Annotated in this window: 40 protein-coding genes and 2 pseudogenes; 19 read left to right on the top strand and 23 right to left on the bottom strand. The window is 70.0% G+C overall.

What is annotated here, in order from left to right; translation table 11 throughout:
- Positions 1–90 precede the first annotated feature (90 nt).
- The 3 genes from ACFY8O_RS18770 (at position 91) to ACFY8O_RS18760 (ending at position 4,035) form a co-directional block, all read left to right on the top strand.
- Positions 91–414: a WXG100 family type VII secretion target gene (locus tag ACFY8O_RS18770; RefSeq protein WP_387903686.1), complete on the top strand. Its 324-nt coding sequence runs from the start codon at positions 91–93 to the stop codon at positions 412–414.
- Positions 415–521: 107 nt separating this feature from the next.
- Entirely contained in the window at positions 522–977 is a 456-nt protein-coding gene (locus tag ACFY8O_RS18765; RefSeq protein ID WP_145812914.1) for a type VII secretion system-associated protein, read from the top strand.
- 34 nt (positions 978–1,011) lie between these two features.
- The gene (locus ACFY8O_RS18760) at positions 1,012–4,035 is read left to right on the top strand and encodes an AAWKG family protein (RefSeq protein WP_387903683.1); all 3,024 of its coding nucleotides are present in this window, start codon (positions 1,012–1,014) and stop codon (positions 4,033–4,035) included.
- Between the two features lie 139 nt (positions 4,036–4,174).
- Here ACFY8O_RS18760 and ACFY8O_RS18755 read toward each other — a convergent pair whose 3' ends face one another.
- Positions 4,175–4,702: a GNAT family N-acetyltransferase gene (locus ACFY8O_RS18755; RefSeq protein WP_145812918.1), complete on the bottom strand. Its 528-nt coding sequence runs from the start codon at positions 4,700–4,702 to the stop codon at positions 4,175–4,177.
- A gap of 564 nt (positions 4,703–5,266) precedes the next feature.
- Here ACFY8O_RS18755 and ACFY8O_RS18750 point away from each other — a divergent pair.
- Positions 5,267–5,596 (top strand): beta/gamma crystallin domain-containing protein, encoded by a 330-nt coding sequence (locus ACFY8O_RS18750; RefSeq protein WP_387903680.1) that lies wholly within the window; start codon positions 5,267–5,269, stop codon positions 5,594–5,596.
- Between the two features lie 558 nt (positions 5,597–6,154).
- Positions 6,155–6,517, top strand: a complete 363-nt coding sequence (locus tag ACFY8O_RS18745) for a DUF1304 domain-containing protein (RefSeq protein WP_387903678.1) — start codon at positions 6,155–6,157, stop codon at positions 6,515–6,517.
- 378 nt (positions 6,518–6,895) lie between these two features.
- On the opposite strand, the gene ACFY8O_RS18740 is transcribed toward ACFY8O_RS18745, so the two are convergent.
- Both ACFY8O_RS18740 and ACFY8O_RS18735 read right to left on the bottom strand, forming a co-directional pair.
- Positions 6,896–10,078: an AfsR/SARP family transcriptional regulator gene (locus tag ACFY8O_RS18740; protein ID WP_387903676.1), complete on the bottom strand. Its 3,183-nt coding sequence runs from the start codon at positions 10,076–10,078 to the stop codon at positions 6,896–6,898.
- 204 nt (positions 10,079–10,282) lie between these two features.
- Positions 10,283–10,729 (bottom strand): DUF5707 domain-containing protein, encoded by a 447-nt coding sequence (locus tag ACFY8O_RS18735; RefSeq protein WP_387903675.1) that lies wholly within the window; start codon positions 10,727–10,729, stop codon positions 10,283–10,285.
- 450 nt (positions 10,730–11,179) lie between these two features.
- Here ACFY8O_RS18735 and ACFY8O_RS18730 point away from each other — a divergent pair, with 450 nt between their 5' ends.
- A complete protein-coding gene (locus ACFY8O_RS18730; RefSeq protein ID WP_387903673.1) occupies positions 11,180–11,500 on the top strand; it encodes an SCO4225 family membrane protein in 321 nt (106 codons plus the stop codon).
- Positions 11,501–12,104: 604 nt separating this feature from the next.
- Here ACFY8O_RS18730 and ACFY8O_RS18725 read toward each other — a convergent pair.
- From ACFY8O_RS18725 to ACFY8O_RS18700, 6 genes and pseudogenes are all read right to left on the bottom strand, one after another.
- The gene (locus ACFY8O_RS18725) at positions 12,105–12,956 is read right to left on the bottom strand and encodes an SGNH/GDSL hydrolase family protein (RefSeq protein ID WP_387903670.1); all 852 of its coding nucleotides are present in this window, start codon (positions 12,954–12,956) and stop codon (positions 12,105–12,107) included.
- Positions 12,957–13,528: 572 nt separating this feature from the next.
- Positions 13,529–13,675, bottom strand: a pseudogene (locus tag ACFY8O_RS18720) (IS5/IS1182 family transposase); the annotation flags it as partial.
- 19 nt (positions 13,676–13,694) lie between these two features.
- Positions 13,695–14,294 carry a cupin domain-containing protein gene (locus ACFY8O_RS18715; protein ID WP_387903667.1) on the bottom strand — a complete coding sequence of 200 codons (600 nt, stop codon included), beginning with the start codon at positions 14,292–14,294 and terminating at the stop codon, positions 13,695–13,697.
- A 549-nt stretch (positions 14,295–14,843) separates the two neighbouring features.
- Entirely contained in the window at positions 14,844–17,393 is a 2,550-nt protein-coding gene (locus ACFY8O_RS18710) for an FtsX-like permease family protein (RefSeq protein WP_387903666.1), read from the bottom strand.
- 3 nt (positions 17,394–17,396) lie between these two features.
- Positions 17,397–18,113, bottom strand: a complete 717-nt coding sequence (locus tag ACFY8O_RS18705) for an ABC transporter ATP-binding protein (RefSeq protein WP_387903664.1) — start codon at positions 18,111–18,113, stop codon at positions 17,397–17,399.
- The gene (locus ACFY8O_RS18700) at positions 18,110–18,346 is read right to left on the bottom strand and encodes a hypothetical protein (protein ID WP_387903662.1); all 237 of its coding nucleotides are present in this window, start codon (positions 18,344–18,346) and stop codon (positions 18,110–18,112) included. The genes ACFY8O_RS18705 and ACFY8O_RS18700 overlap by 4 nt, the downstream gene beginning before the upstream one ends.
- A gap of 204 nt (positions 18,347–18,550) precedes the next feature.
- Between ACFY8O_RS18700 and ACFY8O_RS18695 the strand changes: the two genes are divergently transcribed.
- A complete protein-coding gene (locus tag ACFY8O_RS18695; RefSeq protein ID WP_387903659.1) occupies positions 18,551–19,900 on the top strand; it encodes a sensor histidine kinase in 1,350 nt (449 codons plus the stop codon).
- Positions 19,888–20,547 carry a response regulator transcription factor gene (locus ACFY8O_RS18690; protein ID WP_145812936.1) on the top strand — a complete coding sequence of 220 codons (660 nt, stop codon included), beginning with the start codon at positions 19,888–19,890 and terminating at the stop codon, positions 20,545–20,547. Before ACFY8O_RS18695 ends, ACFY8O_RS18690 begins: the two co-directional genes overlap by 13 nt.
- Positions 20,548–20,934: 387 nt before the next feature.
- Here ACFY8O_RS18690 and ACFY8O_RS18685 read toward each other — a convergent pair whose 3' ends face one another.
- Entirely contained in the window at positions 20,935–21,381 is a 447-nt protein-coding gene (locus tag ACFY8O_RS18685; protein ID WP_387903657.1) for a DUF5707 domain-containing protein, read from the bottom strand.
- Between the two features lie 717 nt (positions 21,382–22,098).
- On the opposite strand from ACFY8O_RS18685, the gene ACFY8O_RS18680 reads away from it, so the two are divergent.
- A complete protein-coding gene (locus ACFY8O_RS18680) occupies positions 22,099–22,626 on the top strand; it encodes a TetR/AcrR family transcriptional regulator (protein WP_387903655.1) in 528 nt (175 codons plus the stop codon).
- Positions 22,627–22,932: 306 nt separating this feature from the next.
- On the opposite strand, the gene ACFY8O_RS18675 is transcribed toward ACFY8O_RS18680, so the two are convergent.
- Positions 22,933–23,118, bottom strand: a complete 186-nt coding sequence (locus tag ACFY8O_RS18675; protein WP_145811276.1) for a hypothetical protein — start codon at positions 23,116–23,118, stop codon at positions 22,933–22,935.
- A 444-nt stretch (positions 23,119–23,562) separates the two neighbouring features.
- Between ACFY8O_RS18675 and ACFY8O_RS18670 the strand changes: the two genes are divergently transcribed.
- Positions 23,563–24,144 carry a sigma-70 family RNA polymerase sigma factor gene (locus ACFY8O_RS18670; protein ID WP_387903652.1) on the top strand — a complete coding sequence of 194 codons (582 nt, stop codon included), beginning with the start codon at positions 23,563–23,565 and terminating at the stop codon, positions 24,142–24,144.
- A gap of 93 nt (positions 24,145–24,237) precedes the next feature.
- Here the strand turns inward: ACFY8O_RS18670 and ACFY8O_RS18665 are convergent, their stop codons facing one another.
- Entirely contained in the window at positions 24,238–25,071 is an 834-nt protein-coding gene (locus ACFY8O_RS18665) for an AfsR/SARP family transcriptional regulator (RefSeq protein ID WP_387903650.1), read from the bottom strand.
- Positions 25,072–25,805: 734 nt separating this feature from the next.
- Here ACFY8O_RS18665 and ACFY8O_RS18660 point away from each other — a divergent pair.
- Together ACFY8O_RS18660 and ACFY8O_RS18655 are read left to right on the top strand one after the other, a co-directional pair.
- Positions 25,806–26,147 (top strand): beta/gamma crystallin domain-containing protein, encoded by a 342-nt coding sequence (locus tag ACFY8O_RS18660; protein WP_145811283.1) that lies wholly within the window; start codon positions 25,806–25,808, stop codon positions 26,145–26,147.
- A 388-nt stretch (positions 26,148–26,535) separates the two neighbouring features.
- Complete coding sequence (locus ACFY8O_RS18655) at positions 26,536–26,904, top strand: hypothetical protein (protein WP_387903747.1); 369 nt, start codon at positions 26,536–26,538, stop codon at positions 26,902–26,904.
- Positions 26,905–26,988: 84 nt separating this feature from the next.
- Here ACFY8O_RS18655 and ACFY8O_RS18650 read toward each other — a convergent pair.
- The 4 genes and pseudogenes from ACFY8O_RS18650 to ACFY8O_RS18635 form a co-directional block, all read right to left on the bottom strand.
- Positions 26,989–27,174 (bottom strand): annotated as a pseudogene (locus ACFY8O_RS18650) (GNAT family N-acetyltransferase); the annotation flags it as partial.
- Between the two features lie 15 nt (positions 27,175–27,189).
- Complete coding sequence (locus ACFY8O_RS18645; protein ID WP_387903647.1) at positions 27,190–27,678, bottom strand: GNAT family N-acetyltransferase; 489 nt, start codon at positions 27,676–27,678, stop codon at positions 27,190–27,192.
- Between the two features lie 152 nt (positions 27,679–27,830).
- Positions 27,831–28,586: a ZIP family metal transporter gene (locus ACFY8O_RS18640; RefSeq protein ID WP_387903644.1), complete on the bottom strand. Its 756-nt coding sequence runs from the start codon at positions 28,584–28,586 to the stop codon at positions 27,831–27,833.
- Between the two features lie 105 nt (positions 28,587–28,691).
- Positions 28,692–29,147 carry a MarR family winged helix-turn-helix transcriptional regulator gene (locus ACFY8O_RS18635; RefSeq protein ID WP_387903641.1) on the bottom strand — a complete coding sequence of 152 codons (456 nt, stop codon included), beginning with the start codon at positions 29,145–29,147 and terminating at the stop codon, positions 28,692–28,694.
- Positions 29,148–29,216: 69 nt separating this feature from the next.
- Here ACFY8O_RS18635 and ACFY8O_RS18630 point away from each other — a divergent pair, with 69 nt between their 5' ends.
- The 7 genes from ACFY8O_RS18630 to ACFY8O_RS18600 all read left to right on the top strand — a co-directional run bounded on the left by ACFY8O_RS18630 (position 29,217) and on the right by ACFY8O_RS18600 (position 34,860).
- A complete protein-coding gene (locus ACFY8O_RS18630; protein ID WP_145811289.1) occupies positions 29,217–30,047 on the top strand; it encodes an alpha/beta fold hydrolase in 831 nt (276 codons plus the stop codon).
- 242 nt (positions 30,048–30,289) lie between these two features.
- On the top strand, positions 30,290–31,066 hold the full coding sequence (locus ACFY8O_RS18625; protein ID WP_387903744.1) for an SDR family NAD(P)-dependent oxidoreductase: 777 nt from the start codon (positions 30,290–30,292) through the stop codon (positions 31,064–31,066).
- A 50-nt stretch (positions 31,067–31,116) separates the two neighbouring features.
- Positions 31,117–32,262 (top strand): galactonate dehydratase, encoded by a 1,146-nt coding sequence (gene dgoD, locus ACFY8O_RS18620; RefSeq protein WP_387903638.1) that lies wholly within the window; start codon positions 31,117–31,119, stop codon positions 32,260–32,262.
- A 34-nt stretch (positions 32,263–32,296) separates the two neighbouring features.
- The gene (locus ACFY8O_RS18615) at positions 32,297–32,965 is read left to right on the top strand and encodes a bifunctional 4-hydroxy-2-oxoglutarate aldolase/2-dehydro-3-deoxy-phosphogluconate aldolase (RefSeq protein WP_387903742.1); all 669 of its coding nucleotides are present in this window, start codon (positions 32,297–32,299) and stop codon (positions 32,963–32,965) included.
- Positions 32,962–33,951 (top strand): sugar kinase, encoded by a 990-nt coding sequence (locus ACFY8O_RS18610; RefSeq protein WP_387903635.1) that lies wholly within the window; start codon positions 32,962–32,964, stop codon positions 33,949–33,951. Before ACFY8O_RS18615 ends, ACFY8O_RS18610 begins: the two co-directional genes overlap by 4 nt.
- A gap of 32 nt (positions 33,952–33,983) precedes the next feature.
- Complete coding sequence (locus tag ACFY8O_RS18605) at positions 33,984–34,724, top strand: SMP-30/gluconolactonase/LRE family protein (RefSeq protein WP_387903633.1); 741 nt, start codon at positions 33,984–33,986, stop codon at positions 34,722–34,724.
- Positions 34,702–34,860 carry a hypothetical protein gene (locus ACFY8O_RS18600; protein ID WP_387903630.1) on the top strand — a complete coding sequence of 53 codons (159 nt, stop codon included), beginning with the start codon at positions 34,702–34,704 and terminating at the stop codon, positions 34,858–34,860. The genes ACFY8O_RS18605 and ACFY8O_RS18600 overlap by 23 nt, the downstream gene beginning before the upstream one ends.
- A 363-nt stretch (positions 34,861–35,223) precedes the next feature.
- Here the strand turns inward: ACFY8O_RS18600 and ACFY8O_RS18595 are convergent, their stop codons facing one another.
- From ACFY8O_RS18595 to ACFY8O_RS18565, 7 genes are all read right to left on the bottom strand, one after another.
- Positions 35,224–36,087 carry a glycosyl hydrolase 53 family protein gene (locus tag ACFY8O_RS18595; protein ID WP_387903627.1) on the bottom strand — a complete coding sequence of 288 codons (864 nt, stop codon included), beginning with the start codon at positions 36,085–36,087 and terminating at the stop codon, positions 35,224–35,226.
- The gene (locus tag ACFY8O_RS18590) at positions 36,081–36,482 is read right to left on the bottom strand and encodes a hypothetical protein (protein WP_387903625.1); all 402 of its coding nucleotides are present in this window, start codon (positions 36,480–36,482) and stop codon (positions 36,081–36,083) included. The genes ACFY8O_RS18595 and ACFY8O_RS18590 overlap by 7 nt, the downstream gene beginning before the upstream one ends.
- Positions 36,483–36,574: 92 nt before the next feature.
- On the bottom strand, positions 36,575–37,843 hold the full coding sequence (locus ACFY8O_RS18585; protein ID WP_387903623.1) for a cellulase-like family protein: 1,269 nt from the start codon (positions 37,841–37,843) through the stop codon (positions 36,575–36,577).
- A 57-nt stretch (positions 37,844–37,900) separates the two neighbouring features.
- Positions 37,901–38,767, bottom strand: coding sequence for a carbohydrate ABC transporter permease (locus ACFY8O_RS18580; RefSeq protein ID WP_387903620.1), 867 nt, complete (start codon positions 38,765–38,767; stop codon positions 37,901–37,903).
- The gene (locus tag ACFY8O_RS18575; protein WP_387903618.1) at positions 38,764–39,726 is read right to left on the bottom strand and encodes a carbohydrate ABC transporter permease; all 963 of its coding nucleotides are present in this window, start codon (positions 39,724–39,726) and stop codon (positions 38,764–38,766) included. Before ACFY8O_RS18575 ends, ACFY8O_RS18580 begins: the two co-directional genes overlap by 4 nt.
- Positions 39,723–41,051 (bottom strand): ABC transporter substrate-binding protein, encoded by a 1,329-nt coding sequence (locus tag ACFY8O_RS18570; RefSeq protein WP_387903615.1) that lies wholly within the window; start codon positions 41,049–41,051, stop codon positions 39,723–39,725. The genes ACFY8O_RS18575 and ACFY8O_RS18570 overlap by 4 nt, the downstream gene beginning before the upstream one ends.
- The gene (locus tag ACFY8O_RS18565; protein WP_387903612.1) at positions 41,044–43,416 is read right to left on the bottom strand and encodes a beta-galactosidase; all 2,373 of its coding nucleotides are present in this window, start codon (positions 43,414–43,416) and stop codon (positions 41,044–41,046) included. The genes ACFY8O_RS18570 and ACFY8O_RS18565 overlap by 8 nt, the downstream gene beginning before the upstream one ends.
- Positions 43,417–43,492 lie beyond the last annotated feature (76 nt).

Here is a 43,492-nt window from a genome sequence, read left to right as displayed (position 1 = left end):
GTCGTCGGCCGTCTTCGACGCCCTCGCCGGCTGACCTCACCCCTCCCGGCCCCCAGGGCCGTTCACACCCGAGACCGAGAAGAGGATGCGATGAATGAGGACTACACCGACGGCATCATCCATGTGGACTACGCGCACATGGGAAACGCCGCCGACGACATGGTTCATCAGACCGGCGCGATCGGCAAAACCCTGGCATCACTGGAAATGGAGCTGAACGAGCTCAAGAAGTCCTGGGTGGGTGACGACGCCGACGTCTACGGCAAGAAGCAGGAAGCCTGGGACCGCGCTTTCCAGCAGATGGGCGCGATCCTCTCCGAGCACTCCGGGCTCCTCACCGACATCTCGGAGCACTACCGCTACACCGCCGGCAGCCTGGCCCAGCGATGGTCCGACGTACAGATCGGCCGCTGACAGCTCACCACCTCGTGGGCCACCCGCAACGGCGCACAACCACCCGTCCGGGTAAGCGCTGAACTCGTTCCACCCATCCACCGGGACCCGTTCGCCAGGGAGATGACATGGCCAACACGACCATCCTCAATGCTGCGTGGCTGAAGAAGTTCAAAGACGGCCCGGTGCACGAATTCGTGAGGGAGATCGATCGGATGACCAGGGCGGACGGGTCCACCCAGCCGATCGAGGACGTCGCCTCCGGCATCAAGACCGAGAGCACGATCGACACCACCAAGCCGCTGATCATCGGCACACTCGCCAAGGATGATTCGCTGAGCGGCGGAAAGCTCAACTCGGCGGTGCAGAGTACCGCCGAAGCCCTTGCGGTGCTGCTACGGAACCAGAAGACCCTTTTCGACGACATCGACGACGCCATGGCCGAGACCATTACGCAGCTCACCAAGGCACAGCAGGACAACCTCGCCAAGATGACCGGCGAGGAATTCCTGAATCTGTGGGAGGACGTGGACGGAGATCTGTCCGGTGGGCGCGGTTCAGCCGGCGGTCAGGGCGCGTCGTAGCTGCCCGAGCATCTGATGCCCACGGAGAACTGAGATGGCCGAAGCCACCGACAAGACCAACGACGACTACTGGAAGAGGGCGGTGGACGCCCTCACCGGCTACACGCTGGCCGACCGGAAGACGTTGTTCGATGACATGAAAGGCAATCACGACATTCCACTCATGTACATATGGGTGGACAAGAACATCCGGCCCGTCGGTACGGGGTATCTTCCCGGATTCGCGAGTTCCGGTGGGTGGCACCGTGAGGGAGAGGACTTCCTCATGCCCTTCTACACCATGGCGAAGCACGGGGACGGCCTGGATCACAACAAGGCCCACATCACCTTCATCGGTACGTCCCTCGGCGACGACGGGAAGACCAAGATCCCGGCCGGCGGCCAGGTCGTGAGCCCCGGCAAGTGGACGAGCAAGCACCTGACGAAGAGCGACGGCTCCAAGTTCACCTGGGACAACTCCAAGCTCGCCCAGTACTCCTACGGTTCCGGCGGTGCCCTGGAGCAGATCATGAACGCTCCCTACAGCACACGCGGTTTCTCGCACAGCGGGCTGAGCGTGGACGACGGTGCCGCCGTGCACCTGCCCTCCTTCACCGATGTGGCGCTCTCCTTCGAGAGGGTCAACCGGTTCCTCATCACTCAGGCCAAGGTGCTCGCCGAGTGGGAGAAGCGGGACATCGGTGAGGGCAGCTCGGAGTGGGCCGGCAGCGCGGCCAACCTGTTCAAACACATGGTGCACAAACTGAGCCGGAACTACGAGGGCTACGTCGAGCAGCTCGCGCCGCCCGGCAAGGGTGGCGCTTCGTCCCTGGTGCTGGACGGCGAGGTCTTCACCACCTACCCGGGGCGGACGCTCGCCGAGACGCAGCTGGCCTACCGCGACGCCGCCCGTCAGCTCCACACCGCGTGGTCGCGGTGGCACCGGCTGATGGGCTCCCCGCACCGATGGCTGCTGGACCACCTGTGGGACATCTACAGGCAGGTCCTCGACAACCAGATGGCGTTCGTCGACTTCGAGACCCGCGGCTTGATGTCGTACCCGGTCCGGACCGCGGAATACAAGGGCTACGTCGAGGTCGGTGGCCAGCAGATGTGGCTCAGTGAGTGGGACACCTGGAGAGCGATCGGCCAGGAGGCCGTCAACCGATGGCAGAAGAGCATCGACGACGCTCTCGGTGAGATCGCCAAAGAGGTGATCCCGAAAATCGACAGGACCCTCGCCGACGCCGTGGACGCCTTCCCCAAGCAGCTCACCGACAAGGACACCAGTTCTCTGGGCGAGATCTCGGTCAAGGAGGAGAACAAGAAGCTCCTTGCCGAGCAGAAGAAGCAACTGAACGGCCTGGGCGGGGACGACGAACTCACCCGAATGCAGAAGGCGTTCCAGAAGCAGGTCGAGGAGGACTACAAGACGGGCCGGGAGGAGGCACGCAAGCAGAGCGAAAAGGACCGGGCCGAGACGAACTCGTACGAAGCCGAGGTGCGCAAGCAGAACGACCTGGAGCGAGCCAAGTCCGAGGAGTACGCAGAACAGGCGCGCAAGCAGAACGACGAGGAGCGGGCCAAGGGGGCTGAATACGCTGAAGCCGCGCGCAAGCAGGCCGACCAGGACCGGGCGGACGCCCAGGCGCTCACCGCCTCGTCGGCCGGCCTCGGTGCCCTGGCCGGTACCCAGGCGCAGGCCGATCAGCAGAAGGCTCAGGAGGAGGCGCGGAAGCAGTACGACCTGGACTGGGCGGACGCCCAGGCGCTCACCGCCTCGTCGGCCGGGCTCGGTGCCCTGACGAGCCCTCAGACGCGCGCCGAGCAGAAAAAGGTGCAGGAGGAGGCGCAGAAGCAGTACGACCAGGACCGGGCCGATGCGGAAAAGTACCAGGAAGAGCTCCGGGCGACGAACAGCGAGGACCTCGCGGCAGCCCGTGCCCTCGTCGAAGGTGCCGACGTACCCGCCCCGAGCAACGCCGACCTCCAGGCTGATCACCAGCGCGAGACCCTCCAGGCGCAGCTTGCTCACGACGCCGCCCGACATGACATCGACCAGCAGACGCAGGACGCCAAGGCGGACTACGAGCAGGCAAGGGCCGATGCCCAGGACAGCTACGAACAGGCCAAGCAGCAGGCCGACCAGGCACGAGCCGACGCCAAGGCCGAGTACGACAACGCCATCGCACGGGGTGAGGACCCCGAGAAGGCGAGGGCGGAGTACGACAAGGCCGTCGCCGCGGCCGATCGGCAGCAGCAGGCCGCCAGGACCGAAGCCGACCGGGACCTTGCCGAAGCCCGAGAGCAGTACGACGACGTGATGCGGGACAGTGCGGCGAACCGGCAGGAGGCGCAGGAGGAGTACGAACGCCAGATCGCCGACATCAACCAGAAGTACGACGAGCTGGGGATGGATACCCGTACCCCGGAGGAGATCGTCCGGGACAAGCTCGCCACGATCTCCGAGCCGCATGTCTCCCTTCCCTCCTCACCGGGCGACAACGTCTACGCACCGGGCACCTTCGACGCAGGCGCCTACACTCCCGCCGCCTACGACTCGGGCATGCCGGCCGGTGCCGGGTTGGACGGCAGGACTGCGGAATCCCGGTCCTCCGCCGACACGGGTGAGGATGCGTACGGCCCGTTGGGCAGCAACGCCTATGCGGCGGCGCAGACCGACGACCCCTCCCTCGGGGGTGCGGGCTCAGCCGCCGCCTCTGCTGGAGCAGGGGCCATGAGTCCGGGCATGTATCCCCCCATGGGCGGTGGCATGGGTGGTGGTGCGGGCGGCGGCCAGGACCAGTCCGGAGGCGGGCGGCAGCGCAACGTGCTGGACTCCTCCATCGTCCGCCGACCCGCTCGGGCCGGCCGACCGGCGGAGGCCGGAGAGAGCACCATCCCTGCCGCACGGCGGGTCTCCACCAGCACCGGGATGCCCTTCGCGCCGCCGATGGCCGGCAGCAACGAGCGAGGACAGCGGACCAGCAGCGACCGGACCCGCACCACGTGGACCGCCGAGGAGGAGGACGTGTGGGGGGCCGACGAAGGGGGTGCTCCGCAGGCACTGGGCCGGTGAGCCGACGGCTACTGACCCCGGAGCGCGGGGGTACCTGGCAATGACCCCCGTAGGGGCGGACCCCCCTCGGGGCCTGCTCTGACTGGCATGCAGCCTCATATGCGTCCGCCGCCGGCGGACCTCGCCGTGGAACGAACAGTCAGTCGCCGACGATCCGCTCCCACAGCAGCGAGTCCCGCCACTTCCCGTCGAGAAGGATCGAGGAGTGCGCGACGCCGTACGGGCTGAAGCCGTTGCGGCGCAGCACCCGTTGTGACGGCAGATTTTCCAGGTTGGTGGACGCCTCGGCGCGGTGCAATCCGAGCTCATCCGCCATCACCCGGAGCGCGAGCCCGACGGCGCGTCCGGCGTGCCCCTGGTTCTGGGCGGCGCCGGCGATCCAGTATCCGAGGGAGCCGCGGCGCAAGTGCGGCTGCGGCAGGACGCCTCCGACGGTGACCTGCCCGATCACCTGGTCGTCGGCGAGTACCACGCCCGGCCAGACCGTACCGGCCCGGTATCCGGCCAGCAGCCTGTCGATCCGCTCCGCCTGGCCCTCCGGGGTGAAGAAGTCAGCCGGCTGGTCCGGTTCCCACGGCCGGAAGGCCTCGACGTCCCGCGTCCGGTGCACGGCGATCGGGGCAGCATCGGCGGGCTCTATCAGGCGGATTCTGGTGCTGTCGCGCATGGGCTGACCTTCGTCGTGGTGCGTCGGATGAGACCGGCCGGCCTGTACGAACCGCAGGAATCGGGGGTAGGCGAACAGGGTGGAACGTAGCAGGCAGTGTGTGGGGGGCGGAATCTGTCGCCGGGCGGAGCTACCGCCCACCCCCGGTTCCGCACGGCCCCTCGACGGCGCTCACGGACCGGACGACCCCATGGGCCACCCGGACCCACAGGCGTCGGGCGCACGCCCCACAGCCGTCACTGTTTTCCCGAGGGCCGCGCTCAGAACGTCCCCGAGCCGGCGGACCGAAGCGGTGAGGAGAATATCCAACGAGCGGTGAACCCAGGCCTGTTGCTCCACGTTGAATCAGCAGGACGCACAGGCGTCCGGTCGACGGGACCACACGAAAACTCTTCGCCCCGCCGCCGCCTCCGTGCCTCTGTGCGCGACGGCCGGCCATGGACCGGGCTTGCCCAGCCATTCACCTCGTGAATCGTCCGGCTGCCCCCTCTGCGCCCAGCGAGGAAGGGGCGGTCAACCATGCTGTTCCGCAGTACAGCACCACCACGGAAGGAAATTCCACTTATGAAGCGTTCCGTCTCGCGAATCGCGTTCGTTGTGGCGGCGGGAGCCATGACCGCTCTCGTCTCCGCCCTCCCGGCTGCCGCGACCAATCAGACTGCCTGCGGCGATCGGACGGACTTCGTCAAGGTCGAGTACAACGGCGGCCAGACCGCGTGCTTCGCCAACGAGGGCGTGATCGCCCCCATGCTCCCCAACGTCTACAGGATCAGCTCGGGCAACAACGACATCGACATCGTGCTGGGCAACCAGGTCAGGTACATGCCCAGGTATTCGAGCATCCGGGATGTTGAAGGGCTCAACCACACGCTGTCCCTCCTGCAGATCCGCTGACCCACCGCGCGTCCACAGCGACGACCTGTGCCGGGGCCTGACGGCCCTGGCACAGGTCGGCTTCCTGCTCCCGCCTGCTGCCACACGTGCCGTAGCCGGGAGCCCGGTGTCGCGCGTCATCTGTCCACTCAGCGGCCCGCCGTCCTGCGACGTTCTCCTCGAATCGTGCGTTCGGCCTGCCGGCCGAGGATAGATCGCCGGTCGCTCCACGCGGCGCGGGGGCGTGCGGTGAACTGCTGAGCCGTTCTGGACGACGGGGCGAGGGGAAAGCGCAGCGAGATTTCCTGATGCCTATGACGGGTCCGACGCGAACCGGCCGTCCGGCTGTGCAGGCGATGCCCGGTCGTGAAAGCGTGTTCTCTCTGGACGTCGGCCTACCCGCTCCTGGCAGCGGACGGCGTCCTGGGCGCGATGACTCCCGGGCGGCGGGGGACATGAGGGCGGACCTGATCCGACGCCTCGGCTCTCCGCGCTTTGCTCGGGGGCCGAAGCAGCCCACGCCCAAGCAGCCAGGGAGTGCGGGCTCATCCGGAATGCTCTACAGAATGAGGACAGCTGATGCAGATCACGGCAGATGTACTGGTCGGTCTGGTGGCCGCGCTGCACGTGTACATCTTGGTTCTGGAGATGTTCCTCTGGGAGAAGAGGCCGGGCCGGAAGCTTTCCGGCTTCGACGCGGCGATGGCCCGTGCGACCGTGCCGTTGGCTGCGAATCAGGGCCTGTACAACGGATTCCTGGCTGCCGGACTGGTCTGCGGCCTGCTGGCCGAGGAGCCGACCGGTCACCGGTTCCAGCTCTTCTTCCTCGTCTGCGTGCTCGTAGCGGGCCTGTACGGCGGCTTTACCGCCAACCGGCGTATTCTTCTCGCGCAGGCATTGCCGGGCGCGCTGGCACTTGCCGCAGTCCTGCTGGCCCGGTGACCTCCTGTCCGCCGACGCCCGCACCGAGCCGAACCTGGGCCGCATCCCGGCAGACCTCCTGACGAACGCACCCCGCCCCCACTGATCGAGATCTGGGTCGCCGCCGCGGCTGGACCGGCATGCACACGCTCGCCGTTGGCGTATGCCCCCATGCACCGGCGGGAGCCTGGTCCGACCGCGTGTCACCAGGTCGCACCAGGTGTTCCGGGCAGTACCCAAACATCCGGGCCTTTGCGTCGCGGACCAGGTGGTGGGGCCGGACCGGCCGTATGGCCGTGCGGATCCGGCGAGTGGAGTGGGATCGGCTGGAGACGCTGTCACCTCCTGGTGGTGACAGCATCTGCGAGGTCCCACCAGCTGACCAGCGGCGATACCGGATCACCGTTTCTCGGCTCCGGGACCCGACGGCTCCCGGCCGGCCTTCTCGGATGCGACGGGAGAGGGGCCCGCTTCGGTGTCCAGGCCGGTGAGGCGTTGGCGGACCTGCTGAGTACTGTGGCACAGCGCCTGCTGTTCAGCGTCGGCGAGCGCGCGTACCCAGTGCGCTCGAGCGGCTTCCCGGTCGCCCATGGCCAGGCAGGTGTCGCCCAGCCGCATCAACGAGCCGACAGCATTCCTGTGATCCCCCAGATCCTCGAACACGTCCAGTGCCCTCTGATAGGTGGCAACCGCCTCCTCGTAGCGCCCGAGCAGATGAAGGGTGTAACCCAGGCTGTCCCAGCAGATCGCCTCCCGCCAGGGGGCGTTCAGGCCCTGAAACAGGGCGATGGCCTCTTCACCGTGCACGAGGCCCTGCTCCGGCCGGCCCAGACTCGAGTGAAGCCAGGCGAGCCCGTTGAGACACTCGGCCGTCCACACGTCGTCCCTCGCGGCCCGGGCCAGTGCCAGCGCCCGCCCGGCGGGCACCAGGGCCTCGCGGAGCCGACCGAACTGGTGCAGCACCACACCCATGCCGTGCTGTGTACGGGCCTGTTCGCCGAGCGAGCCGATCTCCTGGAAGAGCCTGGCTGCGCTTTCGAGGTGGCCCAAAGCCTGTTCCTGATGGCCGAGGTAGCCGTGGAGGCCACCGAGGCTGCGGTGGCAGCGGCCCTCCTGAAGGCGGTCACCCCGGCGTCGGGCCGCCTCCAGGGCGGGGGTGATCGCGGTGATCGCTTCGGGCCAGAACTCCTGACGGCTCAGATGTTCCTTCAGGGCCCAGGCAAGCCCGGTGATATGGCGATCCCTTCGCTGGTCGACGGCGGTGTGCAGGAGTCTGGTCAGGACCTCGCGCTCGGTGGACAGCCACCGGTTCGCTGCTTCCGCGTCGGTGAGGACCTGGGGGGTGCCCCCCGCACGTGCGGGGCCGAGGTCGAGGTGGGGCAACGTGTCCTGCTTGAGCAGCCGGTCGGCTTCGTGGGCGGTGAACATGTAGTGGTCCAGTACCCGACAGGTGGCCGCGTCGCGTTCATCGGCGTCGTCGTGGGCGTGGGTGAGTTCGCCGGCGTAGACGCGCAAGAGGTCGTGGAGGGTGAACTGGCCGGGCCGGGGCTGCTCGACCAGGCAGGCCCGGGTCAGACGGTCGAGCAGCCGACGGGTCTGGGGCAGGGGGAGACCGGCGAGGTCGGCGGCGGCCGGGGCGCTGATGCGAGGCCCGGGGTGAAGGGCGAGGAGGCGGAAGAGCCGGGCGGCGGACTCATCCAGGGACCGGTACGACCAGGAGAACACCGCCCGGACGTCGGTGGCGGTGTCGAAGCCCGTGAACGCGTCCAGGCCGCCGTGGGCATCGCGCAGGTCGTCGGCTATGGCGTGCAAGGGGAAGGCGGGGTCGAGTTCGGCCCGAGCGGCGACCACGGCGAGCGCCAGGGGTAGCCGCCCGCACAGCTCGACGATCTCGGCCGCGGCGGCCGGCTCGGTGGCAAGCCGCTGTGCTCCCAGTCGCCGAGCCAGTGCTTCGTGGGCCTCCGCCGGTGAGGGCATGGGGAGGATGAAGGGCTTGGCGCCGTCCGTCGCTATCAAGCCGGCGAGCAGGTTGCGGCTGGTGATCAGGGTGAGGCAGCCGGTTCCCGCGGGCAGCAGGGGGCGTACCTGTTGCTCGTCGCGGGCGTTGTCCAGGACCAGCAGCACGCGTCGGTCGGCAAGAAGGCTGCGCAGCATGGTGCTGCGGTCGGCCGTGTTCTCGGGGATACGCAGGGCGGGGACGCCGAGAGCGGTGAGGAAGCCGTGGAGGGCGTCGCCGGGTTCCACCGCGGGCGCGTGCGGATGGAATCCGCACAGGTCGACGAAGAGCTGGCCGTCAGGGAAGGAGGCCGCGATCTGGTGGGCGTGGTGGACGGCGAACGCGGTCTTGCCGACACCGGGGGCGCCGCCGATGACGACGACGGGAGCACCAGCCGGTCCCGGCCGCCCGGGCGCACCGCGCACGGCGGACAGGCACGCGCTCTCGGTCGTGCGCCCGGTGAACACCGGCAGATCACCAGGCAGCTGCATCGGGGGCGCCGTGGGTGCCGGCACACCGCCACTGCCCTCCCCGGGTGGGGCGTCCTTCGCGGTGGGGGCCGTCGAACCGGCTCTCGTCTCGGCCGGCGTCGCCTCGGCGAGAGGCCCGCACGGCACGTCCTCGCGAGCCGCGGTGACAGGACGCGTGCCGAGGCGGACGGTCTCGTCCAGCCCTTCCTGGGCCCTGCCCCCGGTCGGCCGGACCCTCTCGCCGCTGCCTGCCGTGTCTCCGAAGCCCGCGCGGCCTCCTGCGGCAGCCCCGGTGGTCACCGGTGCACCCGCTCCCGCTGTGCCGGGGAGGAGCAGCGGCGGCAGGTCGTGACGGAGGATGCCGTCGTGCAGAGCGCGCAGCTGGGGGCCGGGTTCGAGACCGAGTTCGTCGGCGAGGTGCCGGCGCAGGTCCGCGTAGCGCCGGAGCGCCTCGGGGTGCCTGCCGGCCAGGTACAGCGCCCGCAGCAAGAGGGCCCAGCCGGACTCGCGCAGCGGGTTCTGGGCCGTCAGTTCCTGCGCCGCCGTGATGGCTTGCGGCGTCCGGCCGCTCAGGAGCAGTGCGCTGGTACGGATCTCCTGGGTGGTCTGGCGCAGTTCCTCCAGGCGCGCAGTCTCAGGAGCGGCGAACAGGTGGTGCGCGGCATCGGCGAGCGCGGCACCGCGCCACATCCGCAGAGCCCTCTCGGCCTCCCGTACCGTCTCCGCGGGCCGCCCTTGGTCGAGCAGCCGGTTCGCCGAGACCATGGCCAGCTCGAAGCGCACGGTGTCGCGAGACTCGGCGGGCACGCGCAGGGCGTATCCGCCGGGCTCGGTGACCAGCACGCCGAAAGACCCTCGCCCGCGCAGGTGCCGGGGCTCCAGGACCGCGCGGAGCTTGCTGACGTGGGCGTGCAGTGAAGCAGTCGCCCCGCCGCCCGGCTGCTGCGGCCACAACTCCTCGCACAGTGAGTCGGAAGCGACCGTACGACCATCGGCGAGGAGCAGCCGGATCACCAGCAGCCGCTGCCTGCGGCGCCCCGGATCCAGCACCGCGCCCGCACGCCGGACCACCAGCGGCCCCAGCAACTCGAAGTCGAACTCATCTCTCACAGCCATGACCGTTTCCACCCGGCACCCCCTCAACGGTATTGCCCTCTGCACCCTGTACTGCCTGCCGGCACGTTCCGCCTCGTCCCGCCCTCCGGCCTGTCAGGGCACTCGCCCTCCTGTCGGAGCGCGGAACGCGGAACCCCGCCCGCAGACACAGCCCGCGTCCGGCCTGGGCCCGGCACCTGGGAGATGCCGGGCGGCGAGGGCGAGTCAGCGCCCGACGTCGAACGTGGCGGCGCGGGGAACGAACAGCGTGTTTCCGTCCTTGGCGGTTGCCAGGGCCGAGACGTACCAGGTGCCCTGGTCCAGCTCGGCCGCCTCCTCCTTCGTCACCTTCAGCGCGTAGGTGCAGCGGGAGACACCGTCCGAGACTCGGAGGCACTTCGCGTCCTCGGTGTGCCGCATCTCCTCCGCCGTCGGGTCGAGCTTCGAACTCGCGGGCCAGGCCACGACCTTGAGCCCCTTGATGCCGGAGTCGTCCCGTACATCCGCGGTGAAGGTGAGCGAGCCGGTGCTCGCAGCGGACGGGGCTGTGTAGCGGGCCGAGCCGTTTGTCAGGGTCGGCTCCGCGCCGGTCGAGGCCATGGCGAGACCACCTGCGGCAACCGCGCCGAGGGCGGCGACACCGAGCGACGAGAAGAGCACACGCTTGGACATGGGAGATCCTCCGGATCTTGTGGAGCAGACGGGATGCGGGAGACTCGGGGCCGAACACGGCCCGGAGTGAAAGACGCTGGTCGAGCCGTTCGCCAGTCGTTTCCCGATGTGTTCGAGACTACGGCCGGGACACCGCGCGTTCCTCGGACGGTCGGATGACTGCTGCGTCTAACCAGAGTTGGAGAACGCCCATCGGCGTCCACCCGCCGGTCCGCCGGTGCATCCCAGGTAGGAGAGGGGAACCCGACCTCAGCCGGTGCCGGCCGGTTCATCTGCAACGGTAGCCTTGTCCCGTCGTGACGCGAACCGACACCCGATCGTGGCGATCCATCCGGACTTTGACGACGTGCCCGGGCACAGGCGACGATTCCCCCGTACGGCTGGGGAGCCCTTCCGATAGAAGCCCGCGTCACGCCCACCACAACCACGCGATCCAGGAGCCCACTCGCCGTGACCGATTCAGGCCGATCCTTTTTCCACCGACTGCGCCGTGTTTTCGGCAACGTGTTCGCCCTCGCCTACCTCGTGCTCTGTGCCGCCCTGTTCGTGTGGGCCATCGTGGTGAGCATCGGTGACGACTCGGGCGAGTCCATGGCGATCATCTTCCCGCTGCTCGCCACCGCCCCGACCAGCCTCGTGCTGCTCGTCCTGCCGGGTGGTCTGGTGATGGTCACCGTCGTCGTTCTCCTTGCCGCACTGGTGAACGCCGCGGTCATAGGCTGGTGTGCCCGTGCACTGCGGCGCGGAGGCCGTGCGAACCCGGCTTCCTGAGCCGCGGCACCCGGGGAAGGCTGCGGCTCGGTGGCCCTCACCCGTGACAACGCCTGCCGACACCGTCCACCAGGAGCGAGCGGTCACGAGTGACAACACCTGGTTCCCGCACCGTCGCGCGCTCGCGGGTGGATGGGGCGGGAGGCCACGTACTCCTGTCTCGTCCCAGGACGGATGTCCGGTCCTCGCGGTCGTGTGCGTCCGTCGTCATCGCTGTGCGGCCGGGCGCGCACTGGCGGGGTCCGCGTACAGGACCGGGTGCCGGCACCTTGTCGAGCACGCCGCCACCCACGGCATCGGCGTGGAGAGCAAAGCCTCTGCTCCCGGCCTCATGGCCCGCCGCCTCACCAGCGAGAACACCGCCTCCTGGCACGCCCCGAGGACACACAGCACAGGCTGTCCCGGGATGAAACATCGGACGAGCACGACCTCCGAGCGGCGAGGGTCCCGTGGCCATCCGCGGGTGTGCTCGCCACCGCCCGGGCGCTGCGGAGCCCGACCATGCATGTGCGGGACCGACGTACCGTCGCGGTCGGCAGGGGCCCGTTCCACCGGGTCGGCCAATTCGTGCGACCGGCGGAACGGGCTGACTGTGCCTACGTGACTACTTGCTGAGCCGGTCGTACACCTCGACGGCCGTGATCAGGTGACCGATTGTGTTGGGGTGGGCGGAGCCGGGTGTCTGCGGCAACAGCGGGTTGACCCACTGGTTGGCCGCGGGCTGGCACATGTCCCTGCCGCGGAAGACGGAGGACGGGTTGACGAACTCGGCCTGCTTGAGGTGAGCCGCCGTCTCCAGCACCAGGTTCAGGCGATCAGTGGCCTGGTTGAGCCAGGCCATGTCGCCCTTGGCCAGAGGCACCGAGGAGCCGCAGGTGCTCCCGTCGGCGGGGAACAAGTTCGGATACCCCACCACGACCACGCGCGCCTGCGGGCTGCGCCGCTTGATGTCGGTGAGCATGTCGGGGATGCGGGTGTTCAGCCTCGCGAAGTCCGCGTCCAGGTTCTTGCCACCAGCGGTCAGCTGGTCGCGGCAAGGAGTGCCCTCCTTGGTGACCATTCCGGCCAGCACACATGTGGTGAGCACGTTGGTGAACCCCAGGTCGTTGCCGCCGAGCGTGACGGTCACGAGGTCCGTGTCCTTGCTCAGAGCATTGACCTGCGGGGCGGACGATCCTTCCTTGTTCCACAGCGAGCGCGTGGTGGCACCGCTGCAGGTGACGTCCTTGAACACGGCCGGCTTGTAGGTCTGGGCGATCCACCACGTGTAGCTCTGTTCGGACCGCTTGCACTCTGCGTCTGTCTGCCGGGGCAGACCGGTGCCGGCGGCGTAGGAGTCGCCGAGGGCGACGTAGTTGTCGACCGCTCCCTGCCCGGAGGCGGTGACCGCCCCGGCCGGTCCGGACCCGGAGAACAACAGCGAGGCCGTGGCAGCGGTGAGGGCAGCGGCCGTCACCGTCCGTCGGCAGAACGTCGAAAAGGGGTGGGAAGAAGGCATTCAGTCCCCTTGGGGGTGAGAAATTGAGGAGTGCTGAGCGTCGCCCCGCTTGTGAGTGCGCGGGCGCGTCTCCGTCTCAACGGCGTCGGCACATCTCCGGTTCACCGCGCGCGGCACTTCGCCCTCTCATGACCTAGGGATTTCAGCTGAAGCCTCGTCTCGTTCCTGAAGCAGGGGGAACGGCCGCTGGATCCGTACTGGGTGAGGTACGCGGACAGGGCTCGCGTCGCGGGCCGGTAGCGCCGTAGATCGCACGGACGCGGGCAACCGAGTGGAGAGCATCGCCTCAGGCACCCGGCGTGTCAGCCAAGTCGACTGCGCCCACTGCACCGCTCCGGATCGATGGAGGCCCGGGTGAGGCTTCGCACTGACAGCGGGGGGTACATCCGCACGTATGGACGCCGGCGCATGGATATCGCTGATAGCTACGGGGATCGTCTTGCTCATCGGGGCGGGGCTCATCTGCTACGAGCATTGGGGTTCCGGCGCGAACCAGAGCCGGGAGCATGACCTCGGGCCGGACAACACCAGCGGCGGAGGCGGAGGCGGCTGACGCCCACGGTTCGGCCGGGCAGTGCAGGCGAGATCCACAGCAGCCGGCCGACCGGGTCGGTCACCACCTGCACGTTCACCCCATGCCGGCGGTGCTCGGGGTACACCGCCGGCCCCACCCGATCAGTGACGACTCCGAACAGCTCAGTGGGTGTGGGTGGTCACCAGAGGTTTGGTCTCGTCGACGACGTAGGTGGACAGCATCATCGTTGTCACTTTCCCGATGTTGCGAGCGTTGTGAATCGTGTCGGTGGGGATGAAGAACGGGTCGCCCGTGCGAAGGCGCAGGGTGGTTCCGTCGTCGAACTCCATCGATACGTCGCCGCGCACGATGTAGCCGACCTCCACTCCCGGGTGGCTGTGACGGCCTGACTCCTTACGCCGAGGGATCTCGACGAGTGTCTGCACAGTCTTCCAGCCCTTGGCGGGTGAAGGGTTCTCCTGAAGCAGGGTGCGTGTCACGCCGGCAGTCGGGTCGGGGTCGAAGGCAGGGTGAACTCGGGGTTCCGGGGAGGAGGCATCAGCGGGGGAGGCGAGTGCGGCGACGCCGAGCGTGCCAACCGCTGCCGCACTGGTAGACCGCAGAAGAGAGCGACGATTCAACATGGTGAGCTCCATCGAGTGATCCGAAACCGGCGAGTTCCGGGAAATGGTGAATTCGGGAATGCGTTTTCTGAAGGTATGGCGGCGTTTTTCTGCCGGAGATGACGTGCCATTGTCTTCGGGCGCGTGAGGGCCGCTCATGTGATCAGTGATTCCTCGGCGGTGTACGAGGGCCCGCCCGGAGTCTGCTGGTACGTGAACGTCACCGCATTCTTTCCGGGTGGCGTTCCGGCCACGCCGTAGAGCGCCATCTCACGCTCACCGCGGCGGCAGAGCGAACTCCGCCCTCGTCCTGAGAGCTGCGGAACAGCGTGGATTCGGCCTCGTTGCGGCTGACGCGGTCGATTGCGGAGGAGGAGGACGCGGGGACGAGAGCGGCCACGGCTCCCGCCGCAGCAACGACTGCGATTCGCACGATGGCACTCCTCACTCTGCAGGTTCTTTATTCCTGGGGTGTCTCTTTCACGCCCTCAGGCACACGCACTCACATCCGCACCTGAAGCGTGCATCTCCACTCGTCACAACGTGGCTTCGCGGCCCCCGGTTCACGAGAATGTCGGCAGAGGGCTGATTCACTGAGTTTCTCTGGGGGTGCGCCAGATGATCTCCGAGCATTCCGTACGCCTCCACCCAGCGGCTCTGCACACACCCTGGAACGCCAACGCGAAAGGGTGACCGGGCGCTGTGGGCCTACTGCGCTCGGCAGGCTTCGGCGGGCGGCGTGTGCAGCGCGCGCCGTGCGGGGAGTTCCACCGCGAGGACGGCCGTCACGGTGACCGCCAGGGCGAGTGAAGGCAGCAGCCAGATCGGACCCGCCGGCCAAGGGCGGCCGAGGAATCCCTGGCCCACCAAGGCGAGGGGAACCGCGGACAGCAGCAGGCCCGTGGTGAGCGCCGTGACGATCGTGAACGCCGCTTCACGGCGCACCATCGCACGAATCTGTGCGGGTGTGGTGCCGTTGAGGCGGAGGGCTGCCATCTCGGTCCTGCGCTGGGCGGTGGAGGCGACGAGTTTGTTGGCGATGTTCAGAAGGAGGTAGGTGAGGAGGACGACGATGACGGCCAGGTTGATCCACACCTCCGGTGGCGAGCCCTTCAGACCGTCCGCGGGACGTGGATCCGCCTCCTGGAGGACGAAGCCGGGACGAGCCGAGGCGAAGGCGTCGAGCCCTTGCCGGGCCCGGACGGTGCCGTCGGTGCGGACAAGGATGCTCTGGTCGAGTGCGGCGGTGGTGTGGCCGGTCGCAAGATCATGGGAAAGGACCACCGGGCCGAAGCCGAGCCCTCGGGCGTACACGGCGACGACCTCGGCTGCGATCCTTGTGCCGTCACCGAGGACCAGGCGCACCCTGCCGCCCACCTCGGCTCCCAGAGAGGCGGCCACATCGTCGCTGACGGCGACGGTGCGACCTGTCAGCCTGTCCAGGCTGCCGCGGCGTACGTCAAGATCGAGCACCTGGGAGGCGTCCGAGGTGAGCACCATGGCGGATGCGGACTCGGCCACGGTCTCCCCGAACTGCGCGTACTCGTACACCACGGATGTGCGACTGACCGGAGCAGCCGCCCGGACCCCGGGGACGTTCCGTACGGCGGCGAGCGTGTCGGCGGGCAGACCGCCCAACTCCGGTGCGGTCAGCCGTTGCTGGGCGAGTGTGCCTGCCCGGGCGTCGTCCGTGGTGGCGGCAAGCACGGTGGTCTGCGCGAAGGTGTAGGTCAGGACGAAGACGACAGCCATGGCCAGGGCGCTGACGATCCCGGCGTTGTGCAGGGCGTGGGCGCGGATGTTGGACATCGCCAGCCAGGCCGAGGCGGAGGCGCCGGGCCGGGTGCGCAAGGACGCGGCCGTCCCGAGGCGCCGGACGAGTGCTGGACCGACCAGCGCCAAGCCGATCGCACCGATGATGCCCGCCAGAGAGGTGGCGGCGGCACCGAGAGCGGTGCGGGCGACGAGGGGCACGACCGACAGGGTCGTCGCGGCGACGATGACCAGCATTCCAGCCCGGGTCCGTGTCCTGGACGGCTGCCGGGGTTCACTGCGTGACTGGACGACCGCTTCCGTTGCGGGTAGCCGGGAGGTGCGCCAGGCAGCACACCGGGCCGCGATCTGTACCGCAAGGACGACGAGGGTGACCGTCGCGACGGCCGGCAGGGGGCTGACATACAGGGGGAGCGCCTCCGGGACGACCCCCTGGTCCGCCAGCATCCGGCGCGCGTACCCGGCCAGAAGATGGCCCAGTCCGACGGCGGGGACGAGAGCGGTGCCCGCGATGACCGTGGCCTGCACGACGACGAAGCGCCTGACCTGACGGGGCGTCGCGCCGACTGCCCGCATCAGCGCCAAGTCCCGGCGCTGCCCGCCGACCGACACGGCCAACGCGCTCGATACGACGAACCCGGTGATCAGCAGAACGATCCCCGCGAGCGAGCCGGACAGAGCGACCAACAGCGAGCGGGACGCACCGCCACCAGGCGACACCAGGTCTCCACGAGCCGCCCCGGTGACCGTTTCCAGACCGGTGCCTCGCAGCTTCGTACGGACCTCGGCGGCGACCCGTTCTCCGGCGCCGGGCGCCGTCCGTAGACCGATGAGGTCGACCGTGTCCGCATGCGGCCCTCCGGCAGCCTTCACGCGGTCCGACAGCCGTGCGGCCGTAGTGTCGGTGAAGAGGATCCCGGCGTCCGGTGCGTCGACCACCGCCGAGACGCGGTAGCCGTCGGCGGGTCGTCCGGCGGCGACGATCTCGACACGGCCGCCGACACCGACCCCCGCCGCGCCGGCGATCGCTCGGGAGAGGGCGACCTCGCCCGGACCCCCAGGCGCGCGGCCCTCGATGCCCGGCTCCGCCAGGAGCTTGGTCGAGGACCAGCCGTGCCCGGCCGTCCCGGGGCCGTCGATCGGTACGACCCCTCCACGGGCGTCGACCAGCGCTGCGGGGAAGGCGATGTCCCCGGCCACCGCCTCGACCCCGGTCAGCCCGGACAGTGCGTTGACCAGGGAAGCGGGGATCCTGCGGCGTTCCGGGAGCGCGATCGGTAGATCCCCCTGCGGGTGGAACTCCTGGTCGGCCGCGACCACGACGTCCGCCCCGGCCAGACGCCCCACGGGAAGATGGGAGCGGAGCCCGGACTCGGCCAGGACACCGGTTGCGGTCATCAGGGCAGCGCCGCCCAGCACCGCGCACACCATGGCGATCAGCGCGGTGATCCGGTTGCCCGCCATGCGCATCGCGAGACGGAACACGGCTCACCCCCGTCCCAGCGCGACAAGCCGACCGGCCAGAGCGTCGGCGGACGGCTTGTCCAGCTCCTCGACCACGCGGCCGTCTGCCATCACCAGTGCCCGGTGCGCGCGTGCCGCAGCGGCCGGATCATGGGTGACCATCACCACGGTCTGGTTCAGCCGCTCGACGACATCCCGCAGCAAGTCGAGGACCTCGTGGGCACTGCGCAGGTCCAGCGCACCGGTCGGCTCGTCGGCGAACACGACGGCCGGCTCCGCGACCAGAGCCCGGACGAGGGCGGCCCGCTGCTGCTGGCCGCCCGAGAGCTCGGCAGGCCGGTGGGCCAACCGGTCGGCGAGACCGACCCGCTGTACCAGCGTGTTCAGCCAGGTCCGGTTCGGAGCGCGGCCCGCCAGCCGCAGCGGCAGCAGAATATTGTCCAGGACGCTGAGCGACGGGATCAGGTTGTACGCCTGGAAGACGAACCCCACTCGTTCGCGGCGCAGTTCGGTTCGCCGGGTCTCATCCAGGGCGCTGATTTCCTGGCCGTCGATGCGAATGCTTCCCGACGTCGGGGACTCCAAGCCCGCGGCGCAGTGCATCAACGTACTCTTGCCGGAGCCGGACGGCCCCATCACGGCAAGGAACGTTCCGCGCTCCACGGTCAGGGACACGTCCTCCAGGGCGCGCACGCCTCCCGCGTACTCCTTACCGACGTGCGTGAGGACGATCGCGCTCATGGACGGCTCCGCAGGCCGCGCACCACGAGGGCGCCGCCACCGAGCACCGTGACCGCACCACACACCAGGTGCACCCAGGTTTCGGCTCCGCCGAAGGAGGCCACCATGTTGGCGACGGCGCTCACGACGACCACGATCCACAGCAGTGAACGCAGGACGGCTCCCCGGGTGAGCCCGGGTGACAGGGCCGGCCCGTCCGCGTGGTCGGAGCGGTAGGGGTCGGGGTGCGGCATGGAGGTACCTCCGTCGGTGGCGGGCGATGTTCCGTGGTCATCACCGACGGTATGGATCGCCGCCCCGCCGGCCGATCCCGCAGCCCGCCCGGCCTGGGTACAGCAGGCTGTACCTCCCGCCCCCCTGGCCGACACCGGACAGGTCACGTCCTAAGGTCCTCAGTGCAGCGGTCCGGAGAAACGGACGCAGAGAACGGAGAGCGGATGGCCCATCACCGGCAAGCTCCGGCGGCCCACCAGCACACCGATGTCCCTTCCCCCCGGGACGCGAAGCCGGCGACAGCGGATGCGGACCCCAAGAGCGGCATCAAACGGCTGCTGGGCACGGCCGGCGCCGCTCTCACCCAGCTCGCCTCCGGACTCAACACCGCCCTGCTCGCCCTGCTCGTCCTGCTCGTAGTGGTCCTCACCCTCGCGACGAGTCCGGTAGGGGTCGGTCTCCTGCTGGCACCTACCGTGCTGCGCGCGCTGCACGCCTTGGCCGGACGCGAACGCGTGCGGCTCGGCCGCTGGGGCCCCGAAGTCATCGGCCCGCAGACCCCACCGGTGCGACTGCGGCCCGCTCTCGTCGATCCCACCACCCAGCGGGAACTCAGGTGGCTCGTCAGGCACGCCACGCTGGGATGTCTGCTCGGACTGATCGGGGTCTGCCTGCCGATCGCCGCCATCCGTGACACCGCCTTCCCCCTGTACTGGCGGTTCGCACCCAAGGACGCGACCGCCACCTCGCTGGGCCTGGGAACCGCGCACTCCTGGCCGGACGCCTTGGCCGTGGGGCTCCTGGGCGTAGGCTGGATCGTCATCATCCTCGGGCTCACGCCCGGCATGGCGCGCCTCCAGGACAGGCCCGGACGCAGCCTCCTGGCCGCCGCCCCGGGCACTGATCTCTCACGGCGCGTTGCGGAGCTGACGGCCACACGGGCCGCGGCGCTGGACGCCCACGCAGCCGAACTACGCCGCATCGAGCGGTCACTGCACGACGGCACCCAGAACCGCATCGTCAGCGCCACCGTGCTGCTCGGCGCGGCCCGCCGCATGATGCTGCGTGACCCGGCCGGTGCCGACGAGCTCCTCGAGCGTGCCCAGTCCGCCGCCGAACAGGCCCTTGCCGAACTGCGGTCGGTCTCCCGGAGCATCCTGCCTCCGGTCCTGGACGACAGAGGACTGCTCGGCGCACTGTCCGGGCTCGCTGCCCACTGCGCGGTACCGTGCCGGATCGACGTCGACGTGCCCGAACGCTGCGCCGCCTCCGTCGAGGCGACCGCCTATTTCATCGTGGCCGAGGCCATGACGAACATCGCCAAACACAGCGGTGCCCGGCACGCCGAGGTCGTGGTCCGCAGCAGGGGCGGCCGGCTGTATCTGCGCGTCGAGGACGACGGCCACGGCGGTGCCGGCAGTACGCATCAGGGCGAAGCCTTCACGGGCGGGAACGCCGGCTCCGGCCTCACCGGTATACGGCGCCGGGTCGACGCGCACGACGGTAATCTCTCCCTGACCAGCCCTCCGGGCGGCCCGACAATCCTCCAGGTGGAGTTGCCATGCGGATCGTGATCGCCGAAGACGACCCACTCCTGCGGGAAGGGCTCGCTCTGCTCCTGCGAGCAGAGGGACTCGATGTCGTTGCCACCACGGGCACCCCTGACGGCGCGCTCGAGGCCATCGACGCCCACCGGCCGGACGTGGCCATCCTCGATGTGCGGATGCCGCCGACCCACACCGACGAAGGGGTCCGTGCCGCCGTCGAGGCCCGGCGTCGACGACCCGATCTGGCCGTCCTGGTGCTCTCCGCCTACGTCGAACAGAGTTTTGCCACCGAACTGCTCAGCGGCGGCGTGGGCGGAATCGGCTACCTCCTCAAGGAGCGGGTCGGCCGCGTCGAGGAATTCCTCGACGCGCTGTCGCGCGTGGCGGACGGCGGCACCGCCATCGACCCGGAGGTCGTCGCGCAACTGTTCAGCCGTTCCCGTCAGGACCCCCGCCTGGAACGGCTCAGCCCTCGTGAGCAGGATGTCCTTGGCCTGATGGCCGAAGGACTGGGCAATACGGCCATCGCCGAGCGGCTCGTCGTCACCGAAGGTGCCATCCACAAACACATCCGCAGCATCTTCGCCAAGCTCGACCTGTCGCCTGCCGACCAGGTCGACCGCCGGGTCGCAGCCGTGCTGCGGTACCTGGAGCAGGAACGGCGTCTGGTCTGACGGCGGTACGGCGGGCTCGCCACAGGCGACTGAACGCGTCCGCGACGGCCCTCGTGTGCGAGCCCCGGGTTGTGTGTGCCGGTGGAAAGGCCGCTCCGCAGCGGCTCGGTTGCGGCACCTGCTCCGTCGGCGACGAGCGAGCTGGACCTCGGCGCCGCAGCTCGCCCCTGGCTGCGGCCCTGCATCGAACAGCCGGCTCGCCACACGGCCACGTGGTCCGACGAGCACCGAATGCCGTGAGCGGGAGCAGGCTCACGGGCGAGCCCGGCCAGGTCGAAGGCAGCAACTGACTCCAAGGCCCGCCCCCTCTCGGCGGTCCGTCCTTGGCCGGCTGCGTGCTGAGGAAATCGAGCGCACGTCGCGCACGCGCTCGGCCAGCAAGAGCCGTCAGCGGGCGACGTCGAATGTGGCCGCACGGGACACGAACACCGTGCCCTGGTCCTCCGACGTCGCCAGAGCCGATACGTACCAGGTGCCGCGAACCAGTTCAGCCGCCTCCCCGTCGACCTTCAACGTGTAGGTGCAGCGGGAGGACGTGTCCGAGGTCACGCGGCACGTGGCGCTCTCCACATGACGCATCTCCGCTTCGGTCGGATCGAGCTTCGAGCTCGCGGGCCATGCGACGACCTTGAGCCCTCGGACACCCGAGTCGTCCCGCACGTCCGTGGTGAAGGTGAGTGCGCCGGCCTTGCCGTCGGCCGGAGCGACATAGCTGACCGCGCTCTTCTCAAGAGTCGGTTCCTCCGAGGTCGAGGCTATGGCGAGGCCGCCGGCCGTCACCGCGCCGATGGCCGCAGCACCGATGAGGGACAGGATGAGGAAACGCTTGGACATGGGAGTTTCTCCTGGTTCATGCCGGAGCAGGCGCCGTTGCGCCCGCAGATGGGAGGAAGGAAGGGGCGAAGGATACGAAGACCGGGAATCCGCAGAGGCGGACGCTTTCGGACTTCCTTCCTGTGGATTCCAGATTAGGCTCGCCGTGTCGTTCGGTCCTCGCGCGGATGGATGATTGCCGGGTATAACCAGCGGAGGAGTCCGCCTCCGGCCGTCCGCCGAGCGATCTGTCGGTGAGACGTGTTCCGCCTCCGCCCGGAGCCTGGCCGACGGGGCCGCTCACCGACTGCCCCCGCCTCTGGCCCTCGACGCCACGAATCCGAGGCCGGCCGAGCGGGGCATCGCGTGGCCCACTGCCGTAGGGCAACGAGACGGCCGCTGCGCATGCGGCGGCCGTACGTGAACCGACGGGGCATTCGTTCCGTTGAGTGGTCGAACGGCCGTGCCTCGTGAGGGCCGCCCAGATCTGGCGTGCGGGTGAGGGAGAAGCGGTCGACGGCGAACCGTCCTCCCAGCGCCGACTGTGGCAGACGCAGAGGCACGGTGCAGGCCTTCACCGGGGCGCGTCCCATCAGCGGAGCAACGCTCCACCACAGCCCGGCGACTCACTCCGACCACCGCTACGACCTGGAAGCTCTGATGCAAACGACGCCGCCAAGCTCAATATCACGATCGTCCAGGCTGAGCGAAGCGCGTCAGCGAACCATCTTCACCGCGGTGCGGGAACTACTCGAAGAGGTGGGCTTCGAAGCGCTGACGATGGACATGGTCAGTGTGAAGGCCCGCACGAGCAAAGCGACTCTGTACCGCCGGTGGAAGCACAAGACACAGTTGGTGGCAGCGGCGCTCGAACAGAGCGAACGCACCCGCATCGACGACATCGACACCGGCACGCTGGCGGGCGATCTGGACGTGGTCGCCGTGAGGGCCGGAGAGGACGGGGGGCGGACCGCGCGCCTCTACTCCGGACTGGCGCATGCGATACGCGGCGACAGCAACCTCGCGGAGGCCCTGCGCCGGCATGTCGTAGACGGGTACCTGCAAGCACTCCGGCTGCTGCTCCGCCGGGCGGTGCAGCGAGGGGAGGTGACCGAGGACTGCCCGGCCGTCGCGTACTTCCCTCACCTGGTGATCGGCGCGATCCTGTCACAGCGGGCGCTGACAGGGTCAGAGCCCGATACGGCCTGTCTGCGCGCGTACTTCACCTCCGTCGTGCTGCCCAGCCTGGACTACAGGCCGCGCTGAAGACGAGGCGATCGGGGGCGTTCGGGTCGGCGGAGCCCAACGTCCGGGTGAACGGACAGGGCGTCGTGATCGCCAGTGGAGGCTTCAGCCGTCACCATCGGGACCCAGACCGACCTGGACCTCGTCGAAGGCGGTGGCAGCCCCGGGATCGGCTCTGCGGCCCTGCACCGGACCACTCCGGAAGCCTGCAGTCGGGCGGTGCGGGAACCCTGGAGGTTCCCCCACCGCGCAGCTCACAGCTCAACAGCACAGAATTCCGCTGTCCGGGAATTAGGGGAACCTCGCTGGCGCGCGCCCATGCTGCGGCTAATCAAGCGCTAGGCACGCATAGAACCGCAATGAGTTCTCGGGATCGTATTCGGACGCGCTCGTGTCATTCGGCGTCGCTTTTTCCTCGGTGATCATATCCTCGAGGGGTATCCGCTCGGGAAGTTTACCGAAACGAGCCTGACGGGATGTCACGCCGGCGTCATCGGTGAGATCTTCGCCCATGGCGATGCCTCCAATTCGTTCGACCCCGGCGACACGTTCACATCGCAGGGTCAGCGCCGCCTCGACGAGGCGGGAGTAGGGAATCCGCGGCCCACCGCCCAACGCAGAAGCGACCGGCCGTGGCGCCGGCCGCGTATGAACGGGGCGCCTACCCCCACAACGGCGCGAGACCGGAATCGGTTCACACCGCCGGACGCTCTTGACGTCACCGGCGCCCACTGGCCTGCGGACCGCTTCATACCGATGCTGTTTCGGTGACTGCTTGTCGCTGACTCTTCGCTCTCGGTGGCCGTTGCGGCCCGGTGGAGGCGTAAGAGCAGGGCTCATCCGTACGACAAGAAGGCGACAAGGTTTGGCCAAGGCGGTCCGAACAGTGTGGGTCTCACGCTCCCGCCGGTGCGGGAGGTACGCCACAGAACACCTGAACAGGATCGAGCGCCACCTATGAACGGGATAATGGACGCGAGGGTCGCCACCCCCGCTCCAGCCCGGGTCCATGCCCGGCACACCGCGTCGGACACCGACTGCGACGTCTTCGTCACACACATCTACGACCAGTACGGGCCCCTGCTCGTCCGGTACGCCGCCCGCCTGCTGGACGGCGACTGGCACAAGGCCGAGGACATCCTCCAGGAGGCCGCAGCCCGTGCGTGGAAACACGCCAAGCTCCTGGGCACCCGCAACGACCACGTCCGCCCCTGGCTCTTCACCGTGGTCAAGAACCTCGTCATCGACCACCACCGGGCGCGCCAGATCCGCCCCCTGGAACTCATGCCGGCCGAGGAACTGGACGCCTCCTGGGACAGCACCGACTCCACCCTCACCTCCCACGTCGTCCTCGAAGCCCTGCAGGACCTCAACGAGCAGCAACGCACCGTCATCCAGCTCATGTACTACCTCGAATGCAGCGTCGCCCAGGCAGCCCAGCACCTCGGCATCCCACCCGGAACCGTCAAGAGCCGCGCCTTCTACGCCATGCGCGCCCTACGCAAAGCACTGGCACAACGAGGCATCACCGGCGTGTAGCGGTGGGTTCGACGGCCGTCGGCCGGCCGTGGGCAGTGCCAGAGGGCTCCGCGCGGATCGCGGACGGTGGATACCGGCGGGGGTCGGTCGCCTTCAGACGTGGCGCAGGAGGGTGCGGCGGACTTCCTGGAGTTCAGGGCCGGGGCTGGTGCCGACCATCTCGGCGAGGAGGTTACGGATCATCTCGTAACGACCCAGGGCCTCTGTCCAGCGTTCGTCAGCACAGAGCGCTCTGATCAGGGTCACCCACGCGGTCTCGCGCAGGGGAGCCTCGGCGACCAATTGCTCCGCTGCCAGCACCGCTTGCACGGGCCGGCCCTCGGCCAGCAACAGACGGGCCCGCAGGTCGTGGGCGGTGCGGCGGAACTCTTCGAGACGGAGTGATTCCGACCGGGTGACCGGGTGCCCCTGCAACTCGGCGAAGGGCTGTCCCCGCCACAGGGCCAGGGCCCGCTCCACAGCCAGACGGGCCGCCGTACCATGACCTCGCTCCGCCAGGTCATGGGCCTGCTCGATGGTGAGTTCGAACACGGTGGTGTCCTGCTGCTGCGGGGCCAGACGCAGGGTGTACCCGAAGCTGCTCCTGAGCAGGAGCGAGTGGGCGGACGAGGGGCTGGCCCCGGTGATGGCCGAGCGCAACCGGCTGATGTGCGCGTGGATCGATGACGCTGCGGACGAGGGGGGCCGGTCCGCCCACAGGAGCTGGGTCAGCCGGCTCACGCTCACCGGCCGCGTGTTCTCCAGCAGAAGGCACAACAGCAGAGCCCGACGCTGCGGGGGGCCCAGATCGACCGGGCCCCGCTCGCCCTCGGCGGCGCACGGACCGAGCACGCTGAAGAACAGCCCCTGCTCCCGGCGTGCGTTCTGCCCCCCGGGACCGGCCGTCAGAAACCGCTCCGATCCACCGGCCACGGGCTCCCTCATCATCGCTCCACTTCCTCGGATCACGGACAACAAACCCTTGGCCCACTCGCACGCGACCCGGAGGAGTCGATGCCCCGCGCCGGCCGCCTGCGGCACCGGCGAACAAGCCGGTGCCGCAGGCGAACACGCGGGCGTGGCAGGAATGAGGTACGTCACTGTCCGGGAACACCGCCGCCGAGGTTGCCCGTGCTCACCGCCCGGGTCTCGTGGCCGTGGAGTCTCCTGGGTGTGCGACGGCGGGGTGCGGACAGTTGCCTGATGCAGCCGCACGAATTCCCCGAAACCTCCGGCCCTGCACCAGATGTACGAGGGATGGCGGTGCTCGGTTCATCAGCGGGATCGCGCACCTCCGAAGTCGGCTCCGGTTCGAGGGTGGGGACCGTGAGCGGCTGGGGCTACGGGGACGCTCCGCCCCGTCCGAACCGGCCACGCGCTGGGCCGGTCCGCTGTCTCCTGATGGCGCCCTGCGGGCAGGGCTTTACGAGGGCGCCCGGTATGCAACGGCGGGTCGTGACCTGTTCCCGCACTCCGCCGGGAGTGTGAAGAAGCGACTCATGACGAGCGGTCAACAGACCGTCAGGCAGATCGCGAGCGCCTCCGAAGAAAAGCGCTTGGAGTGGTGAACGGGAGCATCCAATCCCACGTTGCGATCATTGGACGCGTGTGCGTCCCTGCGATGCCGCCGTGTGCTGTTGGCCCCGGCGGCACCACACCACCATGGAAGGAACAACTCACCAGTGAAGCGCTTCTTCACACGCCTCGCGGTCGTCGCGGCGGCCGGAGCCATAGCTGTTGTACTGCCGGCTTCGTCGGCGTCCGCCATCAACCGCGTCGGTTGCAATGAAATGGGCTACCTGACGCTTCACAACTCAGGCGGCTCCCTCTGCTTCGCCAACGCGGGCACGACGAGCGTGGCAGTCTACGGTGTGGACCAGATCTGGACCGGCAACAACAAGGTCACGTTCGAGTACGTGCCGACACTGGGCGCGCCGACGGCCAGCTTCACCGCTGAGAAGTGGGCATACGGGAGCATCACCGGCGCCCCCATCCACAAGATCACGAAGATCAGGATCTGGTAGCACCGCTGCCGCGAATCAAGGCGTTCGCCGGCCCTCGTCAATGACGGTCCGAGAACTAGGTTCTGGGTTCCACCGTGTCGCGGAGGCCGCGCGCCGTCGGGCGCAGCTGTATAGGCGAACCCCCTCAGCGTCACCACTGACGGTGGGGACCGCGGCGGCTGTGCCCGTCGTCGGGGGCCGAGGCTCCGGCGAAAGGTTCCTCGTTCCACAGGAACCCAGAGCTGGGCGAGTTCCCGCTCAGCGTCCGTCCGCTTGGCCGCCGTTCGCCGTTCGCCGTTCGCCGAACCGCGGATGGCGGCGCTGACCCACGACCGGGCGGGCGGTCACGATCGGAACGTGGCATCCGGCTCCAGCAGATGATGCGGTGGCAGTGTGCGACGGTCAGATCGTGAGCGCGACCCGGCAGGACGGCGTAATCGGCGCGTCCGTCGCCCAGGCGGTCGCACTCGCTGAGAGTGCTGTGGGCGCGTCAAGAGCACCCACGCACAGCAGTGCTGCGGCACGTGGCCCGGTCCGCGTGCCGCAGTTCCGCCGCGCCCGATCGGCGTGGCGCAAGATCATCTCCTCGCGCCGGTCGCTCAGCGAATCGGCCGAGCGCGACACGTTGCCCCTGGTCGCCGCGTTGTACGAGGCTCCGCCGATGCGCGCCGAACCTGTGCCACGATCTTCGCGACGTCAGGAGCGCTCGGAACACCTGCACCCCCTCGCCCGGCTCCTGGGTGCCCTCGCCGCCGACGAGATCATGCCCACGACTTGATCGGCCGGCTCGGAGATCGCGGATGTACCGGTCGAACCGAGTCCCGTCCGCATCCCGAAGCCGCGTGGCGCAGGTGAAGCCCGATCGCGTCGCGAGCGCTGCCGACGCAGGGTTTTCCGGATCCACTCGGATCACCGCTTGAGCTGCTTCCTGGGCCGCCGCGTACGTGCACACGAGGGTGACCGCGCGCATTGCCACGCCTCGGCCGCGCCAGGCTGGGTAGAGCCCGTAGGCGATGTCGACCTGCCGACAACACGCCCCGCGTCGCACGACGCGGTCGAACCTCTACGAGAGATCCTTGCGCATCAGCGTGCACATCGTTTCGTGGCGGTACAACGATCCGTCCGGGGCTCTCTCGTCCCACGCGTCGGGTTGACGATCGAACGCGACGTAACCGAGTCGTTCGTAGAGTGCGCGAGCCCGCGGATTGTCTTCCTCCACCCCGAGTTCGGCCCGCCGTAGGCCGCGGTCCCTGATGCGCCGCTCTGCGGCCTCCACCAGGAGCGTGCCGATCCCGCACGACTGCAGGGCGGGATGGACCGCAAGCTGCCACAGAGTGCCGACCCCCTCCTTGACCAGGTAATCGACCCCGACCTTCGCCACCGGAATGTCCGTGGCGGGGCAGACCGCAAGGTAGTCCACCTCTCCGAGCCGGGCACGCTCCAACTGTTTCGCGACGCCGGCCACGTGCTGTTCAGACCCTGACCACCCGCAGTGCGCCAGATCGGCGGGCCGCAGATCGCGTACCGACAGCTTCACCACGACATCGGCCACCCTTCACCACCTCCGGCCAGCCAGCATCCAGGCTTGCCCCACGGGACGCAACGCGTTTCCCGTCCGTGCCTCCGGTCGGCCGCACCTCCCGGGCAGATGACACATGCCCCTCGGCTGCTGGATGACGCGCGCCCTGCCACCTTCCGCGCGCCTCAGAGGTGCGACAGGCTGAAGGAGACAAGGAAGCCGCTGACCGTGATGAGGCCTATGGCCAGGTGGGCGTTCTCGAAGGCTTCCGGGATCATGGTGTCCGCGATCATCGCCAAGATGGCGCCCGCGGCCAATGCCGTCACGGCGGCGATGACAGCGGGGGACAGGCCGCCCACCGCGGAGTACCCCAGCACCGCGGCCACGGTGCTCGCCGCAGCGATACCGCCCCACACGCCGAAGACGTAACCGGGGCCCCGGCCCGCCGCCCGCATGCCCGCGGAACTCGACAGGCCCTCAGGCACGTTGCTGATGAAGACGGCCACGACGGTGACCAGGCTCACCGCTCCGCCGTCCACCAGGCTGACCCCGATCACCGCGGACTCCGGCACGCCGTCGAGCAGCGCCCCCAGGGCCAGAGCGAGACCCGACCCTGCCACCTGGGTCTCCGACGGCTGCCGCTGGTGGGCACCCGACCTCTTGCGATGCCGGGCCCCCCGGCGCGCCAGCAGCACATTGCCGGCCGTGTAGGCCACCGCCCCGGCCACGGTACCGACCGCCGCCGGGGCGAGCCCGGCCAACTGGTAGGCCTCCTCGACCAGCTCGAAGGAAACCGCGGACAGCAGCACACCCGCCCCGAATGCCATCACCGACGCGTTGACCCACTGCGGGATGCGCAGGGCATACCCCAGCACAGCGCCCACCAGGAGCGCGGAACCCGCGAGCAGACCCCAACCGCCGGCCTCGACCACCTCTGCCATACGCCCACACATACCCGCAGAACACTGAAGCGATCATCTCCGTCCCCCACCAGGCGCCCGCGCCGCCCCACCCGCGCCGAGGGCAGCGGCGCGGAGCGGCGTGGGTCAGGCCGACCGTGCCTGCCGGCTGGACCGCAACACGGCGGCCAGGAAGCTTCGCACCGTCTCGACCTCACCTTCGTCGAAGCCTTCCGCCACCGCCATCACGTCGGTGATCACCGGCCCGAAGAAGGACCAACCCAGTTCCGTGGCCTTCTCCTCCACCTCCAGCAGCACACGTCGCCGATCGGCCAGGTCCTTGGTGCGCCGGACCAGCTCGAGCCGCTCCAGCCGGTCGACCAGCGCGGTGGTGCCGGCGGAGTTCAGGCGCATCTGACGACCGAGCCACCCCGGCGTCGCGGGGATGTCGTCCCGAGCCGCGTCCAGCAGGTGGATCAACGCCCGTACGTCGGTGGGGTGCAGCCCGTGGCGCGCGGCGAACTCGGCGCCCAGCAGGTCGAACTCGACGGTCACCGCGCGCAGCGTGTGGACCAGCTGCATCAACGGGCTTCGGTCGTTCATCCACGCTCCCTGGGACACCTGCGTAGTATCTCGCTGAACGAGATTATCGCTGAACGAGAGGAAAGCACAGTGTCCGGGACCGCTTTCGACCTCGCCTACGACGAACTCCGCTCCCTCTGGCCCGATGGCACCGAGGAGCGTGACATCAGCACCCCCTACGGGCGCACCCGCGTCCATGTGTACGGTCCGGCCGACGGCCCTTCGCTGGTGCTGCTGCACGGCGGTTCCGCCACCGGGCTGGTCTGGTTCGCCAACGCCCCGGCTCTGGGCCGACGCCACCGGATCCATGCCGTGGACCTCCTGGGCGACGCCGGCCGCACCGACCGGAGCGACGGCAGGCCCCTGAAGACCGCCGACGATCTGACGGCCTGGCTGGACGCACTGCTGGACGGGCTCGGCCTCAGCCGTACCCATCTGTGCGGGCACTCCTACGGCGCCTGGCTGGCCGTCCGGTACGCCCTCCACGCGCCCGAACGGGTCGACCGCCTCGCACTGATCGACCCCACCCAGGTCTTCGCCGGCTTCCGGCCCGGCTACCTGCTGCGCGCGCTGCCCCACCTCCTGCGGCCCAGCTGTGCCCGCGCCTCCGCTTTCCTCGCATGGGAGACAGCGGGCACGCGGCCGAACGAGACCTGGCAACGCCTGTACGCCCTGGCGGCTACCGCTCCCGGCCGCAAGCTGATCGCAGGCCGCCGCCCCCGGGTGGCCGACCTCCGCACACCCGTCCTGGTCCTGCTCGCGGAAGACAGCCGCGCCCACCACTCCGGGAAGGTCGCCGACCGGGCCCGCCAGAGCCTCTTCCAGGGCACGGTGGTGGTACTGCCCGGAGCCACCCACCATTCGCTGCCTCTCACCGCGCCGCAGCAACTGAACGAGCACCTCGCGACGTTCCTGGGCTGATACGGCACCTTGCGGGGCGGACGCAATGGCAGAGGTTCCCCGAGCCTGCGCGCCTCCACCGGGTGCACCGGCGTCGCCGCAGGTCGGCCGCGCCGTATCGCCGTGCTGTGACCTGCGCCTCATGCGAGGTGTCTTGGCCTCGTTCAATAATTAATATTTAATAAACCTGGTGGCCGGTCACGTCCGGCCGACCGCCTCGCCGCCCGTCCGTTCCGCAGCCTCCGGAGCCGCCCGTGTCGTCCATGTATCCGCAGCGTCCCCCGGCAGCGTCCCGTTTCGGCGGACGCGTGGTCGCCGTCACGGGAGCGGCCGGCGGAATCGGAGCCGCGACCGCCCGGCGGCTCGCGGACGAGGGGGCCCGTGTGCTCGTCGCCGACATCGACACCGTGGAGGGCGAGCGTACGGCCCGCTCCATCCGGGACGCCGGCGGCGAGGCCCTCTTCCACCGGACCGACGTCAGCGACGAGACCTCATGGGCGTCGGCCCTGGAGACCGTGCGCGAGGCGTACGGTCCGGTCTCGGCCCTCGTCTCCAACGCCTACGCCGTGCGCGTCGCCCCCGCGCACGACACCACCCTGGACCAGTGGAACCAGCAGCTCGGCGTCACCCTCACCGGCGCCTTCCTGGGCTTCAAGGCATGCCTGGAGGATCTGCGCGCCACTCGGGGCAGCGCCGTCCTGATCTCCTCGGTGCACGCCCTCGTCGGTCTCCCGGGCCGCCCCGCCTACGCCGCAGCCAAGGCCGGACTCACCGGCCTGACCCGCCAACTCGCCGTCGAGTACGGGCCCGAGGTCAGGGTGAACGCCCTGCTGCCCGGCCCCGTCCTCACCCGCGCCTGGGACGGCATCGGCGAGGAGGACAGGCGTGCCAGCGCGGAGCAGACGGTGGCAGGCCGCCTCGGCCGTCCCGAGGAGGTGGCCGCCGCCACCGCCTTCCTGCTGAGTGACGACGCCTCCTTCGTGACCGGCGCCTCGCTGGTCGTGGACGGTGGCTGGAGTGCGTACAAGACCTCGTCCTGAGAACGCGCCCGTCCGCGGCGGACCCCGCCCCGGCCGCACCTAGGAGAAGCATGAAGATCACCCGCGTCGAGACCTTCGCCGTGCCACCACGCTGGCTTCTGTGCCGTGTCGAAACGGACGACGGTGTCGTCGGCTGGGGCGAGCCGATGGTCGAGGGCCGTGCGGCCACCGTCCGCGCCGCCGTAGGAGAGCTGACCGAACTCCTCATCGGACAGGACCCGTTGCGTATCGAGGACCACTGGCAGACCATGAGCAAGGGGTCGTTCTACCGTGGTGGCCCCGTTCTCTCCAGCGCCGTCGCCGGACTCGACCAGGCCCTGTGGGACATCGCCGGCAAGGTGTACGGCGCCCCCGTGCACCAGTTGCTCGGTGGCCCTGTACGCGACCGGGTACGGGCCTACACATGGGTCGGCGGGGACGAGCCCTCCCAGATCGCCGAAGCGGTCCGGGAACAGGTGGAGGCGGGCTTCACCGCCGTCAAGATGAACGCCGGCGGCAGGATGAATCGGCTGGCGACCGTCCGCGACATCGACGAGGTGGTGTCCCGCGCCGCCGCCGCCCGCGAGGCCCTCGGCACGGACCGGGACTTCGCCGTCGACTTCCACGGCCGGTTCACCGTCGCCAACGCGGCCAAGCTGCTGCCGCACCTGGCCCCCTACAACCCGCTGTTCGTCGAGGAGCCCGTACTCCCCGAGTACACCCACCGGTTGCGCGACCTGACCGCCTCGTCCCCCGTACCGCTGGCCCTCGGGGAACGCCTCTACTCGCGCACCGACGTCCTGCCCGCCCTCACCGCCGGAGTGGCAGTCCTCCAGCCCGACCTCTCCCACGCCGGAGGCATCTCCGAGGTGCGCAGGATCGCCGCGCTCGCCGAGACCTTCGACGTACTCCTGGCCCCGCACTGCCCGCTGGGGCCCGTCTCGCTCGCCGCCAGTCTCCAGGTCGCCTTCGGTACGCCGAACTTCCTCATCCAGGAGCAGAGCGTAGGCATCCACTACAACGTGGGCGCGGGTCCCCTGGACTACCTCGTCGACACCACGCCCCTGCAGTTCCACGACGGCCACCTGCTGCGCACCGCCGTCCCCGGCCTCGGTATCGAGGTGGACGAGAAGGCGGTCCGCGCCGCCGACAACACCGTTGGGGACTGGCACAACCCGTTGTGGCGGCACAGCGACGGCTCCTTCGCCGAATGGTGATCCCCGCCCCACCCCGACCTTCCTGGACGTGAACATGAACGCCGTGCACCACCGCGCCACCGACAGCTTCCCCGCCGTGCTGCGACGCACCCGGCTGGCCGCCATCGTGCGAGGCCCGGACGCCGACGCCGCGCTGCGCACCGTTCTGACTCTGCTCGACGAAGGCGTGTCCCTCGTCGAGGTCTCCCTCAACACCGCCGACGCCCTCGGGGTCATCCGCAGGGCCGTCGCCGAGGCCGGCCCCTCGGCCTTCATCGGAGCGGGCACCGTGCTCACCGAGGACGACGTGGCCCGCGCCCGGGAGGCCGGCGCGAGCTGGATCGTGACACCCGCGCTCACGGAGTCCCTGGCCGCGTCGGTCCGCGTCGGACTGCCGGTGCTGGCAGGTGCCCTCACCCCGACCGAGGCCGTCGCCGCCCGGCGCGCGGGAGCCGACGCCGTCAAACTGTTCCCCGCCTCGCTCGGCGGTCCCTCGTATCTCAAGGCGCTGCGCGATCCCTTCCCGGACATTCCCTTCGTGCCGGTCGGCGGGGTCGACCTGACGGCCGCCGAGGAGTACCTGGCGCACGGCGCCGTCGCCGTCGGTGTCGGCTCCCCCCTGGTGGGCGATGCCGTGCGCGGCGGTGACCTGGAAGCCCTGCGCGAACGCGCCCGCACCTTCGTCGCGCTCTGCGCCACCGACGCCTCCCGGGGGCAGGCATGAGCGCCACCCCGGAGACCCGACCCGCGGGCGTCGACGTTCTCACCTTCGGCGAGACCATGCTCGCCGTGCAGGTCCCCGAACCGCTCACCATCGGCGCCGGGGCACGCACCACGATCGCCGGCGCCGAGTCCAACGTGGCCATCGGCCTGGCCCGGCTGGGCCACCGGGCCGCCTGGGCGGGAGCGGTCGGCGACGACGAACCCGGACGGCTCGTCCTGCGCACCCTGCGCGGCGAAGGCGTGGACACCTCTCACGCCGGTGTCCGCCCCGAGGCACCAACAGGCGGTCTGCTGCGGGAGCGGCGCGTCGCCGATCTGGTACGCGTCCACTACTGGCGTAGCCACTCGGCCGCCTCCCTGCTCACCCCGGAGGACCTTGCGCCCGCCCTGGCCGCGGGTGCCCGTGTCCTGCACCTGACCGGCATCACCTGCGCCCTCGGTCCCGGCCCCCTGGAGGCAGTGCGCCGCGCCGCCGTCCACGCCCACACCCACGGCTGGACCGTCGCCCTGGACGTCAACCACCGCCGGCGTCTGTGGGGGGACGGGGACGCGGGCCGGGCCCTGGTGCCGCTGCTGGAGCACGTCACCCTCCTGATCGCCTCCGACGACGAACTCCCCGTCCTCGCCGGTGCGTTCCCCGGACGGCCGCAGGGCGAGGAGGCCACCGTCCGCGCGCTGCTGGCGGCCGGGGTCCGGGAGGTCGTCGTCAAGCGCGGGGGAGAGGGGGCCGTCCTGCACGGCGGGGACGGTTCCCGGCACACGCTCCCGGCCCTGCAGGTGCCCGTCCGGGACACGGTGGGGGCGGGAGACGCCTTCTGCGCCGGCTACCTCTCCGGACTGCTCGACGGACTGTCCCCGGCCGGCCGCCTCGAACGCGCCAACACTCTCGGCGCGTTCGCCGTGGCCTCGGACGGTGACTGGGAGGGCCTGCCCCGCCGCGACGAACTGGCCCTGCTCGCCGCCGCCCCGGGCTCCACGATCCGCTGACCCGCCCCCACCACCATCGGGAGCGCCTCACCATGACCGATCTGACGCCCCTGGGCGCACCGGACCGCCTGGAACTCGGCGAGGGCATCCGCTGGGTGGACGGCCGGCTCGTCTGCGTCGACATCCTCACCGGCCGCCTGCTCGGCCGGGTCGGCGCGGACACCACCCCCCTGCGGACCCTTGCCCAGCTCGACGTGCCGCTCGGCGCGGTGGCCCCGGTCTCCGGCCGGCCCGGCACCTGGATCGCTGCGGCGGGCACCGGCATCTGCCTGCTCGCCCCCGGTACGGACCCCGAGTGGCTGACCGGCCCCGAGCGGCACGCCTCGACCGCGATGCGCATGAACGACGGCTGCGCGGACCCGCACGGCTGCTTCTGGGCGGGGAGCATGGCCTACGACGGGACCCCGGACGCCGGTTCCCTGTACCGCGCGGGCCGCGACGGCACGGTCACCCGGGTCCTGGACGGTCTCACCATCCCCAACGGCCCGGCCTTCGACCGGCACGGCACCACCATGTATCTCGCCGACAGCGCGCGTGGTCTCATACGGCGCTACTCCGTCGACCCGCGCGACAGCGGCCTCGGCGAGGGCGAGGAGTTCGCCCGGGTCACCGAGGGCAGCCCCGACGGCATGACCGTGGACTGCGAGGGCGCCCTGTGGACGGCGGTCTGGGGGGCGGGCGAGGTGCGCCGCTACCTGCCCGACGGAACCCTGGCGAGCGTATTGCGCCTGCCGGTGACCCAGCCGGCGGGTGTGTGCGTGCCTCGGCGGTGACGACGGACGCACCCTCTACGTCACGACGGCCCGGGTCGGGCTCACCGAGCCGGGGCCGCTGGACGGCGCCGTGTTCCGTGCCCGGGTCGCCGTACCCGGCCTGCCGACGGCCGCCTACCGTTCCACGGCGGCCTGACCGTCTGTATGACTGTGCCCGGTACCTCGGCGAATCCGAGGTACCGGGCACAGGTGTAAAAGGGGGCGGATCCACCGTCCCCAGGAGGTCCCAGCAGGGAGGCCGGGGGTGGCAGGCGATCGGCCGCTCCCGGCCGATGCGCGTCGGGGCCGACCGGGCTCTGTCGGCGGCTCGGGAGGGGCGTGGCGGCCCTACCCGTTCTTGCCGGGCGCGGGCGTCTTCGCCCACGCCCGGCTCCTCCCAGGGCCCTGAGAGGGCAGGGTATGGGGGCGGAGTCTTCCGGGGCAGGCGTCGGCCCCGTCGGCCGTCTGCCGAGGGCGGACACCCGACGGGACCGGGTCCACGCGGGGGAGGCCTGGCCGATCAGGCCGTGCGGTAGGCGGCCAGAGCGGGCAGCGCCCTGCCCTGGAAGTCGAAGAGCGTGGTGTTGCTGACGACGTTGGGCCCGCCGACCTCCCAGCCCACGCCAGGGGCGGGGATCATGACGGGGTCCCAGTACAGGTTGCCGAGCACGGCGCCGCCGTCGACCCTCTTCAGCTGCGTGAACAGGTCGACGAGGAAGTCCTTCTGCCCTTGCGGCGTCTCCGGGTACGGTACGGGGCCGTTGTCGGTGAGCTGGCCCTCCACGCCCTCATGGGTGAGGGGGGTCCAGTTGACGCCGGTCTCCATCACCATGATCTTCTTGCCGAAGCGCCCGTACAGCTCGCCGAAGAAGGCACACACCGTCGCGGCGTCCTTGCGGGTCCAGAACGGATAGTAGGACGAGCCGATGACGTCGTACGGGATGTCGTGGGCTTCGGCGGTGGAGAAGAACCACTCGTACTTGTCCATGTTGCCCGCGTCGTCGAGATGCAGGATGACCTTCGTGGACGGTGACACCGCCTTGACCGCCTCATAGCCCGCGCGCACGAACCGGGCGAGGTGGCTCCAGTGGGCCGCGGTGTCGGTCCCTCCGTAGGGGAAGAGGATTCCGCCCGCGGTCTCGTTGCCGAGGGACACGTAGGCCGGGGTGGTCCCCTGGGCCCTGAGCTTGCGTATGAGGGTGCGCGTGTAGTCGCGCACGTACTGCTCCAGGGCGGTCACGGCCTGGGCCTCGGGCAGCGACGTGACGGACCGCCAGTCCTTGGGGATGTCCTGGATCAGGCCGTTGGACCAGTAGTCGCTGTAGTGCAGAGTCAGCTGGATCTTCATGCCCGCCGCGGTGACCTGGCGGGCGGTCTTCAGCATGTCCGCCTCGTCCTGGTAGCCCTCGGCAGGTAGGACCCCGGGTAGCCGATGCGCGGGTGGTCCGGACCGGTGGCTGTGTAGACGCGCAGCCGGGCGATGTCCATACCGTCGGCCGCCATCAGCTCGACCGGGTCGACACGCCGGCCGTCGGCGTCGAAGTACCGGCCGCCGCTGTCCTCGACCCAGTTGAGCATGGTGAGGTCACCGCCGGCGGCGAAGCCGTCGTCGGCGCCGCGCCGCGGGCGGCGGCCGTCGCCCTGAGGTCGCCGGGCGGCGGTCTCGGCGCCGGTCGTGGCGCTCACGGCCAGGCCCGCCGCGCCCGCCGCGCCCGCCGCGCCGAGCGCGAGAGCGGCACGACGGGGCAGCGCCCCCTGAGTTTTACGTGTACCTGACATAATGATGCCTCCGGATCCAGTCGGTGATACGGGTGGGCGGTGCCCGGCCCGGGCACCGTCGGCGGTGCACAGGGCCGGTCCGGGTGGGAACCTCAGCCGCGGAGCAGCTCGTTGCACTCCCGCTGCAGAGCGACGTCCTGCCACATGGGGTGGTGAGGGGCGGCGTTGGAGCAGACGACCGCACCCCAGGCTCCCCTGCCGGCGGCCTCGGTGACGGCACGCCGGCACCAGGCCGCTCCGACGGGGCCCTCCTCGAAGGTGCCGTGGAGCGGGGTGTACCCGATCCAGCCCTCGCCGAAGACGAGCGGGATCTTCCTCGCCGCGGCCCAGTCGGCCGCGGCGGCGATCCAGTCGGTGAGCTTCTGCTCCATGGCGGGGCGGTGAGTGGCGTAGCGCTCGTACAGCCAGGCGTCCCACGCCTGGGGGTCGCACCAGTCATGGACGTAGACCTCGCGCGGCCCCACGACGGTGGCTTCGGTGCGCCACCGGTCGGCGGCGGGCGGGGCCCACTCCCGCAGCGGGGGAGCGCCCGCACGGAGCAGTTCCCGGTGGGCGCGCTCCTGGGGGAAGGGCCGGGAGGTGTCCCGCAGCGCGAAGGTGTCCAGCAGCTCGTCCAGGACGCCGTACACATAGGGGTGGAAGACGGCGACGTCCATGCTCTCGGGCAGGGCGTGCAGGGACCCTACGGGTACGTGCGCGTAGTTGACGGTGACCGGCCGGTCGGGGTGGCGTTCGCGGAAGCGGGCCAGGCCGCGCTGGAGGCGCGGTGTCAGTGCGGCGACCATGTCGTCGCCGGTGAGCCGGTCGGTGAGACGGCCTGCCTGTACCTCGTTGTGGAGCTCGGTGAAGGCGACGCGGTCGTCGAGACCGTCGTGCGCCGCCAGGAAGTCGATCAGGTCGGCCAGGGCGTCGGCGAGCGCCTCGGCCCGCTCCTCGGGGTCGATGGCCATGACGGCGTCGAACCAGGCCCGGTCACCCGAGAACGAAGGGCTCTGCTGGTACTCCCAGCTGGAGAGGATGACGTAGACGTCGTGACGGCGGGCTGCCTCGAACAGCGCGAGCAGGTGGGCGCGCGGGTCGGGCAGGGTGGTGGTGGCGCGCACGTCGTACCAGCGGATGCCCTGGCCGTACCGGCCGCCCAGCGGCCCGAGCGTGAGCGGTCCGCGAGGGCTGTCCGGGCCGAACAGCAGCAGCGGCATCGCGCAGATGCGGATGGTGTTGTAGCCGCGTTCGACGGTCTGCTCGAAGGCCTCGTCGAGGTCGGCGAAGGGCTCGCCGGGTCCGGTGCGGGTGTACCAGGTGAAGTCCCACAGACAGATGGTGAGGGTGTCGGGCAGGTGGGCGGGGGGCGCTACGGGCATGCGGGAAGGAGCCTTTCGGTGGGAGGGCGTGGGCGGGGCCGGCTGTCCGGGAGCCGGTCAGCTCTTGACGGCTCCCGCGGTGAGCCCTTCGAGGAGCTGCTTGCGCAGGACGAAGAACACGATCAGGCTGGGGACGGCGGCGAGAACGGCGCCCGCCAGCACCAGGTCGTACTGGCGGCCCGTGGCGCCGAACAGCGCCTGGATGCCGAGCGGAAGGGTGTAGTCGCCGGGCTCGCTGACGACGATCAGCGGCCACAGCAGACTGTTGTAGCTGTTGAGGAAGGACCAGACGCCCAGGGCACCCAGGGCCGGGCGCAGCAGCGGCATTACGACGCGGCGGAAGAGCCCGAACTCGGTGCAGCCGTCGACACGGGCGGCGTCCAGAAGGGCGTCGGGGATGGACTGTTCGGTGAACTGGCGCATCATGAAGATGCCGAACGCGGGGGCGACCCACGGCACGACCAGCGCGAAGTACGGGGTGGTCAGATGGGCCTTGGCGATCATGATGAACAGCGGGACGACGATGACCGCGAACGGCACGGCCAGAGAGCTGAACATGATGTCGAACAGCAGGTTCTTGCCGCGGAAACGGTACTTGGCGAAAGCGAACCCGGCGAGTGCGCACAGCAGCACGGAGGCCAGGGTGGAGATGACGGCCACCACGGTGCTGATCAGCAGCCAGCTCCAGAAGGGGTTGCCGTCCAGCAGCCCCCGGTAGTTGTCCAGGGTGCCCGGATCGGGCAGCAGCCTGGGCGGGTAGGCGAAGATGTCGCTTCGGGCCTTGAAGGAGGACGACAGGGCCCACAGCAGCGGCAGGGCGAACACCAGCAGCAGGGCGATCAGGAAGGCGTACAGAAGGACGCGGCCGGCGCGGTGGCCGGCGCGGACCGGGGCCCGGGCGTCCGTGGGCTCGATCGTCGTCATCGCTCGTCCTTCCCTACTCCCAGAAGCCCCATGGCGATGCGGCCCAGGACGAACACGGCGACGAAGAGCAGCACGCCCGCCGCCGCGGCGTAGCCGAGCTGCTGGCGCTGGAATCCGGCGCGGAAGATGAACATGGCTACCGACAGGGTTGATTCGCCCGGGCCGCCCTGGGTCAGCAGGAACGGTTCGTCGAAGATCTGCGCGGTGCTGACCAGGACGGTGACCGCGACGAACGCGGTGACCGGTCGCAGACTGGGCAGGGTGACGTGGCGGAAGCGGCTGATCGGTGCGGCCCCGTCGATGGAGGCCGCCTCGTGCAGTTCCTTGGGCACGTTCTGCAGTCCGGCCAGGAAGAAGATGGCCAGGTAGCCGGTCCAGCGCCACAGTACGAGGATCACGACGGTGACGCGCGCCCAGCCGGGGGAGCCCAGCCAGTCGATGCCGCCGAAGCCGAACAGCGCCTGGCCCACCGCGTTGAGGAGGCCGAACTCGGTGTCGAAGAACAGTCCGAAGACCAGGGTGATGACGATGGGCGAGATGACGACGGGCATGAAGTAGGTCAGCCGGAACACGTCTCGGCCACGCAGCCCCCGGGCGTTGAGGGCCTGGGCGATGAGCAGGGCGGCGGGCAGGACCACGCACAGGGTGAAGACGATGTACAGGCCGGTGTTGGTGACGGCCGTCCAGAAGCTGTGGTCGACCATCAGGTCCTGGTAGTTGCGCAGCCCCACCCAGCGGGGGGCGCCGAGGCCGGCCCACTCCGTGCAGCTGAGGTACAGCCCGATCAGAATGGGGACCAGCAGGAACAGCCCGTAGAGCACGTAGAAGGGCGAGATGAACAGGTAGGGGGCCCAGGTGCGCTGACGGCGCATCCACCAGGACGGTGACGGCACCGGGGCGACGGGGGCCGCCCGGGTGGAGGTGGGGGTGAGTGCGCGGGTCGGAGGCGGAGCGGTCATCGTTTCACCTGCTGTCGGTAGGCCCGCAGGCCGGCCTTGAGTGCGGCGTGGGGTGAGGTGCGGCCCTTGAGCGCGTCCAGGACCGGGCCGCCCAGCACATCGGCGAGGATCTGCATGCCAGGGGCCTGGTAGAAGAGGGGGAGGTCGGCCGCGGCTTTGCCGTACACGTCGAAGACGGGCTGGCCCCCGAGGTAGGCGTCCTCGGTGGCGACGAGTTCGGGATCCTGGTAGAGGTGCTTGAGCGTGGGCAGGAAGCCGCCCGACCTGTAGCGCAGGATCTGGCCTTCGCGGCTCAGGTAGACGCGGCGGAGCAGTTCGAGGGCGGCTTGTGTGTTGGGCTTGTCCTTCAGTACGGCGAAGGCGGTGCCGCCCAGGGTGGAGCCGATGTGCCCTCCGCCGGTGAAGCGGGGCAGGGTCCGCATCCGCCAACGGCCCTTCTGCTCGGGGACATTGGCCTGAAGTCCGTAGGCGTTGTACCAGTTCGGCATGGCCGTGGCGGCGAGGCGTCCGGACTTGAGCGCGGCCGAGCAGGCGCTGCCGTAGGGGTCGGGCAGGGCCAGGAGCGCGCCCGAGCGCACCCCGCGGGTCATGAACTGGAGCACCTCGAGCGCTTCGGGCGAATCGAGGGTCAGGTCGCCGGTCTCGTCGAAGAAGCCGCCGCCGCGCTGCAGCAGGAATTGCAGGAAGCCGTTGACGATCGACCCGTTGTCGCCGGTGGAGACCATGCCGACGCTCACCTCGTGGTCCTCGGCGAGGCGTTCGCCGTGCTCCAGGAACTCCTCCCAGGTCTCCACCGTCTCGGGGACGCGGTACTTCTCGAACAGGTCCTGCCGGTAGTACAGGACGGTGATCGAGTTGTCGGAGTCCAGGCCGTAGGGAACGCCTCCGACTGTGTACGGGGCCAGCTTGAGCAGGTCGTCACCGAGGGGGCGGACGGTGTCGGTGAGGTCGACGAACAGGTTCTGCGCGATGGAGGAGCCCATGACCCGGGGGAACTGGTCCACGACCAGACCGGCGAGATCGGGGGTGTTCCCGTCCGCGACCGCCTGGGCGATCATGCGGGTCATCACGTCGCCGGGTGCCGCGCTGGTGACCTTCAGCCCGTAGTCGAACCGTGATCCGCGCATCAGGCCGGTGTCCCGGACCGCGGTCCGGAACGTCTTGACGTATCCGGGATCGTGGGTCCACAGGCTGAGGCGGACGCGTCCGGCGCGCACCGGGGCGGCCGAGGAGACTCCGCACGCGGCGAGCGCCGGGACGGCCAGCAGGCCCGCTCCCGTCCCGATCCCGGCGCGCAGAACGCTTCTGCGGCTGGGATCAGACACGTCCTTCTCCCTCGCCGGTCAGGCTCACCCGCGGCACGGCCACCAGTTCGGCCGCTTCGACGGTGGCGCGGGTCGTGGCGGCGTCGAGCCCGGGGCGCACCGAGGCGCCGACATGGATGCGGGCCGCGGGGTCGAGAGGCAGGACGCGGATCTCCAGGCCCTGCCGGACGGCCGAGCCGGCGAAGCGGCGCAGCCCGATCTCCCAGTCGGGGCCGTACCAGAAGTGGTCGGCGACGAGCTGTCCGCCGAGGTAGGCGCGGGCGGCGTCGCCCGTGTACCGCAGCCTCAGCAGCACCTCTCCTTCGCGCTCGAACGCGGAGGCGGGAACGGTCAGGCGGAAGACGGCGGCCTTGTCCCAGTCCGCCTCGCGCGGCGCGGAGGCACGGTCGTGGGATCCGCCGGTGCGCGCGGACGCGGCGACGCCTTGGGCGCGTACGGTTTCCAGGACGGGCCGCGACAGCTGGGGTGTTGGAGCCAGCGGCCAGCGGGTGAAGACGCCGTCGCTCACCGGTTCTCCGGCACCGCTTCCGCCGAGGGAGGCCGGGGCCGGCAGCAGGGCGACCGACGGGGCGGCGGACGCGAGGTGAAGGCGCAGCCGGTCGCCGTCGGCGAAGGCAACGTCCTCGCTGAGGACGAGACGTTCCTGCCCGAAGACCTGAATCCGGTTGAGCTGGAGTGCTTGCTCGGGGGAGAGGACCAGCACGCGTGCCCGGCCGGACGGACCGACGAGGGTCAGCAGGGCCGAGGTGCCCGGTTCGGGGACCGTGACCACCAGGGCCCCGTCGGCCGTCTCCACCCGGGCTGGACCCTGGACCTCCACGCCCGTCGGCAGCGCCAGGGTCACCGGGATGCCGTCGGTCGCCGCGAGCACGGTCAGCGGCAGGCCGTCGGACTCGAGCCGGGTGACCGGCTGGGCGCTGGCCCACTCCAGGCGCAGGCCGGCGCCGAGGTCCAGCCCGATCGGCCAGACGAAGTGAGCACCGGACGCGATGCGCACGGGCTGTGCGGGGACGGTGACGGTGCGGCCACCGGGCAGGGTGACGCCGAACCGGACGCCGTCGTGGTCGGGCAGCGTCTCGTGCGGCTGGTGATTGTTGACGAACAGGAAGCCCTGGTCACCTGCCGCGCGGACCGCCCAGCGGAGCGTGGAGCGGTCGTCCAGCGACGCCGGTTCCCGGTCGGGCAGTTGCAGAGGCATGCGCGCCAGGTCCGCACCGTAGGCGTGGAGGAAGAGGTGCTGGAGGCGCAGCGCGTGGAAGGCGGGACGGACCTGTCCGTACTCGCCCAGCGGGGCCTGGAAGTCGTATGTCACCCTCGGCAGGTCGTTGGGGTAACCGGTGTCGTGGCTCTCCTGGTTGGGTTCCTCGAGGTCCACGCGCTGCGAACAGCCGTGGTAGAGGTAGTAGCCCTGCCACACCGAACCGCTGCCGAGCTTGGCCAGCGCCAGCGAGGTGATGTCCACGGCCGGCACGAGCGGCCTGCGGTGGTAGGCGATCGCCATGCCGCCGCCCAACTCGCAGGTGGCGTACGGGTAGCGGCGCGCATCGGGGCCGGTGCCGGTCGGGGCGCTCGAGCGCAGGTCGGCCCCGATGGCGTGGTCGTCGCGGATCGGCGTGAAGAAGTAGTGCCGGCGCATGTCGCGCGTCCACCCGTCGTACGCGTCCTCCCAGAACGCCTCCGGGTAGCCGCCGTACAACGGCAGGAGGGTGTCGGCCGGAAGGTCGGCGGCTCCCCAGGCCGTCGCCGTCCACAACGGCGCGCGGATTCCGGCCTCCTCGGCCATGCGCCGCAGCGTGGCCAGGTGCTCGGGCTGGTCGTACAGCTCGTTCTCCACCTGTACGGCCACGATCGGGCCACCGTCCTCGCTGAACAGGCCGCGAAGCTCGTGGGAGATGCGCCGGTAATAGGGTTCGACCAGGGCGAGGTACGCGGGATCGTCGGTGCGCGGGGTGCAGTCGACGTCTTCCAGCCAGTCCGGGAAGCCGCCGTTTCGGCATTCACCGTGGGACCAGGGGCCGATGCGCACGGCCACGGCCAGGTCCAGCTCCGCGCAGAACGAGACGAAGCGGCGCAGGTCGAGGTCGCCCTCGAAGCGGTAGGTGCCCCGGTCGTTCTCGTGCTGGTTCCAGAACAGGTACGTGGCGAGCAGGTCGACGCCGCCCGCCTTGATCTTGAGGAGCTCCTCGCGCCACTCGGTGGCGGGATAGCGGCTGAAGTGGAACTCCCCCATGACCGGGATCCACCTGCGGCCGTTCCGCGACAGGCTCTGGCTGTCGACGGTCACGGGGGAGGGGGCGGCGGAGCTGCCCATGGGCAGATGCCCCTGGACGGGCTCGGAGGGGTCGTGGGCGTGCAAGGACAACATGACAGGCGGCTCCTGCGGCATGGCTCGGTGAAGTGCGTTCATCGTGGGTGTGGCCGGAAAGCCTGTCAAGATGTAT

The sequence above is a fragment of the Streptomyces argenteolus genome (genome assembly GCF_042902585.1).
GTDB lineage: Bacteria > Actinomycetota > Actinomycetes > Streptomycetales > Streptomycetaceae > Streptomyces > Streptomyces argenteolus.
The sequence above is the reverse complement of the archived record's forward strand: the minus strand, read 5'-3'. Positions and strand labels throughout refer to the sequence as shown.

Excerpts from the sequence above, each read along its gene's own strand:
- ACFY8O_RS18770 (WP_387903686.1), top strand. The coding sequence starts at position 91 with ATGAATGAGGACTACACCGACGGCATCATCCATGTGGACTACGCGCAC.
- ACFY8O_RS18605 (WP_387903633.1), top strand. The coding sequence starts at position 33,984 with ATGACCGATCTGACGCCCCTGGGCGCACCGGACCGCCTGGAACTCGGC.
- ACFY8O_RS18575 (WP_387903618.1), bottom strand. The coding sequence starts at position 39,726 with ATGACCGCTCCGCCTCCGACCCGCGCACTCACCCCCACCTCCACCCGG.
- ACFY8O_RS18610 (WP_387903635.1), top strand. The coding sequence starts at position 32,962 with ATGAGCGCCACCCCGGAGACCCGACCCGCGGGCGTCGACGTTCTCACC.
- ACFY8O_RS18625 (WP_387903744.1), top strand. The coding sequence starts at position 30,290 with ATGTATCCGCAGCGTCCCCCGGCAGCGTCCCGTTTCGGCGGACGCGTG.
- ACFY8O_RS18700 (WP_387903662.1), bottom strand. The coding sequence starts at position 18,346 with ATGCCGCACCCCGACCCCTACCGCTCCGACCACGCGGACGGGCCGGCC.
- ACFY8O_RS18590 (WP_387903625.1), bottom strand. The coding sequence starts at position 36,482 with ATGTCAGGTACACGTAAAACTCAGGGGGCGCTGCCCCGTCGTGCCGCT.
- ACFY8O_RS18580 (WP_387903620.1), bottom strand. The coding sequence starts at position 38,767 with ATGACGACGATCGAGCCCACGGACGCCCGGGCCCCGGTCCGCGCCGGC.
- ACFY8O_RS18735 (WP_387903675.1), bottom strand. The coding sequence starts at position 10,729 with ATGTCCAAGCGTGTGCTCTTCTCGTCGCTCGGTGTCGCCGCCCTCGGC.
- ACFY8O_RS18640 (WP_387903644.1), bottom strand. The coding sequence starts at position 28,586 with ATGGCAGAGGTGGTCGAGGCCGGCGGTTGGGGTCTGCTCGCGGGTTCC.
- ACFY8O_RS18665 (WP_387903650.1), bottom strand. The coding sequence starts at position 25,071 with ATGATGAGGGAGCCCGTGGCCGGTGGATCGGAGCGGTTTCTGACGGCC.
- ACFY8O_RS18755 (WP_145812918.1), bottom strand. The coding sequence starts at position 4,702 with ATGCGCGACAGCACCAGAATCCGCCTGATAGAGCCCGCCGATGCTGCC.
- ACFY8O_RS18585 (WP_387903623.1), bottom strand. The coding sequence starts at position 37,843 with ATGCCCGTAGCGCCCCCCGCCCACCTGCCCGACACCCTCACCATCTGT.
- dgoD (WP_387903638.1), top strand. The coding sequence starts at position 31,117 with ATGAAGATCACCCGCGTCGAGACCTTCGCCGTGCCACCACGCTGGCTT.
- ACFY8O_RS18765 (WP_145812914.1), top strand. The coding sequence starts at position 522 with ATGGCCAACACGACCATCCTCAATGCTGCGTGGCTGAAGAAGTTCAAA.
- ACFY8O_RS18565 (WP_387903612.1), bottom strand. The coding sequence starts at position 43,416 with ATGTTGTCCTTGCACGCCCACGACCCCTCCGAGCCCGTCCAGGGGCAT.
- ACFY8O_RS18760 (WP_387903683.1), top strand. The coding sequence starts at position 1,012 with ATGGCCGAAGCCACCGACAAGACCAACGACGACTACTGGAAGAGGGCG.
- ACFY8O_RS18695 (WP_387903659.1), top strand. The coding sequence starts at position 18,551 with ATGGCCCATCACCGGCAAGCTCCGGCGGCCCACCAGCACACCGATGTC.
- ACFY8O_RS18750 (WP_387903680.1), top strand. The coding sequence starts at position 5,267 with ATGAAGCGTTCCGTCTCGCGAATCGCGTTCGTTGTGGCGGCGGGAGCC.
- ACFY8O_RS18745 (WP_387903678.1), top strand. The coding sequence starts at position 6,155 with ATGCAGATCACGGCAGATGTACTGGTCGGTCTGGTGGCCGCGCTGCAC.
- ACFY8O_RS18690 (WP_145812936.1), top strand. The coding sequence starts at position 19,888 with ATGCGGATCGTGATCGCCGAAGACGACCCACTCCTGCGGGAAGGGCTC.
- ACFY8O_RS18740 (WP_387903676.1), bottom strand. The coding sequence starts at position 10,078 with ATGGCTGTGAGAGATGAGTTCGACTTCGAGTTGCTGGGGCCGCTGGTG.
- ACFY8O_RS18635 (WP_387903641.1), bottom strand. The coding sequence starts at position 29,147 with ATGAACGACCGAAGCCCGTTGATGCAGCTGGTCCACACGCTGCGCGCG.
- ACFY8O_RS18685 (WP_387903657.1), bottom strand. The coding sequence starts at position 21,381 with ATGTCCAAGCGTTTCCTCATCCTGTCCCTCATCGGTGCTGCGGCCATC.
- ACFY8O_RS18615 (WP_387903742.1), top strand. The coding sequence starts at position 32,297 with ATGAACGCCGTGCACCACCGCGCCACCGACAGCTTCCCCGCCGTGCTG.
- ACFY8O_RS18715 (WP_387903667.1), bottom strand. The coding sequence starts at position 14,294 with ATGAGCGGCCCTCACGCGCCCGAAGACAATGGCACGTCATCTCCGGCA.
- ACFY8O_RS18675 (WP_145811276.1), bottom strand. The coding sequence starts at position 23,118 with ATGGGCGAAGATCTCACCGATGACGCCGGCGTGACATCCCGTCAGGCT.
- ACFY8O_RS18705 (WP_387903664.1), bottom strand. The coding sequence starts at position 18,113 with ATGAGCGCGATCGTCCTCACGCACGTCGGTAAGGAGTACGCGGGAGGC.
- ACFY8O_RS18670 (WP_387903652.1), top strand. The coding sequence starts at position 23,563 with ATGAACGGGATAATGGACGCGAGGGTCGCCACCCCCGCTCCAGCCCGG.
- ACFY8O_RS18595 (WP_387903627.1), bottom strand. The coding sequence starts at position 36,087 with ATGCTGAAGACCGCCCGCCAGGTCACCGCGGCGGGCATGAAGATCCAG.